The 57,671-nt window shown below is 47.9% G+C and carries 44 protein-coding genes, 5 tRNA genes, 4 pseudogenes and 1 other annotated feature (1 of these 54 running past the window's edge); of the genes and pseudogenes, 23 read left to right on the top strand and 30 right to left on the bottom strand.

What is annotated here, in order from left to right; translation table 11 throughout:
- Together zinT and FQZ95_RS19435 are read left to right on the top strand one after the other, a co-directional pair.
- A protein-coding gene (gene zinT / locus FQZ95_RS19440; protein WP_160530543.1) for a metal-binding protein ZinT crosses the window boundary here: on the top strand, positions 1-450 show its 3' portion. It extends 201 nt beyond the left edge of the window; the window shows 450 of its 651 coding nt (coding positions 202-651); its start codon lies beyond the left edge, outside the window; its stop codon occupies positions 448-450.
- Positions 451-794: 344 nt separating this feature from the next.
- Positions 795-1,325, top strand: a complete 531-nt coding sequence (locus FQZ95_RS19435; RefSeq protein ID WP_160530542.1) for a cytochrome b — start codon at positions 795-797, stop codon at positions 1,323-1,325.
- 569 nt (positions 1,326-1,894) lie between these two features.
- Here FQZ95_RS19435 and FQZ95_RS19430 read toward each other — a convergent pair.
- Positions 1,895-1,984, bottom strand: a tRNA-Ser gene (locus FQZ95_RS19430).
- A gap of 93 nt (positions 1,985-2,077) precedes the next feature.
- Here FQZ95_RS19430 and mtfA point away from each other — a divergent pair.
- The 3 genes and pseudogenes from mtfA to FQZ95_RS19415 form a co-directional block, all read left to right on the top strand.
- Positions 2,078-2,875, top strand: a complete 798-nt coding sequence (gene mtfA, locus FQZ95_RS19425; RefSeq protein ID WP_001302302.1) for a DgsA anti-repressor MtfA — start codon at positions 2,078-2,080, stop codon at positions 2,873-2,875.
- Between the two features lie 100 nt (positions 2,876-2,975).
- Positions 2,976-3,051, top strand: a tRNA-Asn gene (locus tag FQZ95_RS19420).
- A gap of 161 nt (positions 3,052-3,212) precedes the next feature.
- Positions 3,213-3,386, top strand: a pseudogene (locus FQZ95_RS19415) (Arm DNA-binding domain-containing protein); the annotation flags it as partial.
- Here the strand turns inward: FQZ95_RS19415 and FQZ95_RS19410 are convergent.
- The 6 genes and pseudogenes from FQZ95_RS19410 to FQZ95_RS19385 all read right to left on the bottom strand — a co-directional run.
- A pseudogene (locus FQZ95_RS19410) lies at positions 3,378-3,515 on the bottom strand (phage integrase N-terminal domain-containing protein); the annotation flags it as partial. The pseudogenes FQZ95_RS19415 and FQZ95_RS19410 sit on opposite strands and share 9 nt — an antisense overlap.
- A gap of 449 nt (positions 3,516-3,964) precedes the next feature.
- Positions 3,965-5,158, bottom strand: a complete 1,194-nt coding sequence (locus FQZ95_RS19405) for an MFS transporter (RefSeq protein ID WP_088541390.1) — start codon at positions 5,156-5,158, stop codon at positions 3,965-3,967.
- A complete protein-coding gene (locus FQZ95_RS19400; RefSeq protein WP_160530540.1) occupies positions 5,158-5,898 on the bottom strand; it encodes an HAD family hydrolase in 741 nt (246 codons plus the stop codon). Before FQZ95_RS19400 ends, FQZ95_RS19405 begins: the two co-directional genes overlap by 1 nt.
- Positions 5,891-8,275, bottom strand: coding sequence for a carbamoyltransferase HypF (gene hypF / locus FQZ95_RS19395; protein ID WP_160530539.1), 2,385 nt, complete (start codon positions 8,273-8,275; stop codon positions 5,891-5,893). The genes FQZ95_RS19400 and hypF overlap by 8 nt, the downstream gene beginning before the upstream one ends.
- Positions 8,247-9,278 (bottom strand): hydrogenase expression/formation protein HypE, encoded by a 1,032-nt coding sequence (gene hypE / locus FQZ95_RS19390; RefSeq protein ID WP_000060073.1) that lies wholly within the window; start codon positions 9,276-9,278, stop codon positions 8,247-8,249. Before hypE ends, hypF begins: the two co-directional genes overlap by 29 nt.
- Entirely contained in the window at positions 9,275-9,874 is a 600-nt protein-coding gene (locus FQZ95_RS19385) for a cysteine hydrolase (protein WP_160530538.1), read from the bottom strand. The genes hypE and FQZ95_RS19385 overlap by 4 nt, the downstream gene beginning before the upstream one ends.
- 226 nt (positions 9,875-10,100) lie before the next feature.
- On the opposite strand from FQZ95_RS19385, the gene FQZ95_RS19380 reads away from it, so the two are divergent.
- Both FQZ95_RS19380 and FQZ95_RS19375 read left to right on the top strand, forming a co-directional pair.
- Positions 10,101-10,979, top strand: coding sequence for a LysR family transcriptional regulator (locus tag FQZ95_RS19380; protein ID WP_050487865.1), 879 nt, complete (start codon positions 10,101-10,103; stop codon positions 10,977-10,979).
- A 663-nt stretch (positions 10,980-11,642) separates the two neighbouring features.
- Positions 11,643-19,631, top strand: a complete 7,989-nt coding sequence (locus FQZ95_RS19375) for an Ig-like domain-containing protein (RefSeq protein ID WP_160530537.1) — start codon at positions 11,643-11,645, stop codon at positions 19,629-19,631.
- Between the two features lie 377 nt (positions 19,632-20,008).
- Here FQZ95_RS19375 and FQZ95_RS19370 read toward each other — a convergent pair whose 3' ends face one another.
- Entirely contained in the window at positions 20,009-21,079 is a 1,071-nt protein-coding gene (locus FQZ95_RS19370) for a glycosyltransferase family 9 protein (RefSeq protein WP_032184488.1), read from the bottom strand.
- A gap of 305 nt (positions 21,080-21,384) precedes the next feature.
- Between FQZ95_RS19370 and shiA the strand changes: the two genes are divergently transcribed.
- From shiA to FQZ95_RS19355, 3 genes are all read left to right on the top strand, one after another.
- Positions 21,385-22,701, top strand: coding sequence for a shikimate transporter (gene shiA, locus FQZ95_RS19365; protein ID WP_032184490.1), 1,317 nt, complete (start codon positions 21,385-21,387; stop codon positions 22,699-22,701).
- Positions 22,702-22,802: 101 nt separating this feature from the next.
- The gene (amn, locus tag FQZ95_RS19360) at positions 22,803-24,257 is read left to right on the top strand and encodes an AMP nucleosidase (protein ID WP_032184492.1); all 1,455 of its coding nucleotides are present in this window, start codon (positions 22,803-22,805) and stop codon (positions 24,255-24,257) included.
- A 341-nt stretch (positions 24,258-24,598) separates the two neighbouring features.
- A complete protein-coding gene (locus FQZ95_RS19355) occupies positions 24,599-25,315 on the top strand; it encodes a YebC/PmpR family DNA-binding transcriptional regulator (RefSeq protein WP_000532923.1) in 717 nt (238 codons plus the stop codon).
- 451 nt (positions 25,316-25,766) lie between these two features.
- On the opposite strand, the gene FQZ95_RS19350 is transcribed toward FQZ95_RS19355, so the two are convergent.
- A tRNA-Asn gene (locus tag FQZ95_RS19350) sits at positions 25,767-25,842 on the bottom strand.
- A gap of 100 nt (positions 25,843-25,942) precedes the next feature.
- Positions 25,943-27,430 (bottom strand): toxic metabolite efflux MATE transporter YeeO, encoded by a 1,488-nt coding sequence (gene yeeO, locus FQZ95_RS19345; protein ID WP_001323172.1) that lies wholly within the window; start codon positions 27,428-27,430, stop codon positions 25,943-25,945.
- Between the two features lie 160 nt (positions 27,431-27,590).
- Here yeeO and FQZ95_RS19340 point away from each other — a divergent pair.
- Positions 27,591-27,666 (top strand) — tRNA-Asn (locus tag FQZ95_RS19340).
- A gap of 37 nt (positions 27,667-27,703) precedes the next feature.
- Here FQZ95_RS19340 and cbl read toward each other — a convergent pair.
- Both cbl and nac read right to left on the bottom strand, forming a co-directional pair.
- A complete protein-coding gene (gene cbl / locus FQZ95_RS19335) occupies positions 27,704-28,654 on the bottom strand; it encodes an HTH-type transcriptional regulator Cbl (RefSeq protein WP_001011014.1) in 951 nt (316 codons plus the stop codon).
- Between the two features lie 101 nt (positions 28,655-28,755).
- The gene (gene nac / locus FQZ95_RS19330; RefSeq protein ID WP_001011472.1) at positions 28,756-29,673 is read right to left on the bottom strand and encodes a nitrogen assimilation transcriptional regulator NAC; all 918 of its coding nucleotides are present in this window, start codon (positions 29,671-29,673) and stop codon (positions 28,756-28,758) included.
- Between the two features lie 325 nt (positions 29,674-29,998).
- On the opposite strand from nac, the gene FQZ95_RS19325 reads away from it, so the two are divergent.
- A tRNA-Asn gene (locus tag FQZ95_RS19325) sits at positions 29,999-30,074 on the top strand.
- 55 nt (positions 30,075-30,129) lie between these two features.
- Here FQZ95_RS19325 and ldtA read toward each other — a convergent pair.
- The 5 genes from ldtA to FQZ95_RS19300 all read right to left on the bottom strand — a co-directional run bounded on the left by ldtA (position 30,130) and on the right by FQZ95_RS19300 (position 33,972).
- Positions 30,130-31,065, bottom strand: a complete 936-nt coding sequence (gene ldtA / locus FQZ95_RS19320) for a L,D-transpeptidase (RefSeq protein WP_149003101.1) — start codon at positions 31,063-31,065, stop codon at positions 30,130-30,132.
- A gap of 61 nt (positions 31,066-31,126) precedes the next feature.
- A complete protein-coding gene (gene cobT / locus FQZ95_RS19315; protein WP_152921850.1) occupies positions 31,127-32,206 on the bottom strand; it encodes a nicotinate-nucleotide--dimethylbenzimidazole phosphoribosyltransferase in 1,080 nt (359 codons plus the stop codon).
- A gap of 11 nt (positions 32,207-32,217) precedes the next feature.
- Complete coding sequence (cobS, locus tag FQZ95_RS19310) at positions 32,218-32,961, bottom strand: adenosylcobinamide-GDP ribazoletransferase (protein ID WP_160530536.1); 744 nt, start codon at positions 32,959-32,961, stop codon at positions 32,218-32,220.
- The gene (gene cobU / locus FQZ95_RS19305) at positions 32,958-33,503 is read right to left on the bottom strand and encodes a bifunctional adenosylcobinamide kinase/adenosylcobinamide-phosphate guanylyltransferase (RefSeq protein ID WP_160530535.1); all 546 of its coding nucleotides are present in this window, start codon (positions 33,501-33,503) and stop codon (positions 32,958-32,960) included. Before cobU ends, cobS begins: the two co-directional genes overlap by 4 nt.
- A 133-nt stretch (positions 33,504-33,636) precedes the next feature.
- Entirely contained in the window at positions 33,637-33,972 is a 336-nt protein-coding gene (locus FQZ95_RS19300) for a hypothetical protein (RefSeq protein ID WP_032303295.1), read from the bottom strand.
- A gap of 2 nt (positions 33,973-33,974) precedes the next feature.
- On the opposite strand from FQZ95_RS19300, the pseudogene FQZ95_RS19295 reads away from it, so the two are divergent.
- Positions 33,975-34,271 (top strand): annotated as a pseudogene (locus tag FQZ95_RS19295) (EutP/PduV family microcompartment system protein); the annotation flags it as partial.
- A gap of 114 nt (positions 34,272-34,385) precedes the next feature.
- Here the strand turns inward: FQZ95_RS19295 and FQZ95_RS19290 are convergent.
- From FQZ95_RS19290 to dacD, 4 genes are all read right to left on the bottom strand, one after another.
- Positions 34,386-34,715 (bottom strand): DUF496 family protein, encoded by a 330-nt coding sequence (locus FQZ95_RS19290; protein ID WP_000450409.1) that lies wholly within the window; start codon positions 34,713-34,715, stop codon positions 34,386-34,388.
- Between the two features lie 171 nt (positions 34,716-34,886).
- On the bottom strand, positions 34,887-35,945 hold the full coding sequence (locus tag FQZ95_RS19285) for an FUSC family protein (protein WP_001200890.1): 1,059 nt from the start codon (positions 35,943-35,945) through the stop codon (positions 34,887-34,889).
- Between the two features lie 198 nt (positions 35,946-36,143).
- Complete coding sequence (gene sbmC, locus FQZ95_RS19280; protein ID WP_001602831.1) at positions 36,144-36,617, bottom strand: DNA gyrase inhibitor SbmC; 474 nt, start codon at positions 36,615-36,617, stop codon at positions 36,144-36,146.
- A 118-nt stretch (positions 36,618-36,735) separates the two neighbouring features.
- Positions 36,736-37,902, bottom strand: coding sequence for a serine-type D-Ala-D-Ala carboxypeptidase DacD (gene dacD, locus FQZ95_RS19275; protein ID WP_160530534.1), 1,167 nt, complete (start codon positions 37,900-37,902; stop codon positions 36,736-36,738).
- Positions 37,903-38,110: 208 nt separating this feature from the next.
- Here dacD and sbcB point away from each other — a divergent pair, with 208 nt between their 5' ends.
- Positions 38,111-39,538, top strand: a complete 1,428-nt coding sequence (gene sbcB / locus FQZ95_RS19270; RefSeq protein WP_160530533.1) for an exodeoxyribonuclease I — start codon at positions 38,111-38,113, stop codon at positions 39,536-39,538.
- Positions 39,539-39,611: 73 nt separating this feature from the next.
- On the opposite strand, the gene plaP is transcribed toward sbcB, so the two are convergent.
- The 4 genes from plaP to FQZ95_RS19250 all read right to left on the bottom strand — a co-directional run bounded on the left by plaP (position 39,612) and on the right by FQZ95_RS19250 (position 43,036).
- Positions 39,612-40,970 carry a putrescine/proton symporter PlaP gene (gene plaP, locus FQZ95_RS19265; RefSeq protein ID WP_000019197.1) on the bottom strand — a complete coding sequence of 453 codons (1,359 nt, stop codon included), beginning with the start codon at positions 40,968-40,970 and terminating at the stop codon, positions 39,612-39,614.
- On the bottom strand, positions 40,960-41,022 hold the full coding sequence (yoeI, locus tag FQZ95_RS19260; RefSeq protein ID WP_010723108.1) for a membrane protein YoeI: 63 nt from the start codon (positions 41,020-41,022) through the stop codon (positions 40,960-40,962). The genes plaP and yoeI overlap by 11 nt, the downstream gene beginning before the upstream one ends.
- 214 nt (positions 41,023-41,236) lie before the next feature.
- Positions 41,237-42,166 (bottom strand): LysR substrate-binding domain-containing protein, encoded by a 930-nt coding sequence (locus FQZ95_RS19255; RefSeq protein ID WP_000803366.1) that lies wholly within the window; start codon positions 42,164-42,166, stop codon positions 41,237-41,239.
- Between the two features lie 45 nt (positions 42,167-42,211).
- On the bottom strand, positions 42,212-43,036 hold the full coding sequence (locus FQZ95_RS19250) for an SDR family oxidoreductase (RefSeq protein ID WP_160530532.1): 825 nt from the start codon (positions 43,034-43,036) through the stop codon (positions 42,212-42,214).
- Between the two features lie 426 nt (positions 43,037-43,462).
- Between FQZ95_RS19250 and hisL the strand changes: the two genes are divergently transcribed.
- From hisL to hisIE, 9 genes are all read left to right on the top strand, one after another.
- On the top strand, positions 43,463-43,513 hold the full coding sequence (hisL, locus tag FQZ95_RS19245) for a his operon leader peptide (RefSeq protein ID WP_001364200.1): 51 nt from the start codon (positions 43,463-43,465) through the stop codon (positions 43,511-43,513).
- Positions 43,489-43,612 (top strand) — a sequence feature (His leader region). Its footprint overlaps the gene before it by 25 nt.
- Before the next feature lie 46 nt (positions 43,613-43,658).
- Positions 43,659-44,558, top strand: coding sequence for an ATP phosphoribosyltransferase (gene hisG, locus FQZ95_RS19240; protein WP_000131779.1), 900 nt, complete (start codon positions 43,659-43,661; stop codon positions 44,556-44,558).
- 5 nt (positions 44,559-44,563) lie between these two features.
- Positions 44,564-45,868 (top strand): histidinol dehydrogenase, encoded by a 1,305-nt coding sequence (gene hisD / locus FQZ95_RS19235; protein WP_160530531.1) that lies wholly within the window; start codon positions 44,564-44,566, stop codon positions 45,866-45,868.
- Entirely contained in the window at positions 45,865-46,935 is a 1,071-nt protein-coding gene (gene hisC, locus FQZ95_RS19230; RefSeq protein WP_160530530.1) for a histidinol-phosphate transaminase, read from the top strand. The genes hisD and hisC overlap by 4 nt, the downstream gene beginning before the upstream one ends.
- Positions 46,935-48,002 (top strand): bifunctional histidinol-phosphatase/imidazoleglycerol-phosphate dehydratase HisB, encoded by a 1,068-nt coding sequence (hisB, locus tag FQZ95_RS19225; protein ID WP_000080093.1) that lies wholly within the window; start codon positions 46,935-46,937, stop codon positions 48,000-48,002. Before hisC ends, hisB begins: the two co-directional genes overlap by 1 nt.
- Positions 48,002-48,592, top strand: a complete 591-nt coding sequence (hisH, locus tag FQZ95_RS19220) for an imidazole glycerol phosphate synthase subunit HisH (RefSeq protein WP_001103586.1) — start codon at positions 48,002-48,004, stop codon at positions 48,590-48,592. The genes hisB and hisH overlap by 1 nt, the downstream gene beginning before the upstream one ends.
- Positions 48,592-49,329 (top strand): 1-(5-phosphoribosyl)-5-[(5-phosphoribosylamino)methylideneamino]imidazole-4-carboxamide isomerase, encoded by a 738-nt coding sequence (gene hisA, locus FQZ95_RS19215; protein ID WP_160530529.1) that lies wholly within the window; start codon positions 48,592-48,594, stop codon positions 49,327-49,329. Before hisH ends, hisA begins: the two co-directional genes overlap by 1 nt.
- Positions 49,311-50,087, top strand: a complete 777-nt coding sequence (gene hisF / locus FQZ95_RS19210; protein WP_000880156.1) for an imidazole glycerol phosphate synthase subunit HisF — start codon at positions 49,311-49,313, stop codon at positions 50,085-50,087. Before hisA ends, hisF begins: the two co-directional genes overlap by 19 nt.
- The gene (gene hisIE, locus FQZ95_RS19205; protein WP_160530528.1) at positions 50,081-50,692 is read left to right on the top strand and encodes a bifunctional phosphoribosyl-AMP cyclohydrolase/phosphoribosyl-ATP diphosphatase HisIE; all 612 of its coding nucleotides are present in this window, start codon (positions 50,081-50,083) and stop codon (positions 50,690-50,692) included. Before hisF ends, hisIE begins: the two co-directional genes overlap by 7 nt.
- 96 nt (positions 50,693-50,788) lie before the next feature.
- Here hisIE and wzzB read toward each other — a convergent pair whose 3' ends face one another.
- From wzzB to FQZ95_RS19180, 5 genes and pseudogenes are all read right to left on the bottom strand, one after another.
- Positions 50,789-51,766, bottom strand: a complete 978-nt coding sequence (wzzB, locus tag FQZ95_RS19200; protein ID WP_160530574.1) for an LPS O-antigen chain length determinant protein WzzB — start codon at positions 51,764-51,766, stop codon at positions 50,789-50,791.
- Between the two features lie 146 nt (positions 51,767-51,912).
- On the bottom strand, positions 51,913-53,079 hold the full coding sequence (ugd, locus tag FQZ95_RS19195; protein WP_000704844.1) for a UDP-glucose 6-dehydrogenase: 1,167 nt from the start codon (positions 53,077-53,079) through the stop codon (positions 51,913-51,915).
- A 246-nt stretch (positions 53,080-53,325) separates the two neighbouring features.
- Positions 53,326-54,732, bottom strand: coding sequence for an NADP-dependent phosphogluconate dehydrogenase (gndA, locus tag FQZ95_RS19190; protein ID WP_000043497.1), 1,407 nt, complete (start codon positions 54,730-54,732; stop codon positions 53,326-53,328).
- Between the two features lie 134 nt (positions 54,733-54,866).
- Positions 54,867-56,495 carry an LTA synthase family protein gene (locus FQZ95_RS19185; protein ID WP_237428038.1) on the bottom strand — a complete coding sequence of 543 codons (1,629 nt, stop codon included), beginning with the start codon at positions 56,493-56,495 and terminating at the stop codon, positions 54,867-54,869.
- A 72-nt stretch (positions 56,496-56,567) separates the two neighbouring features.
- Positions 56,568-57,671 (bottom strand): annotated as a pseudogene (locus FQZ95_RS19180) (ISAs1 family transposase); the annotation flags it as partial.

Genomic DNA, 57,671 nt, shown 5'->3' with positions numbered 1-57,671 from the left:
TTACTGCAAAATGGCAAGCTTGACCCTGTCTTTCGAAAGAAAGCGAATGCAGATAAAACCAAAACATTCGCAGAAGTTAAAGATTATTATCAGAAAGGCTACGCGACAGATATCGAAATGATTGGCATTGAGGACGGCATTGTTGAATTCCATAGAAATAATTCAACAACATCCTGTAAATATGATTACGATGGATACAAAATACTCACCTATAAATCAGGCAAGAAAGGCGTTCGTTACTTATTCGAATGTAAAGATCCTAAAAGCAAAGCCCCTAAATATATACAATTTAGCGATCATATAATTGCACCACGAAAATCATCTCATTTTCACATTTTTATGGGTAATGATTCACAGCAATCTTTATTGAATGAAATGGAAAACTGGCCAACGTATTATCCCTATCAGTTGAGTAGCGAAGAAGTGGTCGAGGAGATGATGTCTCATTGAGTCTTCCATGAATAGCGTCTCGATGCCGTTTTTATTAAGTTATCATAGCAACCACAGGTCCATCCACAAACGCCACTGAATGCAAGGTAGCTGCAGACACGCTCATCGCTATGACGTGTCTGCATCTTAATAAGCAAGCCCTCATAGGGTTAATCAATAACGGACTCCATATACAATACTGCCAACAGCGTAAGATAACTGGGCGCAGGCAATTGCTTATATTGACTGTTCACAATTTACCCTTTTCAATTTTTTAAATAACAAATTCTTAAAACCACATCTGTATAAGGTATTTTTAAGGTTCGTGGGATAGCTTGACTGTGAAAATTACAGGAGCTATAAAAATGAATCGATTCTCAAAAACTCAAATTTATTTACATTGGATAACGCTGCTTTTCATTGCAATCACTTATGCCGCAATGGAACTCCGTGGCTGGTTTCCCAAAGGTAGTAATGCTTATCTGTTGATGCGTGAAACACATTACAATGCGGGTATCTTCGTTTGGGTGTTAATGTTTTCACGTCTTATAATAAAACACCGTTATAGTGATCCCTCTATTGTGCCACCGCCACCTGCCTGGCAAATGAAAGCGGCTTCGCTAATGCACATCATGCTTTATATAACCTTCCTTGCGCTTCCACTGTTGGGGATTGCTTTAATGGCTTATAGTGGAAAATCGTGGAGTTTCCTTGGTTTCAATGTGCCGCCTTTTGTTACCCCAAACAGTGAAATTAAAGCATTGATAAAAAATATTCACGAAACCTGGGCGCACATAGGTTACTTTTTAATCGCAGCCCACGCTGGCGCAGCGCTCTTTCATCATTACATTCAGAAAGATAATACTCTGTTACGAATGATGCCTCGCCGCAAATAAGTCGATCCCCTGACAAGGAAATGTGAACCATGGACATCAACGCGTCATAAATGTTTACGCAAGTGCACAATGCACCCTTTCCACTATCAACAAGGAGGAGCCGAAACTGTGTAAATCGTACAATGGTAAGACTTATCAAAAATACAGGTTAATTTTGGTATTTAAACCTTTTTTACTTGTTAGTATGATACAAAGGCTTTCAAAAAAGCTGGGAAATTCAACAACTCTTGGAAATTATGGACCTTGTCCCGCGGCTTTAATCTGACGGCCGCGTTCCTTTTTTGGCTCAATTATTGACCCCTTCTCTACGCAACTTCAGTTCCCACCACCAACTTTGCGGCAGTTTCATAGGATGAATGTCTAAAAGAATAATGGTGAGCGATAAGAAAACGACTGAATAACTGCACATTTTCGCTCGAAAGCTTCCTGTCAGATCAACAGCTAATCAAGTGCTGAATGTCACAGTATCGAACAGAAAACAGTGACGATCTAACCCTTCAAGAATATTCTACGATTGTTCTGTTTAGGAAAAGCAAGGCGGGAAGTCGGGAGATAAGTCATTGATAAAGTGGCGGAGAGAGGGGGATTTGAACCCCCGGTAGAGTTGCCCCTACTCCGGTTTTCGAGACCGGTCCGTTCAGCCGCTCCGGCATCTCTCCGTTCAGATGGTTGCCATGATGCCAGGAAATTTGGCATTTTAACAGTCCCTGTCCGTGCAATTTTGTTCAAGTGACGAGTTTGCGAGCAAAACGATGATTAAGTGGCCCTGGAAAGTACAAGAATCAGCACATCAAACTGCCCTTCCCTGGCAGGAAGCACTATCGATTCCCCTTTTAACGTGTCTGACGGAACAGGAACAAAGCAAATTAGTCACTCTTGCCGAACGTTTTTTACAGCAAAAACGGCTTGTTCCCTTACAGGGCTTTGAGCTGGATTCATTAAGAAGCTGCCGGATAGCCCTTCTATTTTGCCTGCCCGTTCTGGAGTTAGGGCTAGAATGGCTGGATGGTTTTCATGAAGTCTTAATTTACCCTGCGCCATTTGTAGTCGATGATGAGTGGGAAGACGATATCGGTTTAGTGCATAACCAACGTATTGTTCAGTCAGGTCAGAGCTGGCAGCAAGGGCCAATCGTTTTGAACTGGTTGGATATACAAGATTCGTTTGATGCTTCTGGTTTTAACCTGATTATTCATGAAGTCGCTCATAAGCTGGACACCCGTAACGGCGATCGCGCCAGCGGAGTTCCCTTTATTCCGTTGCGTGAGGTTGCTGGCTGGGAACACGATCTTCATGCTGCAATGAACAACATTCAGGAAGAGATCGAATTGGTTGGCGAGAATGCGGCGAGCATTGATGCTTATGCTGCCAGTGATCCTGCTGAGTGTTTTGCTGTACTTTCTGAATATTTCTTTAGCGCCCCAGAACTTTTTGCTCCTCGTTTCCCTTCATTGTGGCAACGTTTCTGCCAATTTTATCAACAAGATCCTTTGCAGAGACTGCATCACGCTAATGATACAGACTCGTTTTCGGCGACGAATGTTCATTAATTAACAACTTTGCAGATTAATTAACCAATTGAAATGACTTATGAAATTTAGTGTTGACAGACAAGGTACCGCTAAGTAACATGCGCCCCGTTCACACGATTCCTCTGTAGTTCAGTCGGTAGAACGGCGGACTGTTAATCCGTATGTCACTGGTTCGAGTCCAGTCAGAGGAGCCAAATTCAAGTTTTCATGCTTATCTGTACATCTCTATTTGTTTACGATTCAGTAAGTTAGCGTGAAAATCCTCCCCGGTGCGTATCTGGTTTTCTCTCCGCATCGGGATAATTTGGTGGTCAGATCTGGGGTCAGTTTGGTTCGATTCTGGAGTGACCCCCAAATGTCTTTAAACGATTCTAAAATCCGCAAGTTAAAAACCTCTTCCCGTCCGGTAAAACTCTCCGATTCTCACGGTCTGTATCTGCTCGTCAATCCGGGCGGTTCACGCATCTGGTATCTCAAATATCGTTTCAACGGAAAAGAATCCAGAGTCAGTCTTGGCGCATACCCGCTGGGTCTGGATGTTCAGTTCGCGTAAATGCTCACTGAACCGTTTTGTAATATGGATACGGTCATTTACCGTTTTGAAGCTGCCGCCTGCTTTCTTCGTCAGTGCCTTCATTTCACTACTTAATTTGCTCATGACTACCCTCTACAACCAAAAAAACAGTCTCCGGCATGTGCTTTTTGGCTGCGCCAGAACGATACCTTCACGTCGAAGTGGCAGTTTGTTGAGGTTTAGGGAGTTTCAGGCTGTACGCGGTACAGACTGTCTGACGAAACAGGGGTGTCTCCGGGGCGTCGTGCCCCCCTCGGTATCGATCTTTTTCTCCTTTACTCTGAACTGACAGCGGCCCCAAAGGACATGTCAGGCGGCGAAAGGCAGATATGCTAGTCCGCCGGCATCATACCGCCATCTCATCAATTAGTTTCACGCCCCTGGCGATACGTATCCGCAGGACGCCCTCAGTTCATCAGAAAAATGCCAGGCAGATCAGCCAACAGACCGCGCACTGTCTGTACGGCCTGTGATGACAATACGCAGGAAAGTAAAATCTGCGTCAACGTTTCACAGTATTCGCCAGGCAGAAATTACAACGCTCCGGTATTCTGGTGTTTGTTTGAGGCTCGCTGCCGCTGTACGGAGATTTCTGCCCCCCGAACCAGTGGTGCCAGCAAAAAGATAATTCCCGACATGAATGCTAGTCCGCAATAAACCACTGGAAAACCGGTTATTTCCGCAATATAACCAATAGGCGCAGGGGCCATCAGCGTACCTAAATACCCAATGGTTGTGGCAATGCTCATTCCTGTGTTGGTGGAAATATTGGGCTGATTTCCCGCCGCGGAAAAGATAATGGGCACAAGGTTGGCGATGCCGATTCCCGCTAAGGTAAATGCGCAGATCGCCTGCCAGGGATTGTGTGCCAGCGCGCTCAACAATAGGCTAGCGCCTGCCAATAAGCTGGAGACTCGTATAATTAATATTGCGCCGAAGCGGTTGCGGATCACGTCACCCATAAAGCGAAACAAGGCCATTGCTACAGCAAAGCAGGCGAAGGCAAGGCTGGCGATTTCTGTTTTTGCATTGAGATTTTTAATCAAATAGCGTGACGACCAGTCAACAACAGCGCATTCAGGGATCATGGCCAGAAAAGCCATCAATCCAATCAGATAAATCGCCGGAGAACGAGGCAACCGGGTGGTCTGTCTGCTGGTGGATTTAACCGTCTGTATGTCTTTAAAAATGGCCGGAGCGATAATCAGCGTCAGTATTAAGGCCACGGCACTAATAAAAAAGATATGCGTCAAAAAGCCAAATTGTTTAACAAGATGGCCGCCTATCGAGCCCGCCGCAAATAGGCCGATACTCCAGAAGCAATGGCAGGAGGATAAAATCGCTTGTGAGAGTGATCTCTCCACCGCCACGGCATTCGAGTTCATCGCTACATTCATGGCACCAATCATCGCACCAAGAACAAATAAAGCTGGCATCAACACTAATGGGGTGGTGGCTAAACCAACCGGAATTAATGCCAGGGAGGCTGCAAGGGCAAAAATACGCGTTACGATTTGTGTCCCCATCTTTTCCATCAGAATGCCTGATATGGGCATCATGGTTAGTGCACCGAATCCGAAGATCAGAATTAAATGGCCGATCACTTTGTCGGTCACGCCAAAGCGCGGTACAAGCTGTGCAATTTGCACAGCCCAACCTCCGGTGACGAAGCCGTTGATGAAAAATAGCATAGTGACAGCCCAACGTCCCTTCTGTGTGATATTCATCAGCACTCTTCTCTTGTGGTACAGGATGTTTTCTTACGAGAGCTCTGAGTTTCCATCTCCATCTGGTGCTCTGGGGTAAAGGCGATCACTACTTTTTCGCCTGTCTGTGGAATGATTTTCACATTACGAAAATCTGTAATTGCAAGCACGGCACCGCACTCTTTCAGACTGTCTGTACCGATGCCAACACAAATTGCGCCTGCTGTAACAGCAGATGTTACGCCGCTTCTTGAATCCTCAAAGACCAGTGTTCTGGACGGTGCAAGATGAAACCGCTCTGCGGCAAGCAGATAAGGATCGGGATAAGGCTTGCCGCGCACGACATCATCACGTTCGACAATCACTGAAATGCAGGGCGTGATTTTCAGCATCTCCATAATACGATCGATTTTCGACCGCCAGCCGCTAGTGACAATCCCCACACTTATGCCAGCCTTATGCAACGCCTGGATAAGTTCGCTAACTCCAGGGATCGGGTCGTAATCAGCGGTATTTTCAACGTGGATGATATGTGACTGGACCTTCTTTTGATCTTCCAGGGAAAGGTCGCTGAACAGGGCGCGAATGGTATGCGGGCCGGGCTGTCCGTGAATATGCCTGACGATATCCTCTTCCGTTAGCGTCTTGCCAAACATCTGTGCGCCTTCAGCCCAGCCGCGCTCAATCACCGCATTGGAATCAATAAGGACACCATCCATATCGAATAAAACAGCGGCAATACGGTTCGCAGAACTATGCATTTTCTCTCTCCAGATTTTTATTGCGCGTTGCGCGAGTGTATGCGGTAGCAATAACCACTTGCCCCAATGAAATACCACCATCGTTAGTCGGAACTAACTGATGGCTGTAAGGCCGGAATCCACAAGACTCCAGACTGTTAAGAGAATTAACGAGGATGAATTCATTGCAGAACACGCCGCCGCTCAGGACAATTTGTTGCGTGCCTGAGCGTGCCACCAGACGTTTACAGACCTCGCAAATCATGTCGACGATGGTAGAGTGAAAGCGCCGACTTAGTTCGGCCATATCAAAACCGGGCTGGCTGAAGCATTGCACCAGTTCCCTTATCATCGGGCGATAATCCACCTCGAGCTTATTCTCGACATCGGCAATGATGTAGCTGAACGGAGCCGTCATATGAAGTTTACACTGCAGCAGCGCTTCCAGTTCAATGGCCGCCTGGGCTTCGTACTCCACCTGAGTGCAAACGCCCATCAGCGCGGCGATGCCGTCAAATAGTCTGCCCATGCTGCTGGTCGTGGTGGTGTTGATTTTTCTGGTCGCCATTTTACTGAATATATCGCGCTGCTGAGGCTGGAGCGCCTGCAAGCCTGGTACTGCGAGCGTACTGATATCTTCGCCGAAGGTTTCCACCAGTAAGGAGATGCCGACGCGCAGCGGCTCTTTAACTGCCCGATCGCCTCCGGGCAGGGTCATTGAACGCAAGCATCCTGCACGCTCGAATTTTTCGAAATCACCAACGAGAAACTCACCGCCCCAAATGGTGCCGTCGGTGCCATATCCTGTACCGTCAAAAATTACGCCTAGAGTAGTACCTGACAGGCCATTTTCCGCCATGCAGGATGCCATATGCGCGTGATGGTGTTGAACCTGAACGACCTGATGCTCTAAATTCTCCAGCGCATGCCGGGTAGAGCGGAAAGAGGGATGCAAATCGCAGGCCACGACATTTGCCTTCACGTTCAGCAGGTTTTGAAGATGATCAATACATTCGATATGTGATTTAAAAGTCACGTTATTCTTAAGATCGCCAATATGCTGGCTCAGAAAAACCTGTTTTCCTTTGCCGATGCTGATCGTGTTTTTTAGCTCCGCCCCGAGCGCGATAACGGAATCCACTGCGTAAGGTAGATGAATAGGGTATGGCGCGTAACCGCGGGAGCGGCGCAAAAACGATAGCTGCGAGGTAATGGCGTCGTTGCGAAACACCGTGCGGACCACCGAATCGTCAACACGCGTATGAATATCGCGATTATTCAGAATGAAGTAATCCGCGATTTTCCCGAGTTGCTTAATTGCCATGTCGTTGTCAAAGACGATCGGATGACCGGAAATATTACCGCTGGTCATAATCAGGATCGGCAGAGACGGGTCTTCCAGCAATAAATGCTGAAGCGGCGTTGAAGGCAGCATTACACCGATGTTCGGATTATGTGGCGCAACGGTACTCGCCAGCAGGACGTTGCGCTTATACAACAAGACAATGGGACGCTGCGGGCTTTCCAGCAATTTGTGATTACAGGGGGGGATGAAAGCAATACGCGACGCGCTTTCCACATCCGCGACCATCACTGCAAAAGGTTTGGCGTCTCTTCGCTTGCGTTGCCGAAGTTCATTGACAGCATTCTCATTGCAAGCATCGGCCACGAGATGAAAGCCACCAAGGCTCTTTATTGCAAGAATTCCGCCTTCTTTTAGTTTCGTAATGGCAAATTTGACAATATCATCTGTGTGAACGGATGTGCCCTGTCGATCGGTAAGTTGCAACTGTGGGCCGCAAACTGGGCAGGCATTGGGCTGGGCATGATAGCGTCGATCCTCAATATCGTTGTATTCACGCTCACAGGTTGGACATAAAGGGAATTTACGCATAGTGCTCTGGGCACGATCGTAAGGCATACCAAGAATAATGGAATAGCGCGGCCCACAATTGGTGCAATTGGTGAAAGCGTAACGATAACGATAACGATGATTATCAGGATCGCTTATCTCGCGCAGGCAATCGCTGCAGACGTTGGTATCTGGCGGGATAATCGTGTCCATGCTGGTATGATCGCAGCTTTTACGGATGCTGAACGTTTCATAGTGCGCTCTGGTATCCGTTGGGCTAACTTCCTGCGTACTGATGATTTTTGCCAGTGGTGGTGCCTCGGTCACCAGTTTGTCCAAGATTCTGGCAATAACCGTGCCGGATGCCTGCAGCTCAAGCAACACGCCTTCTGAATCGTTTAACACCCAGCCGGTGGCACCATAGGTGCGGGCCAGTCGGTGAACAAAGGGACGAAATCCAACGCCCTGAACGACCCCACAGATGCGGTAACGCCGGGTTTCCGGCGTCTCGTGAAGCTCAACAGAGTCTGGGTAATTCTGCGCCATATAATTCCTCGACTTCTGTGTGTGTTCCATCAGCTTCAATCATATAGACTTCAGTACCCGAGACAGCGGTGATCTCGCCGATAATTGTCGCGTGCTTGCCGACAGGATGCTCCTGCAGCAAATGTAGTACCTTCTGAGCATACTCAGGTTCAACAAACAGGCATAAACAACCTTCATTAGCGAGATTAATGACGTCAACACCCAGCATATTAGCTGCCATGGCGGTTTCCGGCTGTATGGGCAAAGATGGCTGGTCGAAATGAATCTGATAATTTGTTGCGCGCGCATGTTCGTGTAAAACAGCGGACAGCCCACCGCGCGTAACGTCTCGCATTGACGCTATTTTGCCTTCAGGGATGTTGCTGATGAGTTTGTCAATAATGTGGTTCAGCGGTGCGCAATCACTAAGAATATTTCGCTCGAACCCCAATCCTTCCCGCATCGACAGCAGGTGAATCGAGTGATTGCCGATATATCCGCTCAGGATTATTTTCTGCCCCGGACGCACGTTCTTAACTGAGACTGGCGGATGTTCAAACACGCCGATGCCAGCAGTATTGATAAACAGCCGATCTGCTTCACCTTTGCCTACGACCTTGGTATCACCGGCGACAATCTTGACCTCTGCCTCACGAGCCGTTTCACGTACGGACTCGATGATTCTGACCAGATCAGCCATCGGCATACCTTCCTCAATAATAAGACTGAGTGTGATGTAAAGGGGACGAGCCCCACTGACAGCGAGATCGTTAACGGTGCCGCAGACGGCGATTTTGCCAATATCACCGTTGCCGAAAATCAGCGGCGTGGCAACAAAGGAGTCGGTGGTGAAGGCAATTCGCCTGGTGGATAACCCCAGCACCGCGCTATCTTCCATCACGCCCAGATAGGTGTCACCGAGAATGCTAGCAATTTTTTCAACCAACTCGCGGCTTAATTTCGCCCCGGTGCCATGATCCAGTACAACGACCTCTTCATGATTTAGCGTCTGGGTTAAGCTCATGATGCTTCCCTTTCGCCGCGCTCAGGCAGATCGTTCTGTTTTTGCAATATTGATAAAATTTCCGCAGAAGGTGCTACAGTTGCGCAATAGCTGGCAAGCCACTCGAGTGCACGCTCTGTATCTTCGGACGAAGGCGCGAACACGCAGTCGTCCGGTACCCAGACGTTATAGCCGCGAAAGAAGGCATCTGCTGCAGTAGTCTGCACGCAAGCATGAGTTTGCAACCCGGTAACGATTACGGTTTTTACCCCGAGTTGCTGGAGGATTTCGTCGAGATCGTTATTAAAAAAACCGCTGTCTCTGCCCTTGACTACAACCAGATCTGTGGGGCGGTATACTTTATCGATAATCTGGTTTTCCGGGCGACCAGCTAGTGCAGGAATGCCCGCTTCGCGGTTGCGATAGCGCTTTTGTACCGCCGGGTCATTAGGATCGTTGATAAGTTGCAGGTGGATAATGGATTGATCCAGAGCGCGAATGCCATCGAGAAACTGATTAAACTGGACGAGTTTTTGCGCCAGAATTTCTGGAGAGCGTGTTATTTTGTAGGTAAACTCATACTGCAGGTCATTAGTGAGAACGGCAATATTTGGCATAAATATTTAATCCTTATTGTATTTATATAATGAATTTTTTTGAATGATTTATGAGGTCAATTTTTATAAATAACCTGCGCATTAGTGAGTGCTAAATAGAACCAAGAGCAGCAGGTATGGCGTTTCTGAGTTTGACAAACCAAGGGGATCTCGGCGTAAATCATTTTACGCATCATGTCATCTGTTGCGAGTATTTGTATAATTCCAATTTTTCAGGATTCAATAAATGTCAGGAATAGATATAAGGCTGCTGCGTGCATTTGTGACACTGGCGGAAAAGGGAAACTACAATAAAGCTGCAGAAGCTTTATTTCTGACACAACCTGCGCTTTCAAAGCAGATCAGGATGCTCGAACAGAAGACCGGAGGGCAGCTTTTCCTGCGTGGTCGCCACGGGGCAGTGTTGACGATGGTTGGCAGGCAGTTGTTTGCTAAAGCTTATGAGTTGCTGAAATCCCACCACGATTTTTTAACCTACGCCAGAGAAATCCAAAAGGGGAGTACGGGTAAACTGGTGCTCGGATTTGGTATATCTTCGTTTAAAAGCACACCAGTTTGGATTAACACTTTTCGCCAGAAATTTCCCGACTGCGACGTTGTTATCAGCCAAATTGCCTCCAGCGTACAAGCCAGGATGTTGATGGAAGGTGAACTGCATGCTGGTTTTGTTCGTATGCCGGTAACAGAATTATTGGCCTCTCGCTTAATAAATAAAGAAAATCTGGTGTTGGCTGTCCCGGTAGCCGTCGATATTGATCCCACCGATCTCCAGCGTACGCTGGCAATCTATCCGATTTTATGCATGGATCCAGCGGTCAGCCCTTGTCTGGCGGAGCAAACGACTGCGTTCCTGCGGGATAATGAACTCATCATTGAGCCAATCTCTGCGACGAATGATATTCATTCCCTGCTAGCATTGATAGCCGGAGGGAATGGTCTCGCGCTGCTACCCGCCAGCGTCGAGAATTTTTTACCTGTAGGAGTCAAGCTGATTACTCTGTGGGGAAAGCAGATCATATGGAACATTGGTGTGGCATGGAATCCGAAAATCGACAACCAGATGCGGGATGAGTTCCTGCAGATTGTCACGCATTATTTACCGTAAACGCGTTCGAAACGTCGGGGCATTTTAGAGTGAAGGCGAACTGGGATTTGGTACATTACAACGCAATTGCCTTGCAAGCCAGCACCCGACTTATTGATTATCATGCACGGTAGTGCCAGAGTGGATAACAGGTGATGTTTGTCGTCGGATCTGTAATAAGTTATTGCGATTGTAGGTACAGCTATCTTCACAGGTTAATTGATTGTAAGTGAAGCTAAAGGAGCTACTGAGTAAACTTCAAATGTTACTTTAAAATGGTGGCCAATCTGGTGGTCTTGATAAACCCAATTTTTTGTTTTAGCTTATCAATCAGCTATTTATTGGCAATGGCGATCCCAGTCAGAGGAGCCAAATTCTAAAAATTCGCTTTTTAGCGCAATGTCACTGACCTTAGTTGAGCATTGCTTTTTAACGGATAGCGGGTTTTTGACATCTTAAGCGCCCTCGATCTTTATGGTTGAGGGCGTTTTGCTATGGACACCATCACCATTTTCCCCTCGATTATAAAACTTGAGTAATTCAGTAGTCTCCCCTCTTGCAACTCACACCCAAAACTGCTTAACGAAAAGTTATTAATTTTCAATCATATTGCTATCAGGATTTATATTTTTTCGCTGTGCTAGAAAGGGCGCATTTATGTTAGCTCGTTCAGGGAAGGTAAGCATGGCTACGAAAAAGAGAAGTGGAGAAGAAATAAATGATCGGCAAATCTTATGCGGGATGGGTATTAAACTACGCCGCTTAACTGCGGGTATCTGCCTGGCAACTCAACTTGTGTTCCCTATGACTGCGGCAGCACAAGGTGTGGTAAACGCCGCAACCCAACAACCAGTTCCTGCACAAATCGCCATTGCAAATACCAATACGGTGCCCTACACCCTTGGAGCGCTCGAATCGGCCCAAAGCGTTGCCGAACGTTTCGGTATTTCGTTGGCTGAGTTACGCAAACTCAACCAGTTTCGTACGTTTGCTCGAGGTTTTGATAATGTCCGCCAGGGTGATGAACTGGATGTCCCGGCACAAGTTAGTGAAAAAAATTTAACCCCGTCGCCGCGTAATAGCAGTGACAACCTTGAGCAACAGATAGCCAGTACTTCACAGCAAATCGGGTCTCTGCTCGCCGAAGATATGAACAGCGAGCAAGCGGCCAATATGGCGCGTGGATGGGCCTCTTCTCAGGCATCTGGCGCAATGACAGACTGGTTAAGCCGCTTCGGCACCGCAAGAATCACGCTGGGCGTGGATGAAGATTTTAGCCTGAAGAATTCCCAGTTCGATTTTCTCCATCCATGGTATGAAACGCCTGATAATCTCTTTTTCAGCCAGCATACTCTCCACCGTACTGACGAGCGTACGCAGATTAACAACGGCTTGGGTTGGCGTCATTTCACTCCCACATGGATGTCGGGCATCAACTTCTTTTTCGACCACGATCTTAGCCGTTACCACTCCCGCGCCGGCATTGGCGCGGAGTACTGGCGCGACTATCTTAAATTAAGCAGTAACGGCTATTTGCGACTGACCAACTGGCGCAGCGCACCTGAACTGGACAACGATTATGAAGCACGCCCGGCCAATGGCTGGGATGTACGCGCAGAAGGCTGGTTACCCGCCTGGCCGCACCTTGGCGGTAAACTGGTCTATGAACAGTATTATGGCGATGAAGTGGCCCTGTTCGATAAAGACGATCGGCAAAGTAATCCTCATGCCATAACCGCTGGACTTAACTATACCCCCTTCCCGCTGATGACCTTCAGCGCGGAGCAACGCCAGGGTAAACAGGGCGAAAATGACACCCGTTTTGCCGTCGATTTTACCTGGCAACCTGGCAGCGCAATGCAGAAACAGCTTGACCCGAACGAAGTCGCTGCACGGCGTAGCCTTGCAGGCAGCCGTTATGATCTGGTGGATCGCAACAACAACATCGTTCTGGAATATCGCAAAAAAGAACTGGTTCGCCTGACCCTGACAGACCCCGTGACAGGGAAGTCAGGAGAAGTGAAATCACTGGTTTCGTCGCTACAAACCAAATATGCCCTGAAAGGCTATAACGTCGAAGCCACCGCTCTGGAAGCTGCCGGTGGTAAAGTGGTCACAACGGGTAAAGATATTCTGGTTACCCTGCCTGGTTACCGGTTCACCAGTACGCCAGAAACCGATAACACCTGGCCGATTGAAGTTACCGCTGAAGACGTCAAAGGCAATTTGTCGAATCGTGAACAAAGCATGGTGGTCGTTCAGGCACCTGCGCTAAGCCAGAAAGATTCCTCGGTATCGTTAAGTACCCAAACATTGAGTGCGGATTCCCATTCAACCGCCACACTGACTTTTATTGCTCATGATGCAGCTGGTAATCCTGTTATCGGGCTGGTGCTCTCGACGCGTCATGAAGGTGTTCAGGACATTACCCTTTCTGACTGGAAAGATAATGGTGACGGAAGCTATACCCAAGTCCTGACCACAGGAGCGATGTCTGGCACACTGACGCTGATGCCACAGCTGAACGGTGTGGATGCGGCTAAAGCCCCCGCCGTGGTGAATATCATTTCTGTTTCGTCATCCCGAACTCACTCGTCAATTAAGATTGATAAGGACCGTTATCTCTCCGGCAATCCTATCGAAGTGACGGTAGAACTGAGAGATGAAAATGACAAACCTGTTAAGGAGCAAAAACAGCAACTGAATGCCGCAGTCAGCATCGACAACGTGAAACCAGGGGTCACTACAGACTGGAAAGAAACCGCAGAAGGCGTCTACAAGGCGACCTATACCGCCTATACCAAAGGCAGTGGGCTTACTGCGAAGCTATTAATGCAAAACTGGAATGAAGATTTGCATACCGCTGGTTTTGTCATCGACGTAAACCCACAGTTAGCGAAAATTGCGACATTATCCGCCAGCAATAATGGTGTACTCGCCAATGATAATGCAGCAAACACCGTCTCGGTCAATGTGGCTGATGAAGGAAGCAACCCAATCAATGATCATACCGTCACGTTTGCGGTGTTAAGCGGATCGGCAACTCCCTTCAACAATCAAAACACCGCAAAAACAGACGCTAATGGCCTGGCGACTTTTGATCTGAAAAGCAGCAAGCAGGAAGACAATACGGTTGAAGTCACTCTTGAAAATGGGGTGAAACAATCATTAATCGTCAGCTTTGTCGGCGACTCAACTACCGCGCAGGTTGATCTACAGAAGTCGAAAAATGAAGTGGTCGCTGACGGCAATGACAGCGCCACAATGACCGCGACAGTCCGGGATGCAAAAGGCAACCTGCTCAATGACGTCAAGGTCACCTTCAATGTTAATTCAGCAGAGGCGAAACTGAGCCAAACCGAAGTGAATAGCCACGACGGGATCGCCACAGCCGCGTTGACCAGTTTGAAAAATGGTGATTATACGGTTACAGCCTCTGTAAGCACTGGTTCCCAGGCTAATCAACAGGTGAACTTTATCGGTGATCAAAGTACCGCTGCCCTGACCCTCAGTGTGCCTTCAGGTGATATCACCGTCACCGACACAGCGCCTCAACAGCTGACGGCAACCTTGCAGGATAAAAATGGCAACCCACTAAAAGATAAAGAAATCACTTTCTCTGTGCCAAACGACGTCGCAAGTCGGTTCTCGATTAGCAACAGCGGAAAAGGCATGACGGATAGCAACGGGATTGCAATCGCCTCCCTGACCGGCACGTTAGCGGGCACGCATATGATCACGGCTCGTCTGGCTAACAGCAATGTCAGCGATGCTCAGCCAATGGCGTTTGTGGCGGATAAAGACAGAGCGGTTGTCGTTCTGCAAACATCGAAAGCGGAAATCATTGGGAATGGCGTGGATGAGACGACGCTGACAGCAACAGTGAAAGATCCTTTTGATAACGTGGTTAAAAATCTGTCAGTAGCCTTCCGCACCTCCCCCGCAGACACACAACTGAGCCTGAACGCGCGTAATACTAATGAGAACGGAATTGCTGAAGTTACCCTTAAGGGCGCAGTTTTGGGTGTTCATACAGCCGAAGCCACATTGCCTAACGGCAGCAGCGATACGAAGACGGTGAACATTACCCCCGATATCAGCAATGCACAGGTCACGCTGAACATCCCTGCTCAACAGGTGGTGACGAATAACAACGACAGTGTGCAGCTGACGGCAATCGTGAAAGATCCGTTGAATCATCCCGTGGCGGGAACAACGGTGAGCTTCACCATGCCACAGGACATTGCGGCAAACTTTACCCTTGAAAATAATGGTGTTGCCATTACCCAGGCCAATGGGGAAGCACATGTCACCCTTAAAGGCAAAAAAGCGGGTACGCATACGGTTACCGCAACGCTGGGTAACAATAATGCCAGCGATGCGCAACCAGTCACATTCGTGGCGGATAAGGACAGCGCGATTGTCGCCTTGCAAACCTCGAAAGTGGAAATCACGGGTAATGGCGTGGACGAGACGTTACTCACGGCAACAGTGAAAGATCCTTTCGATAACGTTGTAAAAGATCTACCGGTCACCTTCAGTACCTACCCGGCAGATACTCAACTTAGTCAGAGCACGAGCAACACTAACGACAGTGGTGTTGCTGAAGTTACCCTTAAGGGCACGGTTTTGGGTGTTCATACAGCCGAAGCCACACTGCCTAACGGCAATAGCGATTCGAAGACAATCAATATTGCGCCCGATGCCAGCAACGCGCAGGTCACGCTGAATATCCCTGCTCAACAGGTGGTGACGAATAACAGCGACAGCGTGCAGCTGACGGCAACGGTGAAAGATCCGTCGAATCATCCGGTGGCGGGAATAACGGTGAACTTCACCATGCCACAGGACGTTGCGGCAAACTTTACCCTCGAAAATAACGGTATTGCCATCACTCAGGCCAATGGCGAAGCGCATGTCACCCTCAAAGGCAAAAAAGCGGGCACGCATACGGTTACCGCGACGCTGATTAATAACAATGCCAGTGATTCGCAGCCGGTAACATTTGTGGCAGACAAAGCCTCGGCTCAGGTTGCCCTGCAGTTGTCAAAAGATGAGATCACGGGTAATGGCGTCGATAGTGCAACGTTAACTGCAACGGTTAAAGACCAGTTCGACAATGAGGTGAACAATCTTCCGGTAACATTCAGCTCAGCCTCTTCAGGCCTCACCCTGACCCCAGGAGAGAGTAATACCAATGAGTCTGGCATCGCGCAGGCCACTCTCGTAGGCGTTGCCTTTGGTGAGCAGACGGTCACTGTATCACTTGCTAATAATGGTGCCAGCGACCACAAAACTGTGCACTTTATTGGCGACACAGCTGCGGCAAAAATTATTGGGTTGACGTCTGTCCCAAACAGCATAATCGCTGGTACCCCGCAGAATAGCACCGGCAGCGTCATCACCGCGACAGTCGTTGATAATAATAGCTTTCCGGTGAAAGGTGTAACTGTGAGTTTCACCAGCAGTACAAACTCTGCTGAAATGACGAATGGCGGCCAAGCCGTAACGAACGAACAGGGTAAGGCAACCGTCACTTATACCAATACCCGTTCCTCGACAGAATCAGGAGGGAGGCCGGATACCGTTGAGGCCAGTCTGGAAAATGGTAGCTCCACGCTTAGCACATCAATTAATGTCAACGCTGATGCGTCTACGGCACATATCACCTTGTTACAAGCACTTACTGATACAGTCTCCGCAGGCAACACGACCGATCTGTATGTTGTGGTAAACGATAATTACGGAAACGGTGTACCCCAACATAAGGTGACCATCAGCGTTTCGCCAAGTGAAGGTGTGACCCCCAGTAATAACGCTATATATACTACCAACTCCTACGGCCATTTTTACGCAAGCTTTACCGCTACAAAAGCCGGGGTTTATCAAGTGACGGCAACGCTCGACAATGGCGATTCGATACAACAAACAGTGACCTATGTGCCGAACGTGGCGAATGCTGAAATCACGCTGGGAGCCTCAAAAGATCCGGTGATTGCCGACAATAACGATCTCACGACATTAACAGCAACAGTCGCAGATACAGAGGGCAATGCGATAGCCAACACTGAAGTAACATTTACGCTCCCGGAAGATGTGAGGGCAAACTTCACGCTGAGCGATGGCGGTAAAGCGGTTACTGATGCTGAAGGCAAAGCGAAAGTCACACTGAAAGGTACAAAAGCAGGAGCACATACCGTGACAGCAGCGATGGCTGGCGGTAAGAGTGAGCAATTGGTGGTGAATTTTATTGCGGATACGCTCACAGCGCAGGTTAATCTGAACGTTACCGAGAACAACTTTATCGCCAATAACGTTGGGATGACCCAACTTCAGGCAACGGTGACTGATGGACACGGCAACCCGTTAGCCAATGAGCCGGTGACATTCACACTACCGGCAGATGTGAGTGCAAGCTTCACTCTTGGAGAAGGCGGTTCCGCCATTACTGACATCAACGGCAAGGCGGAAGTTACACTAAGCGGTACGAAGTCCGGCACCTATCCCGTGACGGTCAGCGTGGACAGTTATGGTGTCAGTGATACGAGGCCGGTGACTTTGCTTGCCGATGCGAGTACCGCTAAACTGGCTGATTTTACCGCATCATCAAGCTCATTAATCGCCAGCACAACCGAGGGTGCGACCCTGACGGCAAGTGTCACTGACGCTTATGACAATCCATTAGAAGGCATCAAGGTCAATTTCCGCGGCTTATCCGCCACGCTGAGTAACACCACCGCTGAAACAGATGCTCAGGGTAAGGCAGAAATTCTTGTAACAAGCACCATTGCAGGGACGAAAATTGTTGTGGCTAATCTGGCAAATGCACCTACAGACACCATCATGCAAACGTTGACTGTCAAAGCAGATGCTGATTCTGCGACGATCACCAGTCTGGAAATGCCTGAAGGTCAGGTTATGGTCGCAACCCCCCTGGCGGTTAAAGCGCACGTCGACGACCAGTTTGGCAATCCAGTTTCTGAACAGCTTGTGACATTCAGTGCAGAGCCGTCATTTTTTAACATGGTCATTAGTCAGGATACGGTCTCTACGAATACACAGGGTATAGCCGAGGTCACCATGACGCCCAATAGATACGGTTCGTATACTGTGCAAGCATCCCTGGCGAATGGCTCCTCTTATGAGAAGGACCTGGTGGTAATCGATTTAAAACTGACACTCACAGCATCAAGTCCACTTATCGGCATCAATGACCCATTAGGTTCAACTCTGACAGTAAGGCTAACCAATCCAAATGGGGCCCCAGTGAACAATGAACTCGTTACCTTTAGCGTAACGCCAGAAGATGCAACGTTAAGTAGCGGAACAATGAAAACCAATCCTTCCGGGGAGGCACAAGTCGTTCTGACCAGCAATAAAGTCGGTACGTATACGGTTACAGCATCTATCACTAGTGGCGTAATTATTCAGGCGCAGACAATCGTGAAAGTTACTGGCAACCAAAGCACAGCCCATGTGGTCAGCCTGAGCGCTGATCCGTCAACTATCACTGCCAACGACAGCGATATCAGCACGCTGAAGGCTACTGTTGAGGACGGCAGTGGTAACCAAGTCGAAGGCGTCAATGTGAACTTCGCATTAAAAGGTGGCTCTGCCACATTAGGGTCATTAACAGCGGTGACCGATCAACACGGATTTGCGACAACCACCGTGAAAAGTGCGCGAACTGGGAGCGTAACTGTTAGTGCAGGAACGAGCACAGGTGCAACGCAAACAGCTAATATAACGTTGGTGGCTGGCCCAGCAGACACCTCGCAGTCCGTCCTTATGAACAACCGGCCATCACTGAAAGGGGACTTTATCGATAGTGCTGAACTGCAACTTGTTCTGCACGATATATCAGGCAATCCGATCAATGTTTCTGAAGGGATGGAATTTGTGCAGTCAGATACCAACGTGCCCTATGTGCAAGTTAGCGCAATTGACTACAGTAATAATTTCTCCGGCGAGTACAAAGCCACCGTTACAGGCGGTGGAGAGGGTATTGCAAAGCTGATCCCCGTGTTGAATGGTGTTCATCAAGCTGATCTGAGTACCACAATACAATTCACTCGCGCACAAAGTAAAAAAATGAGCGGTACAGTGTCAGTCAATGGTGTTGACCTACCGACAGACTCATTCCCTTCTCAGGGATTCACCGGGGCGTATTATCAGTTGAATAATGACAACTTTTCCCCGGGCAAAACGGCGGCTGATTATGAGTTTTCAAGCTCTGCCTCCTGGGTCGATGTTGACGCTACCGGTAAAGTGACATTTAAAAATGTCGGAAGCAGTTGGGTAACGATTACAGCGACGCCAAAATCAGGAGGCCCTGGCTATATATACGAAATCCGGGTGAAGAGTTGGTGGGTAAACTCCGGCGATTCTTTCATGATATACAGCCTTGCTGAAAATTTTTGCAGTAGCAATGGCTACATGCTTCCCCGTGCAAGCCTTTTAAGCCAGGGTCGTTCCCGAGGTATAGGGACATTGTACAGTGAATGGGGAGATATGGGGCATTACATGAATGAAGCCGATTTTTATTCAGATATGTATTGGTCATCTAGTCCCGCAAACTCCAATGAACAATACGAAATTTCCCTGGCAACAGGTGAGCAAAGCGTAATGGCAAAACTTGGATTTTCTCATGTGACATGTTATAAAAACATTTGATTGTTGATTTTTTATAGAGTGCTCCATTAGGGGCACTCGACTTTACAATCCCTCTCTGTTTATCGTAAGACAGTCGAGCCCCTTTTTTTTGAATAAATGCTTGAAACATGGAAGGACCATCTATTCTACGGCAGCGGGAAACAAAGTATATGAGCTATTTTTGATAGCTATCATTTTTGCTATTTAGTCAAATCACGATAATATTTAGCTAATTACATCAGTGCAAGTCATAATAATGTATGGCAGTTAACGGGGATTTAAGTTCAGGTTGCCTTATTATTCGGTGAGTATTGCTTTGATTCAAAGGCTTTTTTTGTGGTGATTGACCAACCTCAGGGTATTAATGTCCCCTGTTCAGCACAGATCGGCATTACCCTCTATACGTAAGTACTGACACATACTCTCTCCAAAGCACTTTTTAGCGCCTTTCCGAATTCATCCAAACTTATATGATCAATTTTTTGCCCAACGACCACTGACTCCGAGATATCTGCCATCGCAGGCCACCGCGTTTTGTAATCAGCATAAATTGCAACGACGGGGGTATTATAGGCACTTGCCATATGTAATATTGAGGTATCAGGGGTTATTGCGATATAAGCATCTTTTATGATTGCTGCTGAACGTTTAATCGAGGGTGATAAGGATAGCCGGTAGACATTATTATAACAACCCGCTAATTTCCGGGCTTTATCTTCCCCTTTTGGTCCATGAACAATGACTATTGGCATATCATTATCACTTTGAATTTTGGCGATGAGTTTCTCAGCTACTGATAACGAAAATGTGCGTTCCTGCACGCTGCCATCTAAATTAAGCGCAATGTAAGATCCTAAAGTGCACAATTCCTCACGTACTTCATTTATTACCTGCTCGCTTAATGGTAATTCATATATTGGCCTGACTGGCGGATAACCCGCTTCACGCATCATAAACGCCCATGTCATGGGTACGGGAGCCCGGAGATGTTGATCCATCCGGGAGGCGTTCTTACACAAAGGGGAGTAGCACTTCATGGTTAAACCAACAACCTGAAAATTCGTTTTTGCTTTCAACTGACTGATAAATAACATCGTTTTCAGGTTCTTTTTACGCATCGCCTCTATACAAAGATCCGGCGTACCGTATCGCTGTGTTATGTTCTTCGCTAAATCTTTTATTTCTTTTAATGTTGCGTGATCCTGCATAGTCATTGTGACTAATGTTAATTTAGTCTGTTCAAGTTTGAGCGCATTAAAGACTTCTAGATTAATAGTCGAAGTAACAATTAAAAGATGCTTAATTTTATGCAATTCAAGCGCCCGAATAACTGGAAAGATGGCCATAGCATCGCCAATTTGATCGGGAATGTGGATAACAACAAAGTCTGTTTTTCCAATATTGAAATTATTAGCTTTATAATCGTAGTAACTAAATGCAATACCTCTCAACAATGATGCTAAAAACATACCTAACCTCGCCTCCCTACTGGTTAAAATGCAATGCAGTCTATCAGAATCATCAGGGTGCAATTTTGTGCATATGCGGACTTTTATGTTTCATATCTCAAAACTGTAGGTGCTCTGCTCAATCCTTATGCAACTCCTGCGATTTCATCTTCCATCGAATTTTTCATGTTGCCGTTAATCAGCCATAAAATCATTTGCAGATGCGCTCTGTCGAGGTAGTCTCATAAGGTTCGTTTATAGATCGACGGCAATGTGAGTTACCTTTTCCATACTAATTATAAAAAGACAGTACAAACAGGATCATTATGGACTCCACGCTCATCTCCACTCGTCCCGATGAAGGGACGCTTTCGTTAAGTCGCGCCCGACGAGCTGCGTTAGGCAGTTTCGCTGGTGCCGTCGTCGACTGGTATGATTTTTTACTCTATGGCATTACCGCCGCACTGGTGTTTAATCGCGAGTTTTTCCCGCAAGTAAGCCCGGCTATGGGAACGCTCGCCGCATTTGCCACCTTTGGTGTCGGATTCCTGTTCCGTCCGCTCGGCGGTGTCATTTTCGGTCACTTTGGCGACCGACTGGGACGTAAGCGCATGTTAATGCTGACCGTCTGGATGATGGGTATCGCGACAGCCTTGATTGGCATTCTTCCTTCATTCTCGACTATTGGGTGGTGGGCCCCCATTTTACTGGTGACGCTGCGTGCCATTCAGGGATTTGCCGTCGGCGGCGAATGGGGAGGCGCAGCGTTGCTTTCCGTTGAAAGCGCACCTAAGAATAAAAAAGCCTTTTACAGTAGCGGTGTACAAGTTGGTTACGGTGTAGGTTTACTGCTTTCAACCGGACTGGTTTCACTGATCAGTATGATGACGACTGACGAACAGTTTCTAAGCTGGGGCTGGCGTATTCCTTTCCTGTTTAGCATCGTACTGGTGCTGGGAGCATTGTGGGTGCGTAATGGCATGGAGGAGTCCGCGGAATTTGAACAACAGCAACATAATCAAGCGGCAGCGCAAAAACGCATCCCGGTTATCGAAGCACTGTTACGACATCCCGGTGCTTTTCTGAAGATTATTGCGCTACGACTGTGCGAGTTGCTGACGATGTACATCGTTACCGCCTTTGCGCTTAACTATTCAACCCAAAATATGGGGTTACCGCGCGAACTTTTCCTTAATATCGGTTTGCTGGTAGGTGGACTAAGCTGTCTGACAATTCCCTGTTTTGCCTGGCTTGCCGATCGTTTTGGTCGCCGCAGGGTGTATATCACAGGCGCGTTAATCGGAACGTTGAGCGCATTTCCTTTCTTTATAGCGCTTGAAGCACAATCTATTTTCTGGATAGTTTTCTTCTCCATAATGCTGGCAAACATTGCGCATGACATGGTGGTGTGCGTGCAACAACCGATGTTTACCGAAATGTTTGGTGCCAGTTATCGCTATAGTGGAGCTGGAGTCGGATATCAGGTTGCCAGTGTGGTCGGCGGTGGATTTACACCTTTTATTGCTGCTGCACTCATCACTTATTTTGCTGGAAACTGGCATAGCGTCGCCATTTATTTGCTGGCTGGATGCCTCATTTCTGCAATAACCGCTTTGTTGATGAAAGACAATCAACACGCTTGATAGTCAGGCGAAGATCATCCGATCTTCGCCTTACACTTTTGTTTCACATTCCTGTGACATACTATCGGAAGTGCGGTAATTGTATGGAACAGGAGACACACATGAATAATAAGGGCTCCGGTCTGACCCCAGCTCAGGCACTGGAAAAACTCGACGCGCTGTATGAGCAATCTGTAGTCGCTTTACGCAACGCCATTGGCAAATATATTACAAGTGGCGAATTACCTGATGAAAACGCCCGCAAACAAGGTCTTTTTGTCTATCCATCACTGACCGTAACCTGGGACGGTAGCACAACAAATCCCCCCAAAACGCGCGCATTTGGTCGTTTTACCCACGCAGGCAGCTACACCACCACGATTACTCGCCCTACTCTCTTTCGTTCGTATCTGAATGAACAACTTACGTTGCTGTATCAGGATTATGGTGCGCATATCTCGGTGCAACCCTCGCAGCATGAAATCCCTTATCCTTATGTCATCGATGGCTCTGAATTGACACTTGATCGCTCAATGAGCGCTGGGTTAACTCGCTACTTCCCGACAACAGAACTGGCGCAAATTGGCGATGAAACTGCAGACGGCATTTATCATCCAACGGAATTCTCCCCGCTATCGCATTTTGATGCGCGCCGCGTCGATTTTTCCCTCGCGCGGTTGCGCCATTATACCGGTACGCCAGTTGAACATTTTCAGCCGTTCGTCTTGTTTACCAACTACACACGTTATGTGGATGAATTCGTTCGTTGGGGATGCAGCCAGATCCTCGACCCTGATAGTCCCTACATTGCCCTTTCTTGTGCTGGCGGGAACTGGATCACCGCCGAAACCGAAGCGCCAGAAGAAGCCATTTCCGACCTTGCATGGAAAAAACACCAGATGCCAGCATGGCATTTAATTACCGCCGATGGTCAGGGTATTACTCTGGTGAATATTGGCGTGGGACCGTCAAATGCTAAAACCATCTGCGATCATCTGGCGGTGCTGCGCCCGGATGTCTGGTTGATGATTGGTCACTGTGGTGGCTTACGTGAAAGCCAGGCCATTGGAGATTATGTACTTGCACACGCTTATTTACGCGATGACCACGTTCTTGATGCGGTACTGCCGCCCGATATTCCTATTCCGAGCATTGCTGAAGTGCAACGTGCGCTTTATGACGCTACCAAGTTAGTCAGCGGCAGGCCCGGAGAGGAAGTTAAACAGCGGCTACGTACTGGCACTGTGGTAACCACAGATGACAGGAACTGGGAATTACGTTACTCAGCTTCTGCACTTCGTTTTAACTTAAGCCGGGCCGTAGCAATTGATATGGAAAGTGCAACAATTGCCGCGCAAGGATATCGTTTCCGCGTGCCATACGGGACACTACTGTGTGTTTCAGATAAACCGTTGCATGGTGAGATTAAACTTCCCGGTCAGGCTAACCGTTTTTATGAAGGCGCTATTTCCGAACACCTGCAAATTGGCATTCGTGCGATCGATTTGCTGCGCGCAGAAGGCGACCGACTGCATTCACGTAAATTACGAACCTTTAATGAACCGCCGTTCCGGTAATAAGTTCTGTTCCTTTTTATCAGGAATAGATGTGAAGGATTTAGTAAGTCATCCAGCAAATAGCCTGCAATAAAGCAGGCTGTTTGCTTCCTGGGGCGGATACGAGTTTTATTACAGCCTTAATGATTTCCATATATTAAAAGCAAGTATGCTTTCAAAACACAATTATAAAAAAATCCGCCAACAACATTAGTTTTTATGAGATTAAATATAAGATTATGGATTTAGAATATTTTTATTTCTAATAGACGAGATTTTTCCTGTTATGATATAATATGCCGAATTAACGCATGTTAACGATTTACCAGTAATGTAAATAAATTTTCGAGGAGATCATTCCAGTGGGACGTAAATGGGCCAATATTGTTGCTAAAAAAACGGCTAAAGACGGTGCAACGTCTAAAATTTATGCAAAATTCGGTGTAGAAATCTATGCTGCTGCCAAACAAGGTGAACCCGATCCAGAATTAAACACATCTTTAAAATTCGTTATTGAACGTGCGAAGCAGGCACAAGTTCCAAAGCACGTTATTGATAAAGCAATTGATAAAGCCAAAGGCGGCGGAGATGAAACGTTCGTGCAGGGACGTTATGAAGGCTTTGGTCCTAATGGCTCAATGATTATCGCTGAAACCTTGACTTCAAATGTTAACCGTACGATTGCTAACGTTCGCACAATTTTCAATAAAAAAGGCGGCAATATCGGAGCGGCAGGTTCTGTCAGCTATATGTTTGACAATACGGGTGTGATTGTATTTAAAGGTACAGACCCTGACCATATTTTTGAAATTTTACTTGAAGCTGAAGTTGATGTTCGTGATGTAACTGAAGAAGAAGGTAATATTGTTATTTATACTGAACCTACTGACCTTCATAAAGGAATCGCGGCTCTAAAAGCAGCTGGAATCACTGAGTTCTCAACAACAGAATTAGAAATGATTGCTCAATCTGAAGTTGAGCTTTCCCCAGAAGATTTAGAAATCTTTGAAGGGCTTGTTGATGCCCTTGAAGATGACGACGATGTTCAAAAAGTTTATCATAACGTCGCAAATCTCTAATTATATTTTAAAGAAATCTGTCTTTATGGCAGATTTCTTTAATCTCATATAATTCTTATAATAAATATAATATTCAACTCGTCATATTGATTATAAAAATACCGGTCCCAGAGAAATAATATTTATTAAAATTCCAGGCTTTCTTTTTCTGATTACAGAAGACAAAGTGGCAATTACGTTTAGTTTCCCGATAAAAACGCGACAGCAACATCCCGCATAAGGCATTTTTCTCTATACCTTTGTACGGTACTTCACGGAACGAATTTTTTGACCTTGCGAATCGTGATATCTGTTGGGGGGGCAATTTGCTCACTGAAGCGTGAGACTCGATTAAGCGCACGAAGCACAGAAATCAAAAAACCCAGTCACTTTTTTACAAGATAACCGGGTAAAAATAATGTTTATTTTTTAACTGTCTTGAGACTCATAGAGATGTCTCAAAACTAAAATTTGGCTCCTCTGACTGGACTCGAACCAGTGACATACGGATTAACAGTCCGCCGTTCTACCGACTGAACTACAGAGGAATCGTGAGAACGAGGCGAATATTAGCGACGCCCATCCACAATGTCAAAGCCTGTTTTTTAAATTTGAAATCGTTTGCTGAAATAATCTGCACTTTGTCGTTTATTCCGACACAACTGGCTTTTTTTCACACTTTTGCGGCTCAGGTCGAGGGTATTTCCACAGCCAACGTCCAGTAACCATACGCCAGTAAAACAGCACGGCCCGCACAGCCCAGTCGGCAAACATTCCCATCCAGACACCAACCACACCCCAGCCAAGCATGATTCCCAGCACATAACCGACTACAACCCGGCAACCCCACATGCTCAACATAGAAACCCACATGGCGTAACGGGCATCGCGAGCACCCTTAAATCCAGCGGGTAGCACCCATGAGGCAGACCAAATAGGCATAAATAAAGCATTTAGCCAAATCAGAATCACAACGACATGTTTAACCTGTGGATCCTGGGTGTAAAACGATGCCATAACCCCAGCAAAGGGAGCCGTTAGCCAGGCGATGGCCGTTAATCCAAGAGTGGACAGCCAGAACACATGCCGCAACTGAATCTCTGCTTGCGCTATCTGCCCTACCCCCAACCTTCGGCCTGTAATGATCGTAGAAGCAGAGCCGAGCGCACTTCCGGGTAAGTTGATAAGAGCCGCAATTGAAAACGCGATAAAATTCCCGGCAATAACACTGGTCCCCATCCCGGCAACGAACATTTGGGTTAATAACCGACCACTGGTAAATAACACTGATTCGACACTCGCTGGAATACCAATCCCCATGACTTCCCAGATAATGCTAAAATTCAGCGGTTTAAAATAGCTCTTTAACGAAATCCTTAGCGCAGGATTAAAACCAATCGCCAGCACCCACAAAATTGCCACTGCGCCAATATAACGAGAAATGGTTAACCCCAACCCAGCCCCGACAAATCCCAGTCCCGGCCAGGAGAAAAGGCCGTAAATCAATATGCCGCTAATAATAATATTAAGAATATTCAGGCTACCGTTAATCAGTAGCGGTATTTTCGTATTCCCTGCACCACGAAGTGCCCCGCTACCAATCAAAGTGATGGCAGCTGCTGGATAACTGAGTACCGTCAGCTCCAGATAAGTCAACGCCAGTGCTTTAACTTCTGTCGTGGCATCACCCGCGACGAAATCAATAATTTGTTCGCCAAAATGATGAATAAGCGTTGCCAACAGTACGGCAAACAACGTCATGATCACCAATGACTGTCGCGTCGCCACCCTCGCTCGTCGTCGATCCCGCTTACCGAGACTAAATGCCACAACGACAGTAGTACCAAGATCGATAGCTGCAAAAAAAGCCATAATGACCATATTGAAGCTGTCCGCCAACCCCACGCCTGCCATCGCATCTTTTCCCAGCCAACTGACCAGAAAAGTACTCAAAACACCCATCAACAGGACACAGGCGTTCTCCATGAAGATAGGTACAGCAAGCGGGGTTATCTCGCGCCAGAACAACACTTTGTAACTCTTGCGTTTGGCGTGCCAGCGAGTGCCGTGAACAACCTGGCGTAAAGCAGAGGAGATATTCAAAGCCGACCTTAATTGCAGAAAGTGAAACCACATTTCAAATAATGAGGGAGAATCAGCAAAGCTGCAAAGATTTTCGCCAACAAATTGTCTGCAAATGCAACAAACTGTTGATAGAAACGGCAAACAGTTGAGGAATTTAAAAATCGGGTTTGACAAAAAATTTTTCGCCGTTAAGATGTGCCTCAACAGCGATTCCTCTGTAGTTCAGTCGGTAGAACGGCGGACTGTTAATCCGTATGTCACTGGTTCGAGTCCAGTCAGAGGAGCCAAATTTCTGAAAAGCCCGCTTTTATAGCGGGCTTTTTGCTATATCTGATAATCAATTTCCTCTTCACTGTTCTCCATCACCTGGCGCTTGATATCCTCAACTGACAGTCCTGCATTACAAAGTTCCAGAAAGCGCCAGACATAGTTACGCTGAAGTTGTCCTCGCTTGAGTCCCAACCAGACAGTATTAGCATCGAAAAGATGCCGCGTATCCAGACGGATTAAATTCTTTTCCTCTTGTTCACCGCTGGATTGTTCGGCAACTAATCCAATCCCCAGCCCGAGTGCAACATAGGTTTTAATGACATCAGAATCCTGCGCACTTAATACAATATCTGCCAGCAAACCTTTGCGGACAAATGCGTCATCAATACGTGAGCGCCCCGTAATCCCCTGTCGGTAAGTGATTAACGGCCACTTCGCTATTGATTCCAGCGTCAACGGTATAATTTGCGTCAAGGGATGATCGAGTGGAACAAGCAAACTATGGTGCCAACGAAACCACGGGAAGGCGACGAGCTGCGGGTCATTACTTAAACGCTCGCTGGCGATACCAATATCAGCTTCGCCATTTTGCAACAACGTCGCAATTTCCTGTGGTGTACCCTGGATTAGCTCCAGCCGAACCTCCGGGAAAAGTTCGCGAAAAGCTTTAATGACCTCAGGCAAGCTATAACGTGCCTGAGTATGCGTCGTTGCAATAGTGAGAACGCCAGACGTATCGTTGGTAAACAGGTCTGCAAGACGACGAACATTACTGGCTTCATTCAGAATACGTTCTGCAATGACCAGTAATGCTTTGCCCGGTTCAGTCATGCCCAGCAGTCGCTTACCTCGTCGAACAAATATTTCGATGCCAAGTTCATCCTCCAGTTCCCGAATGTGACGGCTGACGCCTGACTGTGAGGTAAAAAGCATATTCGCAACCTCTGTCAGATTGTAATCCTGACGTGCAGCCTCGCGGATTATCTTTAGTTGTTGGAAATTCACGGTAAACTCCGGGCAGTTCAGATATCACATTATTGTTAAAGTCTAATGCCCGGCATAACAAATAATAAAAACCCGCATCTTATTCCATCCCGATATAACGCTTAGCTCACCAATTGCCACTGCCTTTTTTCCATCACTGGAGAACTCATCACTGACATTAACAACTCTTTCACTGCTTGCGCCTGTGGTGATAAGTTCGCTCTGGCGGGTAAATTTAATGACAAAGAGAGACTCATTGAAGGTGTGGTAATGCGTGACATCCATCCGTTTACTGCGCCACATAACGAACGCGCGGCCGATTCGGGTAATACTGCAACGCCCATGCCGCTGGCAATCGCTGCGGTAAGCGTGGCAATAGACTCAATTTCACCAATGACTTTTGCCGTGAGTCGCCGTAGGGAAAAAGCCTCATCAACACGAAGTCTAATAGCACTGTAATCACTGGGGAGAAAGAGGTTCATTTGCGCAATAGCATTAACATCAACGCTTTGCCCCGGGCAATCTTGAGTTCCTACCAGAAAAAGATCTTCTTTCAGTAAAGCCTGACTGGATACACCAGCCACAGGGGAATGCTCATAAATCACCGCCATATCGAGTTGGTGATTTATCAGTTTTTCGTTAAGCACTGCACCGCTATTTTCATGAAGATAGATAACGACCTCCGGGAATTCAGCGCGAACCGCCTGTAATAAGGGCATGGTGATGGATGACGCAGCGGTTCCTGGCGCAAAGCCAATCGAGACTTGCCCCGATAATGCCTGACCAACGTTATGCACCGCCAGTTGGGCCTGCTCACACTGACGTAAAATGGCCCGCGCATGGGTATAGAGAATTTTTCCGGCGTCAGTTGGCGTAACGCCCCGTTTTGTGCGAATCAAAAGTTGTTGATTCAACTCACCTTCCAGCGTGGCAACCTGCTGGCTGAGCGCGGGTTGCGCGATATGCAACACTTCAGCAGCCTGGGTCAGGCTACCAATATCTACAATTTTTACGAAGTATTTCAGGCGTCTGAAGTTCATGTTGCCTCCGGTTTATAAGAATCGGCCCAAGTGCCGCCATTACTTACAACCAGATTGCAAGATACTTGCCAGTTTTAATTTTGTGTTGATATGCAAGCTAACCAACTGTCAAATAAGAGATTATGATAGATTCGTCATTGGCTCCTTTAATCAGCTGTCGCGTTCCCCTGCCCTATAAAAGGAGGGTATGCACCACGATGGTTCATTACCAAAAAGATTGAAAGCTCACCATTTTGTCGAAATTGGCAGCAAACAAACAAAAAAATGCATTTCACCCTTTGACATCACCATGCACTGCCATTAATATGCGCCCCGTTCACACGATTCCTCTGTAGTTCAGTCGGTAGAACGGCGGACTGTTAATCCGTATGTCACTGGTTCGAGTCCAGTCAGAGGAGCCAAATTCAAAAAAGCCTGCTTTCGAGCAGGCTTTTTGCTTTCTAATTAACAACGCTCTTAAAACATCTGTCTTGAACCAGAACTAATTTGCACAGGCATTCCTGATCGGCGCTGCAATGCAGCATTTGCGCGATTCACATCAACTTCTTGCCCGTTAATGAACGTCCGCAAAGATGGCGTTACTGGCAAAGGCACTTTTCGGTCTGACTCATATTCCGCACGGTTGCGCGACAGCGGCTCATGGACTTCCAGCCACTTTGATCCATCCGGTTCCGTTGTGTATTTCACTGGCTGATCAATAATTTGTACACGAGTACCTACAGGAACATTATCAAACAGATATTTGATATCGTCATTGCGCAGACGAATACAGCCCTGACTTACCCGGAGCCCAATACCAAAATTGGCATTGGTACCGTGGATGGCATATAGCCTGCCAATATAAATCGCGTACAGCCCCATGGGATTATCAGGCCCCGCAGGAACAAATGCGGGCAAACTCTCCCCTCGTTTCGCATATTCGCGCCGGGTGTTCGGCGTTGGCGTCCAGGTTGGTGCTTCTTGTTTACGTTCAACGGTAGTCACCCAGTTACGCGGGGTTTCTCGCCCAGCCTGGCCGATACCAATAGGAAAGACTTCCACAGTATTACTGTCTGGAGGGTAGTAATAAAGACGCATCTCAGCGACGTTAATCACAATCCCTTTACGAACAGTGGCGGGCAAAATCAGTTGCTGCGGAATGGTGAGTTGCGAGCCTGACTTCGGCAAGAAAACATCAGCGCCCGGATTCGCTTCCAGCATGTTACTTAACCCTTGCCCGTATTGTGCGGCAAAAGTCTCCAGCGGCTGGGTATTGTGATCAGGAACAGTTACAGTAAGCGACTGTCCCACTAAACGGCTACCCTCTGGAGGTAATGGATAAGTTACCGCCAGGCTATTATGGCTGGCAAAAAGTAGAGCAAATGAGCAAAAAATATTTACACGACGCATCATGTCCCTTTCCTAAGTCGCGAATACTATCCGATAAGTATAGCTTTTATCAGACTTTTCGTTTTTAACTGTTCAAATCAGAAGTCGTATTCCCCGGTAGAACAATATTACTGGCAGCAAGTTCGCCCATGCTGTTGTATATCGCACAGGCAGCTTCGATGATGGGCATCGCCAGAGCTGCGCCACTTCCCTCACCTAAACGCATATCCATATTGAGATAAGGCTCCAGCCCCAAATGCGACAGCGCTATACGCGCCCCTTTTTCTGCCGACAGGTGAGAAGGAATGAGATACGGTTTGATTGCAGGAGACATCTGGCAGGCTGCGAGCGCGGCAGCATAAGAAAGAAATCCATCCAGCAACACCGGTAAACCGCAGGACGCAGCGCCTAACATCACGGCAGCCATTCCGACCAAATCAAATCCACCCACTTTTGCCAGGACATCAACGCCATCCTGCGGATTTGGTTGATTCAACGTAATCGCCCGTCGCACAACATCAATTTTATTAGCCAGTTTATCTGTCGGCAGGTTTGCGCCAATCCCAACCACTTCTTCAGGATCCCGGCCAGTGATTGTGCTCACTATCGCCGCTGCCGGTGTCGTGTTTGCCATCCCCAGTTCACCTACACCAAACAGCGTGACACCGTTTTTTGCCAGCTCCCGCGTATAGCATATGACGTCCAAAAGCAACGTTTCAGCCTGGCGGCGACTCATTGCCGGAGATGAAGCAATATTGCCGCTACCTCGTGCGACACGCATGTTGATAAGCCCGGGGATAGGCTCAGTAGTATCGATACCAACATCAATCACGTGAACTTTAGCGCCCGCTTGTGCTGCCAGCACACACACGCCGGTTGTTCCGCGGGTCATATTTTCAGCCTGAATGGCTGTCACCGCTTTCGGGGAAATAGCAACTCCTTCATTCCAGACGCCGTGATCGGCACACATAACCAGTATCGCTTTTTTGCCCACATGCGGTATGCCATTCAACCCCGGCATTCCCGCCAGTTGTACGCCAAGCGCCTCCAGCCTTCCCAGGCTACCAACAGGTTTGAGTAACCCGTCAATATGCCGTTGTGCACGCGACATAGCGGCAGGATCGATGGCAGGGATCGTATTCAGTAAATTGGTAAGTGTTTGCATGTCGCGTCTCTTTATAGCAGCGCCAGCAGAAAGATCAGTTCGCCAAGCTCTATGGCTGCCCCCAGCGTATCGCCGGTTTGCCCGCCCAGAGTCCGTTTGAGAAGCTGACCGAGGATGAAGATCGCCACCATCGTCACCAACATAGCAGCCACGCCATGCATACCAGGCAATAATACGGCAGCAAAAATAGCGGCTAAACCGAGTGTGACAGAGGTTTGTCGCCCATCAATTTTTCCAATGAACACATTGCCAAGCCCTTCTTCCCGGGCATAACGGTGACGATACATCAATAATGCGGCAGTCCCACGGCTGACCGCACTTGCTGCCGCCAGTGATGCAAGGATCGGTTCGCCACGCAAGGCCAGTTCGCTTAACACCAGAATCTTTGCCAGTACAACAAAAATCAATGCCAGACCGCCGTGGGTGCCTAAACGGCTATCACGCATGATTTCCAACATGCGATCGCGGCTACGTGCAGAAAATACGCCATCACAGGTATCAGCGAGGCCGTCCAGGTGGAATCCCCCGGTCATCAGCGCCAGCACAAGTACGCTAAACAATGCCGCCAGTGGTACGCCACACCATGCCTGCAGCACCATGAAGACCAGCCCGCTAATCGCGCCAAGCAATAATCCAATTAAAGGAAAAGTAATAATACCGCGAGAATAATGCTCGAAATCCAGTCCCTGGGACCAGCGACGCGGTACAGGCAGACGCGTAATAAATGAGAGCATCGCCCAAAATAATTTACTCATTTGATTTTTACTCCAATACCCGAAACCACCAGCCATACTTCATTTGCCGCAGCGGCCAGCTGCTGATTTACCCGCCCGGCAATATCACGAAAATGTCGTGCCAGACGACTCTCCGGCACAATCCCCATTCCCACTTCGTTAGTCACTAATACAACCTTTGCGGGGCAACATTGGCAGGCAGCAATCAACGACTGAATCTCAGCATTAATCGCCTGTTCCATCGCCTGATAATCCCATTCATCAGGGTCTTTATCGCCGCCATAATCAAACAACAGATTAGTCACCATTGTGGTAACGCATTCCAGCAACACAGCCTCATTCGGGTTAATGTCTGCATGAATTAATTCATCAAGATGTTGCCAGCGCTCCACTGTGCGCCAGTGAGCCGGGCGGCCTTGCCGATGATGTTCTATCCGTGCAGCCATCTCATCATCAAGGATTTGCGAGGTGGCGATATACAGAACCTGTGAAGAGTCCCCAATAAGCGCCTCTGCGTGGCGACTCTTCCCGCTCCGTGCTCCACCTGTCACCAAAATCATCATACCGACTCCTGATTCAATTGTATGATGGTATTCATTGAACAGAACAATGGTTCCCCCACTGTTGCTGACCGCAAAACATTTACGCGATTAATACTGCGCGTAATATAATTAAAAATCCAGCATTCTCAATCCATTACGAAAGAAGATGGCATTGCGGAATAGCCAGACTTCCTCGTGTTAACGTCCGACAAAATGCGTCATTGACAGCGGTTTCTCTGGCATGACAGATTTCATTCAGATAATGGATCAATGCTACAGCCCCACCAGCCGGACCATTCAGCAAACGGGCATTGTGTTCTGCAATCAAAATTACCGTCGTTCCCTCAGAATGAGCGAGCCATTCTGGTACGGATATCTCGCTTTCAGCTGCTATCAATAGCAGCACTGAATAATCGCTATACGCATCTGATAACGATTGCACTGGCCCACCGTCAAAAGGCTGGAAATCTTGCTGCCAGTCCTCACCGATAAAACCGCAGCCTCTACAGTGCTCTGTTAGTCAGCGCCTGCGAAGCAGACATTATCGCCCTGGTGCTTAATGCGGACGCACCGTGGTCCCCTTTTTCGCCAGGCTTTACCTCGTCAATGAATCGCCCTGTTATTGGAGTAGTCACCAAAGCAGATTTAGCCAGCATGGAACAAATATCTTTGGTGAAAAGTTGGTTACGAGAAGCTGGAGCGCACAATGTGTTAGTAACCAGTGCGGTTAATAACAATGGAGTTGCAGAACTTTTTGCCTTGCTGCATACAGAAGAAGGCTGTCGCTAATTTCAATAGGTTATCAGATGGGAATGATGACGGTGATACACAGAAAAGAAACAATGAGCAATGAGCAATGAGCAATGAGGGTTACCGGGCAACCCTCATTGAATAAAACAGGAATTACTTCGCTTCGCCGTTTTTCATTTCGCCCATAGCTTTCAGCTTTTTGGAGATATCACGGCGTTCTTTGGAGAGCTCGGCATTTTTGATGATGTAATCGTCAACGCGATCTTCATAGTCACCTTTCATGCTGGCGATGATGCCCTGGATTGCTTCAACGCTCATCCCCGGCTTGATGTAATCACTCAGGTTGTCCAGCAGCAGGACGCGCTTCTGGTTGTCACGGATCTTTTTCTCAACGTCCTGAATTTCACGTTGCAGTTTGTTCTTACGACGGAACAGACGAACAAATTCCAGTACATCCTGGAATGAAGGCTTGGTAGTTTCCATTTTTATACCCCTGATAATGTGAGAGTCGGATTCGTTTAAGCAACCGCTATTCGTTAGGGCCAACATTACTCATAGCTGCCGCAGATGACAATGCTTTTATCCCTTTTCACTATCATACCCTTTATCCTTGCTGAATCGAAGCAGCAGCAAGATGATTCTGAAGTTCAGGAATTATTTGCGCAAGGCCCGGCAAATCAGATTCGATAGCAACTCAAGCTGATGTGCCGTTTCCATGTTCAGCCACACATAGCCATAGATTGGTGTTTCCACGACCTTCAGGTCATGGTGGTTATCGAGCAACTGACGCAGCTCTTCCACAGCATCGTTCAATTTTTCCGTATTGGCAAAAACCGGCTGCGGATTACCTTCGTACAGCGCATGAACAAGGCTCAGCAGTATTTGCTGCATCATGTGCTGGGTATCACGAAGTTTTTGCGCGTTCAATAACACGAAATGGCTGGGGCGCGTGGCCCAGTATGCATTGATTTGCAACTCCAGCATACAAACCAGATTGCGATTAATGGTCTGGATACCTTCATATATCGATTTTGGAATACGGGTTTCTTTGCTGGCGGGCGCAATCAGCCCACGCATTTTCACGGCATCGGTCAGGAGTTTTTGTAGATGGCTTTCCAGACGCGGGCGTTCGAGTAAGTTCGGTGAGAATGCAGATTGATAGACCCGATTATACTCGGTCAGACTTTTTGCCAGTTGAATGCGCCAGTGGATGAACGCCCGTTGTGGCCAGATGCCGGTAAACAACATTGCCAGTAAAGAGCCGAGGATCACATCGCCGCTTCGCCATAACGCCGTATCAATTTCACCTGTCGGGGAACCAACAACAATTGCCAGCGTCACCCCAATCAATAAACCTTGATACGGTTTCTTGCCCAGCGCCAGCCAACCGCAAAGAAACATAGCCGCCGCGCACCAGACCAACATCAGCGGTAACGAGATTAACTCCAGTTGCAGAGCGATAAGACCTAAAATCGACCCCAACACCGTACCGCCAATACGTTCGAATGCGCGAGGGACAACGTTACCCCAGAACGAGATTGGCCCCATAATCACCACCATGGTGACCAGCGGCCAGGTGCTTTCCGGGATAGTAAACAGGCGGATAATGAGAAAAGTGAGCAGGAATGCCAGCGCGACCCGAGTACCATGCACAATGCGGTAATGGCGGTATACCCGGATTTCAAACGGGCTTAATGACTTATCGGCACGCACGCAGAAACTCCGTTAATGAAGATTAAAAGCGCTCATAACACATCTGTCGGCCAGAAGGCGCGCCTCTGAATTATCCGACGGACATACCGGGAACAGTGTAATTTCCCGGCAGGAGCGAAAAATTTGAAAGGCGCATCTTACTCTTTTCGCTTTCAAAAAAAGAGTGATCTTCGCGTTAACACACCGCCCTGAGATGAATTAGTGATGTTTTGGCTGCACCGCAACATACATTTCGATATCCCAGTACCCCTCTTCCGCGCCATTGTTCAAATAAACCTCAAAGCATGGCTTTGGTAACATTTCATAAGCACTGTCCTGCAAGAGGCTATTAAAGAACTGATACCAGGGTTTAGCAAAATCATCACCGACTACACGAGCCACCGCCACCGCATACTGACCACCTGAAATTTCTGTCAGAATGACGCCCTCACTGTTTTCAGGGAGCGTAAAGTTATTCGGCACCGTCACGACGGTGTCGCAGCGTAATTTTTCGGCGGGTGTTTCATCTGGATTGTCGTAATAGACAGCAACCCACTCCTTCGGCACAATATTTTTGCTATCTACCCACATCATCAACTGCTCAAAGCCTTTCTTTACCGTCTGTTCCCACGGGCCAACGAGATGGAAACCTGCAACGGTACGTTTATCTTCCTGCTTAATCTCGTAGTTCATGACGCCTCCATTAATACTGTTTTTATATACAGTATAGTTGCAATATTAAAACCACAAGGAATGAGTGTTGATTATGCGAGCAGACTCGCACTCCTGCCAGTCTGCTGCAAAAGAAAGGTCAAGCCTTATGGTGGAAATAATCACTCAGGCGGGAAAACATGCTGCCTTCCCCGACAGATTCCAGGGTAACCAGCGGCCAGTGCGCCACCTGTTTATCACGGTCGTAAAGTTCAATTTCCCCTACCCGCTGATGGGCGCTAATTGGCGCGGTGAGTTCTTTACCATCAAGGGTATATTTGGCTTTGATATGTGGAATTTCGGCTTTCGGTAGCACCATCCAGAACTCTTGTTCCGTTCCCAGGTCGATATTTTCTTTATCACCATACCAGATGCGTTCCGTACCGACCTTTTTCCCACGGTGCAAAATTTGCACCGTAGTAAAGTTTTGTTGCCCCCAACGCAGTAATTTTCTTGCCTCTTCCTCACGACCTTTTGCACTGTCAGCCCCCATTACCACTGCAATGAGACGACGCTGCCCATCTACAGCCGAAGCAATGAGATTAAACCCGGCACCAGAAGTATGACCCGTTTTCAGGCCGTCAACATTCATGGTTTTATCCCACAATAACCCGTTACGGTTTTGCTGGGTGATACCGTTCCAGGTGAGGCTTTTCTCACTGTACATATGATAAAACTCGGGCTCGCCGTGGATGATAGCGCGAGAAAGCACGGCTAAATCATAAGCCGAGCTATGCTGGCCAGGTGCATCCAGACCATGCACTGTTTCAAAATGCGTATCCTTGAGATGCAGCTTCTCGGCATAGTTGTTCATCATTTCAACAAACTGCCGTTGCCCACCGGCAATATAGTCAGCCAGAGCAACACAAGCGTCATTTCCGGAATCCACAATTAAACCACGGCTTAAATCACGTACCGATACGCGATCGCCCTCTTTCAAAAACATCAGTGAAGAACCGACAAACACCGGATTATCTTTCGCCCACGCATCACGCCCCACGGTGACAATATCTTCTGGCGTAACGCGATGACTATCGATAGCGCGATCCACGACATAGCCCGTCATCAGCTTTGTCAGGCTGGCGGGATTGCGCTGTTGATGCTCATTACCCGCGGTGAGAATCTGACCGGTAGTGTAATCCATCAATACCCAGGACCCGGCATGAATCTCTGGAGGTTGAGGTGAAAAAGGAATGTTTTCCGCCGCAAAACCAGACGATAAATTAAAAACGAACAAAGAAGCAGCAATAATAAGACGGCGTTTCAACAGCAAACCCTCAGGTGTTTCAAGTAGCTGTTCTTTTTACGGAAATACTTATGAACTGGCTGGAATAAAGTGCAAGAAAATGTGACTACTATCTCATTTTTATCTGACATGATCTGTTGCAACTCGCTGCCAAATTGTCGCGCTAAAGCTGATTAGCACGGTGATATTTGATACTCTGGCAGACAGCAGAAATAACGGATTTAACCTAATGATGAATGACGGTAAGCAACAATCTACCTTTTTGTTTCACGATTACGAAACCTTTGGAACGCACCCCGCGTTAGATCGCCCTGCACAGTTCGCAGCCATTCGCACTGATAACGAATTCAATGTCATCGGCGAACCCGATGTTTTTTACTGCAAGCCCGCGGATGACTATTTACCCCAGCCTGGAGCAGTATTAATTACCGGTATTACCCCGCAGGAGGCACGGGCGAAAGGAGAAAACGAAGCCACGTTTGCCGCCCGTATTCACTCGCTTTTTACCGTACCGAAGACCTGTATTCTGGGCTACAACAATGTGCGTTTCGACGACGAAGTCACACGCAACGTTTTTTATCGTAATTTCTACGATCCTTACGCCTGGAGCTGGCAGCATGATAACTCGCGCTGGGATTTACTGGATGTTATGCGTGCCTGTTATGCCCTGCGCCCGGAAGGAATAAACTGGCCTGAAAATGATGACGGTCTACCGAGCTTTCGCCTTGAGCATTTAACCAAAGCGAATGGTATTGAACATAGCAACGCCCACGATGCGATGGCTGATGTGTACGCCACTATTGCGATGGCAAAGCTGGTAAAAATGCGTCAGCCACGCCTGTTTGATTATCTCTTTACCCATCGCAATAAACACAAACTGATGGCGTTGATTGATGTTCCGCAGATGAAACCCCTGGTTCACGTTTCCGGAATGTTTGGGGCATGGCGCGGCAATACCAGCTGGGTAGCACCGCTGGCGTGGCATCCTGAAAATCGCAATGCCGTAATTATGGTGGATTTGGCAGGAGACATTTCGCCATTACTGGAACTGGATAGCGACACATTGCGCGAGCGTCTATATACCGCAAAAGCCGATCTTGGCGATAACGCCGCCGTTCCGGTTAAACTGGTGCATATCAATAAATGTCCGGTACTGGCCCAGGCGAATACGCTACGCCCGGAAGATGCCGACCGACTGGGAATTAATCGTCAGCATTGCCTCGATAACCTGAAAATTCTGCGTGAAAATCCGCAAGTGCGTGAAAAAGTGGTGGCGATATTCGCGGAAGCCGAACCGTTTACGCCTTCAGATAACGTGGATGCACAGCTTTATAATGGCTTTTTCAGTGACGCCGATCGTGCAGCAATGAAAATTGTGCTGGAAACCGAGCCGCGTAATTTACCGGCACTGGATATCACTTTTGTTGATAAACGGATTGAAAAGCTGTTGTTCAATTATCGGGCGCGCAACTTCCCGGGGACGCTGGATTATGCCGAGCAGCAACGCTGGCTGGAGCACCGCCGCCAGGTTTTCACGCCAGAGTTTTTGCAGGGCTATGCTGATGAATTGCAGATGCTGGCACAACAATATGCCGATGACAAAGAGAAAGTGGCGCTGTTAAAAGCGCTTTGGCAGTACGCGGAAGAGATCGTCTGAAACAAAAAAGCCGGAGCGACAAACTCCGGCTTTTTGAGATTTACCGGATGATTATGTCATCCGGCTTGTAAGATTATGCAACGTCTTCGTACTGCGGAACCGGGTTACGGAAGCTCTTGGTGACACAAGCCAGGTAAATCAGGCCGATTGCCGCCCAGATCAGACCCAGAACCATTGAGCTTTCTTCCAGGTTAACCCACAGCGCACCTACAGTCAGCGCACCACACATCGGCAGGAACAGATACTGGAAGTGATCTTTCAGCGTCTTGTTACGCTTCTCACGGATCCAGAATTGCGAGATAACCGACAGGTTAACGAAGGTGAACGCCACCAGCGCACCAAAGTTAATCAGCGCCGTTGCCATTACCAGGTCAAAGTTGATTGCCAGCAGGGCAATCGCGCCAACCAGGATGATGTTCATCGCCGGAGTACGCCATTTCGGGTGTACATAACCGAAGAAGCTTTTCGGGAACACGCCGTCACGTCCCATTACGTACATCAGACGCGCCACACCTGCGTGCGCCGCCATACCGGACGCCAGTACGGTAATGGTGGAGAAGATCAGCGCGCCAACCTGGAACGCTTTACCCGCAACGTACAGCATGATTTCAGGCTGTGACGCATCCGGATCTTTAAAGCGAGAGATATCCGGGAAATACAGTTGCAGGAAGTAAGTTGCAAAGATGAAGATCATGCCGCCGATCAGCGCGGTCAGGAAAATCGCACGTGGGATCACGCGCTCTGCATCTTTGGTTTCTTCCGACAAGTTGCTGATGCCGTCAAAGCCGGTAAAGGAGAAGCACAGAATCGTCGCACCAGTGATCATCGGGATGACATGTGCATCACCAGACCAGAACGGACGAGTGCTCGCCAGCGTACCAGCACCTTCACCTTCAAATACGCCGTAAACTACCATGCCCAGAATTACCGCGATCAGCACTACCTGCAACACCACGATGACGGTGTTGAAGTTCGCTACGGATTTCAGACTACGCAGGTTAAAGGCGGTCATAAAGGCCACCAGTGCCACCACAAACATCCACGATGGGATGGAAGGCACCAGAGCTTCAAAATAGATTTTCGCCAGCAGAATGTTGATCATCGGCGCGAACAGATAGTCGAGCAGAGAAGACCAACCCACCATAAAGCCGACGGTCGGGCTAATGGATTTCTGGGCGTAAGTGTATGCAGAGCCAGCAGAAGGATAGCGGCGAACCAGCTTCCCGTAGCTCAGAGCCGTAAACAGGATCGCAATCAATGCGAACGCATAGGCTGTCGGCACATGACCATCCGTGAGGCCTGAAACGATACCAAATGTATCAAACAGCGTCATCGGCTGCATATAGGCAAGACCCATCATTACAACCGGAACTAACGTAAGCGTTTTACGCAATTCCACGCGAGAGGTGTTTGGAGTAACGTTATGCGACATGGTCATTCTCCTTTACGGTAATAACCGTCGCGTAAGCAAAAAATTGCCCCATTTTTTTGGATTCCTCAGCGACAACAACTGTCGATTTTTAGTAAATATCTATCCGGTACGAAGCCCGGCCTCTTGGTATGAATGATTGGTTTGAAGCAAAAAATAACCGACGCTAATTAAACGTCGGTTTTTAGTCATTTTTTGACAGCGGCGCATTGTGCCTAAATGGGGGGGAAATGACAAGAGAATGAGAGGCTTGTCATAATAATTTTTCTTTAAATGGCTGATTTTCCGTCATCAGATTTTGCATAAACACCGGCGATCGCACTATTTGCTAAAATTTCATCTCGCCACCAGCCGCTGGCAAGCCCTGCGGTCTGTTCATTCCAGCCAATCCAGACAGGTTCAAAGAGAGTTTGGGCGACCACTTTCTTCTCGATTAACGCGCCACTATCGAGAAAACGTTGCGCCAGATAACGGGGTAAATAGCCGCAGCCAAGGCCGCTAATTTGCAGCTCCAGCTTGGTTTTAAAATCGAAAACGGTAATGGCTTCTTGTTCGTCGAGAAGTTGCGAGGCCGTAGAAGCGCCTGCCTGCGCAGTATCCCCTACCACAATCGCCCTATATCGCTTAATGATACGACGGTTTAACGGTTCTTCTTCCTGGGCTAACGGATGATGGGGCGCGACCGCAAAGACTTGTTCAAGATCGCCCAACCGTGAAAAACCAAACTCACTGGAAGATGGTGGCTCATGCATCGCACCAACAATAATATCCGCTCGTCCCTGAGTCAGGGCATCCCAGGAACCACCGAGCACGCCATTGATAAACTTCAGGCGCGTCACGCTATGATGTTGGTAAAAAGCTTCTATAAGTGGCGCGAGGAGAGAAAAAGGGAAGGTGTCGTCCACGCCAATCACCAGCTCGTTTTCCCAGCCTTCATGCAGTTTTATCGCCTGTTTTTCCAGTTCTCGCACGGTATGCAGAACTTCCCGCCCCTTCTCTAATAACATTTTTCCGGTGCGGGTGAATTTAGCGCGGTGACCGCTACGATCAAGCAATTGAATGTTAAGGTCGCTTTCCAGCTTGTGAACGGTGTAACTCAGAGCGGACGGCGTCTTATAGAGTTTGGCCGACGCCGCCGCAAAACTGCCTTCTTTTTCTAAAGCATCGAGGATCATCAACACATCCAGCAGTGGTTTCATACACGCCCCCTTGCAGTGCATGCGGCGTCCTGCTGGCGTGATCGTTTACTCCAGCGGCATTACCAGCGGATCGGGATACTGGTATTCAAATCCCAGTTCATTACAAATCCGGCTGCCATCAATAATCTTACCTTTGCCGCAATCCAGACTATTTCTGAACTGCGGAGGTTCAAGCCCCAGTAAACGGGCCATTTGCGGATAAAAAACATTACGCGCAGGGTGAGCTGGCGCACATATATTATAGATGTGTCCGCCTTTAGGTGCCTGTAACAACAGGGTGATAGCGCCAATAACATCTTCTAAATGGACTAAATTGACACCATGTTCACCATCAGGCGCGGTTTTTCCGGCAAAGAAGCGACCAGGATGACGTTCCGGCCCGACCAGGCCCGCAAGACGCAGAATATCGACTGAAGTACCGGGTAAATTGTGCAGCCAGTCTTCAAGTTCTTTTAATACTCGTCCACTGTTGGTCACCGGATTACGCGGGGTGGTTTCTTTAACGGTGCCTTGTGCGTCGCCATAGACAGACGTTGAGCTGGTAAAAATAATGCGGGGAATATGATGAGCCAGCGCGCTATCCACTAACTCTTGTACCGCTTGTAAATAGAACTCATCGCCGGGGCCGCTACGACGTGCCGGAAGCGTGATGACCAGCGCATCAGCATCCATCAGGGCATCCAGATCGTCAGAATCGCAAACTAACTCAGGCTCCATGCGAAGCAGATAGCTATCAATGCCACTCATTCGGGCCGCTTCGACACCATCTTGTGTGGTTTTACTCCCGGTGACTTGCCAGCCTCGCGCTGAAAGTGACATCGCCAGCGGCATACCTAACCACCCTAACCCGACAATTGCGACCTTTTTCATCCGTTATCTCCTGATACACCTTAGATCTATAAGGCTACGCTAGCGTATCAAAACTGACAATTCATTCTATGAATGAAATCGAAACTGTTAGCAAATATACAATTGCCTGATGCGCTCCGCTTATCAGTCCTACAAAAACATCAATATATTGAATTTAGGCAACATTTGTAGACCAGATAAGGCATTCACGCCGCATCCGGCAGGAACCAAGCCCACTTTAGTTACAGAACACAATGTTCTTGAGGGTTTTAAAGACATATTTTCACGATTACTTTTTTAACGTAGCCACTCCTGGCCCTCTCCTTTCCCCGCTCATTCATTAAACAAATCCATCGCCATAAAATATATAAAAAAGCCCTTGCTTTCTAACGTGAAAGTGGTTTAGGTTAAAAGACATCAGTTGAATAAACATTCACAGAGACTTTTATGACACGCGTTCAATTTAAACACCACCATCATCACCATCATCCTGACTAGTCTTTCAGGCGATGTGTGCTGGAAGACATTCAGATCTTCCAGTGGTGCATGAACGCATGAGAAAGCCCCCGGAAGATCACCTTCCGGGGGCTTTTTTATTGCGCGGTTGATAACGGTTCAGACAGGTTTAAAGAGGAATAAGAAAATGACAGATAACACTCGTTTACGCATAGCTATGCAGAAATCCGGCCGTTTAAGTGATGACTCACGCGAATTGCTGGCGCGCTGTGGCATTAAAATTAATCTTCACACCCAGCGCCTGATCGCGATGGCAGAAAACATGCCGATTGATATTCTGCGCGTGCGTGACGACGACATTCCCGGTCTGGTAATGGACGGCGTGGTTGACCTTGGGATTATCGGCGAAAACGTGCTGGAAGAAGAGCTGCTTAACCGCCGCGCCCAGGGTGAGGATCCTCGCTACTTTACCCTGCGTCGTCTGGATTTCGGCGGCTGTCGCCTTTCGCTGGCAACGCCGGTTGATGAAGCCTGGGACGGCCCGCTCTCCTTAAACGGTAAACGTATCGCCACCTCTTATCCTCACCTGCTCAAGCGTTATCTCGACCAGAAAGGCATCTCTTTTAAATCCTGCTTACTGAACGGTTCTGTCGAAGTCGCCCCGCGCGCCGGACTGGCGGATGCGATTTGTGATCTGGTTTCCACCGGTGCCACGCTGGAAGCTAACGGCCTGCGCGAAGTCGAAGTTATCTACCGCTCGAAAGCCTGCCTGATCCAACGCGATGGCGAAATGGAAGAATCCAAACAGCAACTGATCGACAAACTGCTGACGCGTATTCAGGGCGTGATCCAGGCGCGCGAATCAAAATACATCATGATGCACGCACCGACCGACCGACTGGATGAAGTCATCGCCCTGCTGCCAGGTGCCGAACGCCCAACCATTCTACCGCTGGCGGGTGATCAACAGCGCGTAGCGATGCACATGGTCAGCAGCGAAACCCTGTTCTGGGAAACGATGGAAAAACTGAAAGCGCTGGGTGCCAGTTCAATCCTGGTCCTGCCGATTGAGAAGATGATGGAGTGATCGCCATGAGCTTTAACACAATCATTGACTGGAATAGCTGTACTGCGGAGCAACAACGCCAGCTGTTAATGCGCCCGGCGATCTCCGCTTCTGAAAGCATTACCCGCACTGTTAACGATATTCTCGATAACGTGAAAACGCGTGGCGATGAGGCCTTGCGGGAATACAGCGCGAAGTTTGATAAAACCACGGTTACCGCGCTGAAGGTATCTGCGGATGAGATCGCCGCCGCCAGCGAACGCCTGAGCGACGAGCTAAAACAGGCGATGGCGGTGGCAGTAAAGAATATTGAAACCTTCCACACTGCGCAAAAACTGCCGCCGGTAGATGTCGAAACGCAGCCAGGCGTGCGTTGCCAGCAGGTCACGCGCCCGGTCGCTTCAGTGGGTTTGTATATTCCTGGCGGCTCCGCACCGCTCTTCTCAACAGTATTAATGCTGGCAACTCCGGCGCGTATTGCGGGCTGTAAAAAAGTGGTGCTGTGCTCACCGCCGCCGATTGCCGATGAAATTCTTTACGCGGCGCAGCTGTGCGGCGTGCAGGACGTGTTTAACGTCGGCGGCGCACAGGCCATTGCCGCACTGGCGTTTGGTACAGAATCCGTGCCAAAAGTGGACAAAATCTTCGGGCCTGGCAACGCCTTTGTCACCGAGGCAAAACGTCAGGTGAGCCAGCGTCTGGACGGTGCGGCGATCGATATGCCCGCAGGCCCATCGGAAGTGTTGGTGATTGCCGACAGTGGCGCAACGCCGGATTTCGTGGCTTCTGATTTGCTCTCTCAGGCTGAACACGGCCCGGATTCACAGGTGATTTTGCTGACTCCTGATGCTGATATGGCGCGTCGCGTTGCCGAAGCCGTCGAACGCCAGCTGGCAGAACTGCCGCGAGCCGAAACCGCCCGTCAGGCACTGAGCGCCAGCCGCCTGATCGTAACCAACGATTTAGCGCAGTGCGTGAAGATCTCCAACCAGTACGGCCCGGAGCACCTGATCATTCAGACCCGCAACGCCCGCGAACTGGTCGATGGCATTACCAGCGCCGGTTCGGTATTTCTCGGTGACTGGTCACCGGAATCGGCAGGTGATTACGCCTCCGGCACGAACCACGTGCTGCCGACTTACGGTTACACCGCCACCTGTTCCAGCCTCGGGCTGGCAGATTTCCAGAAACGCATGACCGTACAGGAACTGTCGAAAGAAGGCTTTTCCACGCTGGCTTCGACCATTGAAACACTGGCCGCCGCCGAGCGCCTGACTGCCCACAAAAATGCCGTTACTTTGCGTGTTAACGTCCTTAAGGAGCAAGCATGAGCACCGTGACTATTACCGATTTAGCGCGTGAAAACGTCCGCAACCTGACGCCGTATCAGTCGGCGCGTCGTCTGGGCGGTAACGGCGACGTCTGGCTGAACGCCAACGAATATCCCACAGCCGTGGAGTTTCAGCTTACTCAGCAAACGCTCAATCGCTACCCGGAATGCCAGCCAAAAGCAGTGGTTGAAAATTACGCGCAATATGCAGGCGTAAAACCGGAACAGGTGCTGGTCAGCCGTGGCGCGGACGAAGGTATTGAACTGCTGATCCGCGCTTTTTGCGAACCGGGTAAAGACGCCATCCTCTACTGTCCGCCAACGTATGGCATGTACAGCGTTAGCGCCGAAACCATTGGTGTCGAATGCCGCACAGTGTCGACGCTGGACAACTGGCAACTGGACTTACAAGGCATTTCCGACAAGCTGGACGGGGTAAAAGTGGTCTACGTTTGCAGCCCCAACAACCCAACCGGGCAACTGATCAACCCGCAGGATTTTCGCACTCTGTTGGAGTTAACCCGCGGTAAGGCGATTGTGGTTGCCGATGAAGCCTATATCGAGTTTTGCCCGCAGGCATCGTTAGCTGGCTGGCTGGCGGAATATCCGCACCTGGCGATTTTGCGTACCCTTTCGAAAGCCTTCGCGTTGGCGGGGCTTCGTTGCGGATTTACGCTGGCAAACGAAGACGTCATCAACCTGCTGATGAAAGTGATCGCCCCCTACCCGCTCTCGACGCCGGTTGCCGACATTGCCGCACAGGCGTTAAGCCCGCAGGGAATCGACGCCATGCGCGAACGGGTGGCGCAAATTATTGCAGAACGCGAATACCTGATTGCCGCACTGAAAGAGCTCCCCTGCGTGGAGCAGGTTTTCGACTCTGAAACCAACTACATTCTGGCGCGCTTTAAAGCCTCCAGCGCAGTGTTTAAATCTTTGTGGGATCAGGGCATTATCTTACGTGATCAGAATAAACAACCCTCTTTAAGCGGCTGCCTGCGAATTACCGTCGGAACCCGTGAAGAAAGCCAGCGCGTCATTGACGCCTTACGTGCGGAGCAAGTTTGATGAGTCAGAAGTATCTTTTTATCGATCGCGATGGAACCCTGATTAGCGAACCGCCGAGTGATTTTCAGGTGGACCGTTTTGACAAACTCGCCTTTGAACCGGGCGTGATCCCGGAACTGCTGAAGCTGCAAAAAGCGGGCTACAAACTGGTGATGATCACGAATCAGGATGGTCTGGGAACACAAAGTTTCCCGCAGGCGGATTTTGATGGCCCGCACAACCTGATGATGCAGATCTTCACCTCGCAAGGCGTGCAGTTTGATGAAGTGCTGATTTGCCCACACCTGCCCGCCGATGAGTGCGACTGCCGTAAGCCGAAAGTCAAACTGGTGGAGCGTTATCTGGCTGAGCAAGCGATGGACCGCGCCAACAGTTATGTGATTGGCGATCGCGCGACCGATATTCAACTCGCTGAAAACATGGGCATTAATGGTTTACGCTACGACCGCGAAACCCTGAACTGGCCAATGATTGGCGAGCAACTCACTAAACGAGACCGTTACGCCCATGTAGTGCGCAACACCAAAGAGACGCAGATTGACGTTCAGGTGTGGCTGGATCGCGAAGGTGGCAGCAAGATTAACACCGGCGTTGGCTTTTTTGATCACATGCTGGATCAGATTGCCACTCACGGCGGCTTCCGTATGGAAATCAACGTTAAAGGCGACCTCTATATCGACGATCACCACACTGTCGAAGATACCGGTCTGGCGCTGGGCGAAGCGTTAAAAATAGCTCTTGGCGACAAACGCGGTATTTGCCGCTTCGGTTTTGTGCTGCCGATGGACGAATGCCTTGCCCGCTGCGCGCTGGATATCTCTGGTCGCCCGCACCTGGAATATAAAGCCGAGTTTACCTACCAGCGTGTGGGCGATCTCAGCACTGAAATGATCGAGCACTTCTTCCGTTCGCTCTCATACACCATGGGCGTGACCCTGCACCTGAAAACCAAAGGTAAAAACGATCACCACCGTGTAGAGAGCCTGTTCAAAGCTTTTGGTCGCACTCTGCGCCAGGCCATCCGCGTGGAAGGCGACACCCTGCCCTCGTCGAAAGGAGTGCTGTAATGAACGTGGTGATCCTTGATACCGGCTGCGCCAATTTGAACTCGGTGAAGTCTGCCATTGTGCGTCACGGTTATGAACCCAAAGTTAGCCGTGACCCGGACGTCGTGTTGCTGGCCGATAAACTGTTTTTGCCTGGCGTCGGCACCGCACAAGCGGCGATGGATCAAGTGCGTGAGCGCGAACTGTTTGATCTCATCAAAGCCTGTACCCAACCGGTGCTGGGCATCTGCTTAGGGATGCAACTGCTGGGGCGGCGCAGCGAAGAGAGCAACGGTGTCGATTTGCTGGGCATCATCGACGAAGACGTGCCGAAAATGACCGACTTTGGTTTGCCGCTGCCACATATGGGCTGGAACCGCGTTTACCCGCAGGCAGGCAACCGCCTGTTTCAGGGGATTGAAGACGGCGCGTACTTTTACTTTGTTCACAGCTACGCAATGCCGGTCAATCCGTGGACCATCGCCCAGTGTAATTACGGCGAACCGTTCACCGCGGCGGTACAAAAAGATAACTTCTACGGCGTGCAGTTCCACCCGGAGCGTTCTGGTGCCGCTGGCGCTAAATTGCTGAAAAATTTCCTGGAGATGTGATGATTATTCCGGCATTAGATTTAATCGACGGCACCGTGGTGCGTCTCCATCAGGGCGATTACGGCAAACAACGCGATTACGGTAACGACCCGCTGCCGCGCTTACAGGATTATGCTGCGCAAGGTGCCGAAGTGTTGCATCTGGTGGATCTGACCGGGGCAAAAGATCCGGCTAAACGTCAAATCCCGCTGATTAAAACCCTGGTCGCGGGCGTTAACGTCCCGGTGCAGGTTGGCGGCGGTGTGCGTAGTGAAGAAGACGTAGCGACGTTACTGGAAGCGGGCGTTGCGCGCGTGGTGGTTGGCTCCACCGCGGTGAAATCACCAGAAATGGTGAAAGGTTGGTTTGAACGTTTCGGTGCCGATGCCTTAGTGCTGGCGCTGGATGTCCGTATCGACGAGCAAGGCAACAAGCAGGTGGCAGTCAGCGGCTGGCAAGAGAACTCAGGCGTTTCGCTGGAACAACTGGTGGAAACCTATCTGCCCGTCGGCCTGAAACATGTGCTGTGTACAGATATCTCGCGCGACGGCACGCTGGCAGGTTCTAACGTCTCTTTATATGAAGAAGTGTGCGCCAGATATCCGCAGGTGGCATTTCAGTCCTCCGGCGGTATTGGCGACATTGAAGATGTTGCTGCTCTACGTGGTACTGGCGTGCGCGGCGTAATAGTTGGTCGGGCATTACTGGAAGGTAAATTCACCGTGAAGGAGGCCATCGCATGCTGGCAAAACGCATAATTCCGTGTCTCGACGTTCGTGATGGTCAGGTGGTGAAAGGCGTACAGTTTCGCAACCATGAAATCATTGGCGATATTGTACCGCTGGCAAAACGCTACGCCGAAGAAGGTGCGGACGAGCTGGTGTTCTACGATATCACCGCTTCCAGCGATGGACGCGTGGTAGATAAAAGCTGGGTATCCCGCGTGGCGGAAGTGATCGACATCCCGTTCTGCGTGGCGGGGGGGATTAAGTCTCTGGATGATGCCGCCAAAATTCTTTCCTTTGGCGCGGATAAAATTTCCATCAACTCTCCTGCGCTGGCGGACCCGACGTTAATTACTCGCCTGGCCGATCGTTTTGGTGTGCAGTGTATTGTGGTCGGTATTGATACCTGGTACGACGCCGAAACCGGTAAATATCATGTGAATCAATATACCGGCGATGAAAGTCGCACCCGCGTCACTCAGTGGGAAACACTCGACTGGGTACAGGAAGTGCAAAAACGCGGTGCCGGAGAAATCGTCCTCAACATGATGAATCAGGACGGCGTTCGTAACGGTTACGACCTCGAGCAACTGAAAAAAGTGCGTGAAGTTTGCCACGTCCCGCTGATTGCCTCCGGTGGCGCAGGCACCATGGAACACTTCCTCGAAGCCTTCCGCGATGCCGACGTTGACGGTGCGCTGGCAGCTTCTGTATTCCACAAACAAATAATCAATATTGGTGAATTAAAAGCGTACCTGGCAACACAGGGCGTGGAGATCAGGATATGTTAACAGAACAACAACGTCGCGAACTGGACTGGGAAAAAACCGACGGTCTGATGCCGGTGATTGTGCAACACGCGGTATCTGGCGAAGTGCTAATGCTGGGCTATATGAACCCGGAAGCCTTAGACAAAACCCTCGAAAGCGGCAAAGTCACCTTCTTCTCGCGCACTAAACAGCGACTGTGGACCAAAGGTGAAACGTCCGGCAATTTCCTCAACGTAGTAAATATTGCGCCGGACTGCGACAACGACACATTGCTGGTGCTGGCGAATCCCATCGGCCCGACCTGCCACAAAGGCACCAACAGCTGCTTCGGCAACACCGCTCACCAGTGGCTGTTCCTGTATCAACTGGAACAATTGCTCGCCGAACGCAAATCTGCCGACCCGGAAACCTCTTACACTGCCAAACTGTATGCCAGCGGCACCAAACGCATTGCGCAAAAAGTGGGCGAAGAAGGCGTGGAAACCGCGCTGGCCGCGACAGTACATGATCGCTTTGAGCTGACCAACGAGGCGTCTGATTTGATGTATCACCTGTTGGTGTTGTTGCAGGATCAGGATCTGGATTTAACAACGGTGATTGAGAACCTGCGTAAACGGCATCAGTGAGTTGCGGGGTCAGCGGATGCGATGTTGTTGTCGCATCCGGCAAAAAAAACGGGCAAGGTGTCACCACCCTGCCCTTTTTCTTTAAAACCGAAAAGATTACTTCGCGTTGTAATTACGCAGAGCGTTACGCCCCAACACAATCCCCGCGCCAACCATGCCGCCCAGCAGCACTGCCAGAATCAAGGTAATTGCCTTTTTCGGGCTATCGCGACGAATAGGTAACGTCGGTTTCATCACATAACGGTAAGCATGAATATCAAGATCATCAACCTTTAAGTTTTCGATATCCAGCAGGTTTTGACGAGTCTGATAGTAGTTTGGCGAGAACACCAACGGACGGGTCGCCTCATGCTTAATCATCGACTCCAGCGCTTCGCTCCCCAAAAGGAACAACGTATCTTGTGTCACATCTTCAGTCTGCTGAACTTGTGGCTTTGTCACCTGCGCCTGATTCGCATACTGCAACGCTTCCTGAATCTGACGGATACGCAGATCTTTCTGCTCCTGCGCAACCACTTCCTGCGTCTTCAGAGAATCCTGCAAGTTTTTCATACGCAGCGCGATATTGTCTTTCAGGTCTTTTTCCAGTTCTTCATTGACCTGGTCGTCAACTTGCTGGATATACTTCGCCAGCTGTTTCTGCGCACCTTCAGGTGTTCCACCCACATAAGAAACCGCTAAAGGTAAGGACTGATTTTTAACGGTAGGCTCAATGGTCAGCTTTTCTGCTTCTTCCTGGTTATCCAACGTTTCTGCTAATGCGGAGAATGCAGTGCTGTAACGTCCGATAAGTGAAGCCTGAATGTCGGAAACTTTCGGTACAGCTGATCCGTAGATCACATTCATCGCGTTGGTATAACCAGCGATTTGCCCCACATCAGGTTGAGTAACGATAGCTGTTGAAGTCCACTTTTCTTTGGCTACGGACAGGTACCCGATAGTCAGAGCTATAGCCACAATGACAGAAATGATGATTGTCATCTTGCCGCGCCATAGTTGGACCAGTAAATCAATCAAATCAATCTGTTCCGGGTCATGGTTTTGCCCAGAAACATTATTATTTTCTACTCTCATCATTACCCTAACGGACGAAATAATTTTAAGTCGCCATAGTTTAGCGATAATCGTCATGAATGCTATAGGATAAATGATAAAAATAATGAATCATTACAAAGGGAACATAAGAGAATCAGGGCGAAAATCGCCCTGATAACAGGATGTTAGTCACTGCCAAAGAGATCGCGGGTGTAGACTTTGTCTGCCACATCCTTAAGCTCTTCTGCCATACGGTTGGAAATAATGACGTCGGCTTGTTGTTTGAAAGTGGCGAGATCACGTTCCAGCCGAGAGTTGAAGAATGAATCTTCTTTCATCACCGGTTCGTAGATGATCACTTCAACGCCTTTCGCCTTGATACGTTTCATAATCCCCTGAATAGAAGACGCACGGAAGTTATCTGATCCGCTCTTCATAATCAGACGATAAATACCCACCACTTGCGGCTTGCGTGACAAAATGGCATCGGCAATAAAATCTTTACGCGTGCGGTTTGCATCGACAATTGCCGAAATCAGGTTATTCGGCACAGACTGGTAGTTCGCCAGTAACTGCTTGGTATCTTTCGGCAGACAATAACCACCATAGCCAAACGACGGGTTGTTGTAATGGTTGCCAATACGCGGATCGAGACAAACGCCTTCGATAATCTGGCGAGTATTCAGACCTAAACTTTCTGCATAGCTATCCAGTTCATTAAAGTATGCTACGCGCATCGCCAGATAGGTATTAGCGAAAAGTTTAATCGCTTCTGCTTCAGTGGAGTCGGTAAACAGGGTTGGGATATTTTGCTTAATCGCGCCTTCCTGTAACAACGCAGCAAAACGTTCTGCGCGTTCTGAACGCTCACCAATGACAATACGTGAAGGATGGAGATTATCGTAAAGGGCTTTACCTTCACGGAGAAATTCGGGGGAGAAAATAATATTTTCAGTACAATATTTCTTATGCATCGCTGCGGTAAAACCAACGGGAACCGTGGATTTGATGACCATAACCGCATAAGGATTTATCTCTACTACGTCTTTAATTACTGATTCTACACTGGATGTATTGAAATAATTAGTTTTAGGATCATAGTCGGTTGGAGTGGCGATGATGACATAATCAGCATCACGGTAGGCTTCATTTTTATCTAATGTGGCATTAAAGTGTATGTTATCTGATTGCAAAAACTGCTTAATTTCCTTATCAACAATAGGAGATATCCGATCATTCAGCATAGCAACGCGTGACGGTAAAATATCTAATGCCACAACCTCATGATTTTGTGCGATTAGAAGCCCGTTTGACAAGCCTACATAACCGGTACCGGAAATGGTGATTTTCATTTCATGCTCTCAGAATTAACTTAACTGTGAATCATGATGTTTTTAGCATCCTGATAAGAGCTAAAAGTTTTAACGCTACGTTGTCAGATGGTCAACGCAACAAAAAACAATTCAGATTTTCTTTATAAGAATAGCTGATATTTATTAAGTTAATATTAAGCAGTGAAATTTAGTCTATAAGATAATCGGCAAAAAAAAACCGGCGCAATACACGCCGGGCTTCAATTTATTGTTGGTTAAATCAGATTAATCCAGCCATTCGGTATGGAACACACCTTCTTTATCAATGCGCTTATAAGTATGCGCACCGAAATAGTCACGCTGTGCCTGGATCAGGTTCGCAGGCAAAACAGCGGCACGGTAGCTATCATAATAGGCAACCGCAGCAGCGAAGGTCGGAACCGGGATACCATTTTGTACTGCATAAGCAACGACATCACGCAGCGCCTGCTGGTAGTCATCGGCAATTTGCTTGAAGTAAGGAGCCAGCAACAGGTTAGCGATCTGCGGATTTTCGGCATAAGCATCGGTGATTTTCTGCAGGAACTGCGCACGGATGATGCAGCCAGCACGGAAAATCTTCGCGATTTCGCCGTAGTTCAGATCCCAGTTGTACTCTTCAGACGCAGCACGCAGCTGAGAGAAGCCCTGAGCGTAAGAAACGATTTTGCCAAGATACAGCGCACGGCGAACTTTTTCGATGAACTCAGCCTTGTCGCCTGCTGGCTGTCCTTGCGGGCCAGAGAGAACTTTAGATGCGGCAACACGCTGATCTTTCAGAGAAGAGATATAACGTGCAAACACAGACTCGGTAATCAGCGACAGCGGTTCGCCGAGATCTAGCGCACTCTGGCTGGTCCATTTGCCTGTACCTTTGTTTGCTGCTTCATCCAAAATCACATCAACCAGGTAGTTACCGTCTTCATCTTTTTTGGTGAAGATATCTTTGGTGATGTCGATCAGGTAGCTGCTTAGTTCACCGTTATTCCACTCGGTAAAGGTCTGAGCCAGTTCTTCGTTGGTGAGGCTCAGGCCACCTTTAAGCAGTGAATAGGCTTCAGCAATCAGCTGCATATCGCCGTATTCAATACCGTTATGAACCATCTTCACATAGTGGCCAGCACCATCGGCACCAATATAGGTAACGCATGGCTCGCCGTCTTCAGCAACGGCGGCGATTTTGGTCAGGATCGGTGCAACCAGTTCATAGGCTTCTTTCTGGCCACCAGGCATAATGGAAGGACCTTTCAGCGCACCTTCTTCACCACCGGAGACACCGGTACCGATAAAGTTAAAGCCTTCGGCAGAAAGCTCACGGTTACGACGAATGGTGTCCTGGAAGAAGGTATTACCACCATCAATGATGATGTCACCTTTATCGAGGTATGGCTTGAGGGAATCAATAGCAGCATCCGTGCCTGCACCTGCTTTCACCATTAACAGGATGCGACGAGGCGTTTCCAGAGATTCAACAAACTCTTTCACCGTATAGTAAGGAACCAGTTTTTTGCCTGGATTTTCGGCAATCACTTCTTCCGTCTTCTCACGGGAACGGTTGAAAATAGAGACGGTATAACCACGGCTTTCGATGTTGAGCGCAAGGTTGCGCCCCATCACTGCCATACCGACTACGCCAATCTGTTGCTTTGACATTGTTTACTCCTGTCAGGGGTGATCACCGCGGGGTTGCGGCTTATTGAAGATAAAGAATAGCTTAATTTATATCTTCTTTTACAGTCATATATTTCCTAATTAGGAAATTGCTTGTAACTTGTACATTTTTATATTTAGCCACTAATGTTATAAAAACGTTCGGCTAATTTTATTAATTCATTACCACTATTATTTTGAATTAGTTCAACATGATTTTCTTTGCCTGTATTGAAATAATCACTACCAATAGCAGAAAGATGTGAGAATGGTGATGTGCACGTCTTATCAAAAAGAGAACACCCCAAAAAATAATTCATTGAATACTGAATCCCTAACATGTGCAATATTGTTGGCGCGAAACTTAAAGAATTTTCACCTCCTGCATCTAAAACTTCAGGCGTAATATTTTTCCCAATGATCAGAAATGGTATTTTGTCCACAAAATAACGAGAATCGCTGTTAAATGATTTCTTATATTCTGTCGAAGGAAATGTAGAATGATCCGATGTAATTATCAACAACGTATTGCCATAAAATGAACTGCGCCGAAAAAAATCAACAAACTTCCCCAACTGAAAATCATAGTTATAGAATTTATTGTAGAGAGGATTGCTACCATCAAAATATTTTTCATTTGGACTATCTTGACCATGATGAGTACCAGATGGGTACACACCAATAAAAAAGCGTTCGTTTTTATTTTCTTGAGAACGTAAAAAATATTGCAGTGCATTAAATGTTTGCTTATCAGTCATTCTGTCGCGTTGATAACCAATAAAATCTCCCATACCAAGAACTTTATCAAAATTAAGCGTTTTCAACATAGTGTTGAGTGGGCTATTTTTTTCTGTAGACGCTATAAAATAACTTTTATAGCCATACTCTTTCAATATATCCGGCAAAGATGTTTGACGATGAAGATAAATATTATTAATTTCTACGTTAGATAATTGTGCAATACCAGTACCAGCATCAGTTAACCCATCACGAAATTGATAGCCAGAAGTTAACTGGCCTCTTAAACCTCGAAAGGTTGCTGCTGTATGGTTATAATAATTTTTAAAACTTAGTGCTTCAGTAGATAACTTATCTAAATTAGGCGTAATTGGAAAATGCGCCATTTTTGAATTACCAATAATCTCCGATGAAAATCCCTCAGCAAAGATTACAATAACATTACGCCCTTTGAAGTTGTTGTTATTCTGTAGAGGGTTAATAAAAACACTTGTTTTTAAAAAAGATTTCCCGGCATCACCGATCTTCTCACTAGGCTTAAAGGTTTGCTGTAAATAGTACAATTTTGCTGTTTCATAAAAAGCATATACCGGTCCCGTGCTTATGAAAGAACACACAAGCAATAATACTATACAGAAAAAATTAAATTTATAATATTTAATACGGCCGACTAGAGCACCAGAAGGCATCGTAACGAATGAAACTATAACAAATAAAATAAAAATAGAAAAAACCTTGATTACCTCGCCAATGCCTAGCGATTCAACTTCTGCAGCATTCGACAAGGCAAGAGGCATCAAATATTGTCCTGAACTAAATAGCGATGCTGCCTGTACACCTAAAATTGAGAGATAAATCCCCCACAAGATATTGCTTATAAACTTTCTTTTTATCAGAAAGATTGCCATACTTGCAAGTGTGTATTCGATAGTAAATAACAAAACACTATCCGCCCTTCCTGAGTAAAGTAAAATACTCAAGAAAATAAAAAAAGGTAGTATTATTCTAATTATATTCTTAAAGTTCATGTCGAATTAAACCATATTATTTAATAATTTTAATGCTATTCATTCAATATTCTGTCACTGAGCGAGGAAGGACTAGTAAAGCCCGCTCCCCGCAAGGACTGACGCGAGATAGTTTCTGTCCATGGCTGCTTTTCGCATCTTACGTCTTAATCCTGTCTTGAATACCTTATCATTCGTCAAAATATTAATAGCAATGTGCCGTATCCCTGAAAATAATTCTGCTGCATTTCCTCTTCTTATTTTACAATCGTCTTCATTCATTACCACGTCCAGACGCCAGTGCAGCTTATTCTCCACGTGCCAGTGATTTCAAATCGCTGTCGCAAACTTCTCAGCGGTTAAATCAGCAGAACTGATATAATATCTGACCATCATTTCGGGCTCTTTCTTTTGTTCTGCTATTATTGAGCGAAAGGAGACTGCCACGCATAATTTTTTCAGTCCTTTCCATTCAAACGTGAAATCAATAAGTTCATCAGGGTCATCGCAAACAATATGAAGACGGATATCTTCTCTGCCGTGACTCTTTTCACTAATTGCATAACTGTCATGCTCTGGATTATTTAATTCTTTCAGTGGGAATTTTTCTTCAAAGGCTTTATTAAGCCGACGCTGATTTCCTTTTACAGCGAATAAATAATCACCTCCCTGTTTTTGTATCTTCTCTGCAATATCTTTCTGGCAACCCATCGCATCAGTTGTGATGATTTTTCCTTTAATATCCAGCATGTTAAGAAGTTCTGGGATAGCTGTAATCTCATTGGATTTCTCATCCGTCTTGATCTGTCCGATGACCAGACTGTGCATTGTTGAGAACGCACTAATGACATGAATCGCTCCCCTGCGGCGACTCTTGTCATAAGAGCGCCGGAGCGTTTTTCCATCAATTGCAATGACGCCTTTATCATCTGAAGAATGGCAGTCACGCATCCAGTTAATAAAGCACTCGTGAAATTTTGCAGGACTGATACAGGATACAACTCTGGCAATGGTATCGTGAACAGGAATACCATTTTCAAAATCACCATATTGCTTCAAAAAATCGAGATGTGTTTCTCCAAAATCCTCTATATCTTCCCAGCCTTCTGCACCAGAAATGACGGCACAAATAGTCAACAGTAGAATATCCGATAATTTATGTTCCACTTTCCAGGCTTGTCTGTAATCGGGGATAAT

It is taken from the genome of Escherichia sp. HH41S, from assembly GCF_009820115.1.
GTDB classification, from domain to species: Bacteria; Pseudomonadota; Gammaproteobacteria; order Enterobacterales; family Enterobacteriaceae; genus Escherichia; species Escherichia coli_F.
Note: the sequence above shows the minus strand (reverse complement) of the source record. Positions and strands in the feature narration are given on the sequence as shown.

What these genes read in the sequence shown, in the direction of transcription:
- FQZ95_RS19435 (WP_160530542.1), top strand. Translation starts at nt 795, where the DNA reads ATGAATCGATTCTCAAAAACTCAAATTTATTTACATTGGATAACGCTG.
- mtfA (WP_001302302.1), top strand. Translation starts at nt 2,078, where the DNA reads ATGATTAAGTGGCCCTGGAAAGTACAAGAATCAGCACATCAAACTGCC.
- FQZ95_RS19405 (WP_088541390.1), bottom strand. Translation starts at nt 5,158, where the DNA reads ATGAATATCACACAGAAGGGACGTTGGGCTGTCACTATGCTATTTTTC.
- FQZ95_RS19400 (WP_160530540.1), bottom strand. Translation starts at nt 5,898, where the DNA reads ATGCATAGTTCTGCGAACCGTATTGCCGCTGTTTTATTCGATATGGAT.
- hypF (WP_160530539.1), bottom strand. Translation starts at nt 8,275, where the DNA reads ATGGCGCAGAATTACCCAGACTCTGTTGAGCTTCACGAGACGCCGGAA.
- hypE (WP_000060073.1), bottom strand. Translation starts at nt 9,278, where the DNA reads ATGAGCTTAACCCAGACGCTAAATCATGAAGAGGTCGTTGTACTGGAT.
- FQZ95_RS19385 (WP_160530538.1), bottom strand. Translation starts at nt 9,874, where the DNA reads ATGCCAAATATTGCCGTTCTCACTAATGACCTGCAGTATGAGTTTACC.
- FQZ95_RS19380 (WP_050487865.1), top strand. Translation starts at nt 10,101, where the DNA reads ATGTCAGGAATAGATATAAGGCTGCTGCGTGCATTTGTGACACTGGCG.
- FQZ95_RS19375 (WP_160530537.1), top strand. Translation starts at nt 11,643, where the DNA reads ATGGCTACGAAAAAGAGAAGTGGAGAAGAAATAAATGATCGGCAAATC.
- FQZ95_RS19370 (WP_032184488.1), bottom strand. Translation starts at nt 21,079, where the DNA reads ATGTTTTTAGCATCATTGTTGAGAGGTATTGCATTTAGTTACTACGAT.
- shiA (WP_032184490.1), top strand. Translation starts at nt 21,385, where the DNA reads ATGGACTCCACGCTCATCTCCACTCGTCCCGATGAAGGGACGCTTTCG.
- amn (WP_032184492.1), top strand. Translation starts at nt 22,803, where the DNA reads ATGAATAATAAGGGCTCCGGTCTGACCCCAGCTCAGGCACTGGAAAAA.
- yeeO (WP_001323172.1), bottom strand. Translation starts at nt 27,430, where the DNA reads ATGTGGTTTCACTTTCTGCAATTAAGGTCGGCTTTGAATATCTCCTCT.
- nac (WP_001011472.1), bottom strand. Translation starts at nt 29,673, where the DNA reads ATGAACTTCAGACGCCTGAAATACTTCGTAAAAATTGTAGATATTGGT.
- ldtA (WP_149003101.1), bottom strand. Translation starts at nt 31,065, where the DNA reads ATGATGCGTCGTGTAAATATTTTTTGCTCATTTGCTCTACTTTTTGCC.
- cobT (WP_152921850.1), bottom strand. Translation starts at nt 32,206, where the DNA reads ATGCAAACACTTACCAATTTACTGAATACGATCCCTGCCATCGATCCT.
- cobS (WP_160530536.1), bottom strand. Translation starts at nt 32,961, where the DNA reads ATGAGTAAATTATTTTGGGCGATGCTCTCATTTATTACGCGTCTGCCT.
- cobU (WP_160530535.1), bottom strand. Translation starts at nt 33,503, where the DNA reads ATGATGATTTTGGTGACAGGTGGAGCACGGAGCGGGAAGAGTCGCCAC.
- FQZ95_RS19290 (WP_000450409.1), bottom strand. Translation starts at nt 34,715, where the DNA reads ATGGAAACTACCAAGCCTTCATTCCAGGATGTACTGGAATTTGTTCGT.
- sbmC (WP_001602831.1), bottom strand. Translation starts at nt 36,617, where the DNA reads ATGAACTACGAGATTAAGCAGGAAGATAAACGTACCGTTGCAGGTTTC.
- sbcB (WP_160530533.1), top strand. Translation starts at nt 38,111, where the DNA reads ATGATGAATGACGGTAAGCAACAATCTACCTTTTTGTTTCACGATTAC.
- plaP (WP_000019197.1), bottom strand. Translation starts at nt 40,970, where the DNA reads ATGTCGCATAACGTTACTCCAAACACCTCTCGCGTGGAATTGCGTAAA.
- FQZ95_RS19255 (WP_000803366.1), bottom strand. Translation starts at nt 42,166, where the DNA reads ATGAAACCACTGCTGGATGTGTTGATGATCCTCGATGCTTTAGAAAAA.
- FQZ95_RS19250 (WP_160530532.1), bottom strand. Translation starts at nt 43,036, where the DNA reads ATGAAAAAGGTCGCAATTGTCGGGTTAGGGTGGTTAGGTATGCCGCTG.
- hisG (WP_000131779.1), top strand. Translation starts at nt 43,659, where the DNA reads ATGACAGATAACACTCGTTTACGCATAGCTATGCAGAAATCCGGCCGT.
- hisD (WP_160530531.1), top strand. Translation starts at nt 44,564, where the DNA reads ATGAGCTTTAACACAATCATTGACTGGAATAGCTGTACTGCGGAGCAA.
- hisC (WP_160530530.1), top strand. Translation starts at nt 45,865, where the DNA reads ATGAGCACCGTGACTATTACCGATTTAGCGCGTGAAAACGTCCGCAAC.
- hisB (WP_000080093.1), top strand. Translation starts at nt 46,935, where the DNA reads ATGAGTCAGAAGTATCTTTTTATCGATCGCGATGGAACCCTGATTAGC.
- hisH (WP_001103586.1), top strand. Translation starts at nt 48,002, where the DNA reads ATGAACGTGGTGATCCTTGATACCGGCTGCGCCAATTTGAACTCGGTG.
- hisA (WP_160530529.1), top strand. Translation starts at nt 48,592, where the DNA reads ATGATTATTCCGGCATTAGATTTAATCGACGGCACCGTGGTGCGTCTC.
- hisF (WP_000880156.1), top strand. Translation starts at nt 49,311, where the DNA reads ATGCTGGCAAAACGCATAATTCCGTGTCTCGACGTTCGTGATGGTCAG.
- hisIE (WP_160530528.1), top strand. Translation starts at nt 50,081, where the DNA reads ATGTTAACAGAACAACAACGTCGCGAACTGGACTGGGAAAAAACCGAC.
- wzzB (WP_160530574.1), bottom strand. Translation starts at nt 51,766, where the DNA reads ATGAGAGTAGAAAATAATAATGTTTCTGGGCAAAACCATGACCCGGAA.
- ugd (WP_000704844.1), bottom strand. Translation starts at nt 53,079, where the DNA reads ATGAAAATCACCATTTCCGGTACCGGTTATGTAGGCTTGTCAAACGGG.
- gndA (WP_000043497.1), bottom strand. Translation starts at nt 54,732, where the DNA reads ATGTCAAAGCAACAGATTGGCGTAGTCGGTATGGCAGTGATGGGGCGC.
- FQZ95_RS19185 (WP_237428038.1), bottom strand. Translation starts at nt 56,495, where the DNA reads ATGAACTTTAAGAATATAATTAGAATAATACTACCTTTTTTTATTTTC.